The sequence below is a fragment of the Cupriavidus sp. 8B genome (assembly GCF_054589115.1).
The window spans coordinates 111,136-151,795 of record NZ_BAAILO010000258.1 but is presented as its reverse complement, the minus strand read 5'-3'; the positions used below and the strand labels follow the sequence as shown (position 1 = coordinate 151,795).

General features: G+C 66.2%; 42 protein-coding genes. 13 read left to right on the top strand and 29 right to left on the bottom strand.

Features of this window, described 5'->3' with window-relative positions; genetic code table 11:
- Positions 1–147: 147 nt before the first annotated feature.
- On the bottom strand, positions 148–648 hold the full coding sequence (locus ACYP5B_RS25700) for a LysR family transcriptional regulator (protein WP_459571568.1): 501 nt from the start codon (positions 646–648) through the stop codon (positions 148–150).
- A gap of 27 nt (positions 649–675) precedes the next feature.
- Between ACYP5B_RS25700 and ACYP5B_RS25695 the strand changes: the two genes are divergently transcribed.
- Positions 676–1,308, top strand: a complete 633-nt coding sequence (locus ACYP5B_RS25695; protein ID WP_459571567.1) for a hypothetical protein — start codon at positions 676–678, stop codon at positions 1,306–1,308.
- Here the strand turns inward: ACYP5B_RS25695 and ACYP5B_RS25690 are convergent.
- The 3 genes from ACYP5B_RS25690 to ACYP5B_RS25680 all read right to left on the bottom strand — a co-directional run bounded on the left by ACYP5B_RS25690 (position 1,305) and on the right by ACYP5B_RS25680 (position 5,935).
- Positions 1,305–2,609 carry a cytochrome-c peroxidase gene (locus ACYP5B_RS25690; RefSeq protein WP_459571575.1) on the bottom strand — a complete coding sequence of 435 codons (1,305 nt, stop codon included), beginning with the start codon at positions 2,607–2,609 and terminating at the stop codon, positions 1,305–1,307. The genes ACYP5B_RS25695 and ACYP5B_RS25690 overlap by 4 nt on opposite strands.
- Positions 2,610–2,638: 29 nt before the next feature.
- Positions 2,639–4,168 (bottom strand): metallophosphoesterase family protein, encoded by a 1,530-nt coding sequence (locus tag ACYP5B_RS25685; protein ID WP_459571566.1) that lies wholly within the window; start codon positions 4,166–4,168, stop codon positions 2,639–2,641.
- A gap of 87 nt (positions 4,169–4,255) precedes the next feature.
- Entirely contained in the window at positions 4,256–5,935 is a 1,680-nt protein-coding gene (locus ACYP5B_RS25680) for a hypothetical protein (RefSeq protein WP_459571565.1), read from the bottom strand.
- 204 nt (positions 5,936–6,139) lie between these two features.
- On the opposite strand from ACYP5B_RS25680, the gene blaOXA reads away from it, so the two are divergent.
- Both blaOXA and bla read left to right on the top strand, forming a co-directional pair.
- Positions 6,140–6,940 carry a class D beta-lactamase gene (gene blaOXA / locus ACYP5B_RS25675; protein WP_459571574.1) on the top strand — a complete coding sequence of 267 codons (801 nt, stop codon included), beginning with the start codon at positions 6,140–6,142 and terminating at the stop codon, positions 6,938–6,940.
- 42 nt (positions 6,941–6,982) lie between these two features.
- A complete protein-coding gene (gene bla, locus ACYP5B_RS25670; protein ID WP_459571564.1) occupies positions 6,983–7,870 on the top strand; it encodes a class A beta-lactamase in 888 nt (295 codons plus the stop codon).
- Here bla and ACYP5B_RS25665 read toward each other — a convergent pair.
- Positions 7,867–8,064 carry a hypothetical protein gene (locus tag ACYP5B_RS25665; RefSeq protein ID WP_459571563.1) on the bottom strand — a complete coding sequence of 66 codons (198 nt, stop codon included), beginning with the start codon at positions 8,062–8,064 and terminating at the stop codon, positions 7,867–7,869. The two genes, bla and ACYP5B_RS25665, sit on opposite strands and share 4 nt — an antisense overlap.
- Before the next feature lie 325 nt (positions 8,065–8,389).
- On the opposite strand from ACYP5B_RS25665, the gene ACYP5B_RS25660 reads away from it, so the two are divergent.
- Both ACYP5B_RS25660 and ACYP5B_RS25655 read left to right on the top strand, forming a co-directional pair.
- Complete coding sequence (locus ACYP5B_RS25660; RefSeq protein WP_459571562.1) at positions 8,390–9,616, top strand: RtcB family protein; 1,227 nt, start codon at positions 8,390–8,392, stop codon at positions 9,614–9,616.
- 97 nt (positions 9,617–9,713) lie between these two features.
- Positions 9,714–10,145: a helix-turn-helix transcriptional regulator gene (locus tag ACYP5B_RS25655; protein ID WP_459571561.1), complete on the top strand. Its 432-nt coding sequence runs from the start codon at positions 9,714–9,716 to the stop codon at positions 10,143–10,145.
- Here the strand turns inward: ACYP5B_RS25655 and fliR are convergent.
- From fliR to ACYP5B_RS25615, 8 genes are all read right to left on the bottom strand, one after another.
- Positions 10,117–10,902: a flagellar biosynthetic protein FliR gene (gene fliR, locus ACYP5B_RS25650; RefSeq protein ID WP_459571560.1), complete on the bottom strand. Its 786-nt coding sequence runs from the start codon at positions 10,900–10,902 to the stop codon at positions 10,117–10,119. The two genes, ACYP5B_RS25655 and fliR, sit on opposite strands and share 29 nt — an antisense overlap.
- An 81-nt stretch (positions 10,903–10,983) precedes the next feature.
- Positions 10,984–11,253 (bottom strand): flagellar biosynthesis protein FliQ, encoded by a 270-nt coding sequence (fliQ, locus tag ACYP5B_RS25645; RefSeq protein WP_043353410.1) that lies wholly within the window; start codon positions 11,251–11,253, stop codon positions 10,984–10,986.
- A gap of 34 nt (positions 11,254–11,287) precedes the next feature.
- The gene (gene fliP / locus ACYP5B_RS25640; RefSeq protein WP_318234083.1) at positions 11,288–11,977 is read right to left on the bottom strand and encodes a flagellar type III secretion system pore protein FliP; all 690 of its coding nucleotides are present in this window, start codon (positions 11,975–11,977) and stop codon (positions 11,288–11,290) included.
- Positions 11,978–12,126: 149 nt separating this feature from the next.
- Positions 12,127–12,645 (bottom strand): flagellar biosynthetic protein FliO, encoded by a 519-nt coding sequence (gene fliO, locus ACYP5B_RS25635; protein WP_400099956.1) that lies wholly within the window; start codon positions 12,643–12,645, stop codon positions 12,127–12,129.
- A complete protein-coding gene (gene fliN / locus ACYP5B_RS25630; protein WP_459571559.1) occupies positions 12,642–13,100 on the bottom strand; it encodes a flagellar motor switch protein FliN in 459 nt (152 codons plus the stop codon). The genes fliO and fliN overlap by 4 nt, the downstream gene beginning before the upstream one ends.
- Positions 13,093–14,100: a flagellar motor switch protein FliM gene (gene fliM / locus ACYP5B_RS25625; protein WP_459571558.1), complete on the bottom strand. Its 1,008-nt coding sequence runs from the start codon at positions 14,098–14,100 to the stop codon at positions 13,093–13,095. The genes fliN and fliM overlap by 8 nt, the downstream gene beginning before the upstream one ends.
- A gap of 150 nt (positions 14,101–14,250) precedes the next feature.
- Positions 14,251–14,736 (bottom strand): flagellar basal body-associated protein FliL, encoded by a 486-nt coding sequence (gene fliL / locus ACYP5B_RS25620; RefSeq protein WP_459571557.1) that lies wholly within the window; start codon positions 14,734–14,736, stop codon positions 14,251–14,253.
- Between the two features lie 417 nt (positions 14,737–15,153).
- On the bottom strand, positions 15,154–15,630 hold the full coding sequence (locus ACYP5B_RS25615) for a PaaI family thioesterase (protein WP_400099952.1): 477 nt from the start codon (positions 15,628–15,630) through the stop codon (positions 15,154–15,156).
- 64 nt (positions 15,631–15,694) lie between these two features.
- Here ACYP5B_RS25615 and ACYP5B_RS25610 point away from each other — a divergent pair, with 64 nt between their 5' ends.
- Positions 15,695–16,201, top strand: coding sequence for a MarR family winged helix-turn-helix transcriptional regulator (locus ACYP5B_RS25610; RefSeq protein ID WP_459571556.1), 507 nt, complete (start codon positions 15,695–15,697; stop codon positions 16,199–16,201).
- Here ACYP5B_RS25610 and ACYP5B_RS25605 read toward each other — a convergent pair.
- The 5 genes from ACYP5B_RS25605 to catA form a co-directional block, all read right to left on the bottom strand.
- Complete coding sequence (locus ACYP5B_RS25605; RefSeq protein ID WP_459571555.1) at positions 16,151–16,936, bottom strand: 1,6-dihydroxycyclohexa-2,4-diene-1-carboxylate dehydrogenase; 786 nt, start codon at positions 16,934–16,936, stop codon at positions 16,151–16,153. The genes ACYP5B_RS25610 and ACYP5B_RS25605 overlap by 51 nt on opposite strands.
- A 27-nt stretch (positions 16,937–16,963) precedes the next feature.
- The gene (gene benC, locus ACYP5B_RS25600; RefSeq protein ID WP_459571554.1) at positions 16,964–17,983 is read right to left on the bottom strand and encodes a benzoate 1,2-dioxygenase electron transfer component BenC; all 1,020 of its coding nucleotides are present in this window, start codon (positions 17,981–17,983) and stop codon (positions 16,964–16,966) included.
- A 25-nt stretch (positions 17,984–18,008) separates the two neighbouring features.
- Positions 18,009–18,509, bottom strand: a complete 501-nt coding sequence (benB, locus tag ACYP5B_RS25595; protein WP_318234043.1) for a benzoate 1,2-dioxygenase small subunit — start codon at positions 18,507–18,509, stop codon at positions 18,009–18,011.
- A complete protein-coding gene (gene benA, locus ACYP5B_RS25590; RefSeq protein WP_318234044.1) occupies positions 18,506–19,903 on the bottom strand; it encodes a benzoate 1,2-dioxygenase large subunit in 1,398 nt (465 codons plus the stop codon). Before benA ends, benB begins: the two co-directional genes overlap by 4 nt.
- A gap of 137 nt (positions 19,904–20,040) precedes the next feature.
- The gene (catA, locus tag ACYP5B_RS25585) at positions 20,041–20,961 is read right to left on the bottom strand and encodes a catechol 1,2-dioxygenase (protein WP_400099942.1); all 921 of its coding nucleotides are present in this window, start codon (positions 20,959–20,961) and stop codon (positions 20,041–20,043) included.
- 195 nt (positions 20,962–21,156) lie between these two features.
- Here catA and ACYP5B_RS25580 point away from each other — a divergent pair, with 195 nt between their 5' ends.
- From ACYP5B_RS25580 to ACYP5B_RS25560, 5 genes are all read left to right on the top strand, one after another.
- On the top strand, positions 21,157–22,074 hold the full coding sequence (locus tag ACYP5B_RS25580; RefSeq protein WP_459571553.1) for a LysR family transcriptional regulator: 918 nt from the start codon (positions 21,157–21,159) through the stop codon (positions 22,072–22,074).
- A 174-nt stretch (positions 22,075–22,248) separates the two neighbouring features.
- Positions 22,249–24,834 carry a bifunctional aconitate hydratase 2/2-methylisocitrate dehydratase gene (gene acnB, locus ACYP5B_RS25575; RefSeq protein ID WP_318234047.1) on the top strand — a complete coding sequence of 862 codons (2,586 nt, stop codon included), beginning with the start codon at positions 22,249–22,251 and terminating at the stop codon, positions 24,832–24,834.
- A gap of 375 nt (positions 24,835–25,209) precedes the next feature.
- Positions 25,210–25,518 carry an AAA family ATPase gene (locus ACYP5B_RS25570; RefSeq protein WP_459571552.1) on the top strand — a complete coding sequence of 103 codons (309 nt, stop codon included), beginning with the start codon at positions 25,210–25,212 and terminating at the stop codon, positions 25,516–25,518.
- Positions 25,436–25,927 carry an ATP-binding protein gene (locus tag ACYP5B_RS25565; protein ID WP_459571551.1) on the top strand — a complete coding sequence of 164 codons (492 nt, stop codon included), beginning with the start codon at positions 25,436–25,438 and terminating at the stop codon, positions 25,925–25,927. Before ACYP5B_RS25570 ends, ACYP5B_RS25565 begins: the two co-directional genes overlap by 83 nt.
- A gap of 131 nt (positions 25,928–26,058) precedes the next feature.
- Entirely contained in the window at positions 26,059–26,532 is a 474-nt protein-coding gene (locus ACYP5B_RS25560) for a thioesterase family protein (RefSeq protein WP_318234049.1), read from the top strand.
- 41 nt (positions 26,533–26,573) lie between these two features.
- Here ACYP5B_RS25560 and ACYP5B_RS25555 read toward each other — a convergent pair whose 3' ends face one another.
- Positions 26,574–27,710, bottom strand: coding sequence for a glycosyltransferase (locus tag ACYP5B_RS25555; RefSeq protein WP_459571550.1), 1,137 nt, complete (start codon positions 27,708–27,710; stop codon positions 26,574–26,576).
- Positions 27,711–27,960: 250 nt separating this feature from the next.
- On the opposite strand from ACYP5B_RS25555, the gene ACYP5B_RS25550 reads away from it, so the two are divergent.
- On the top strand, positions 27,961–29,211 hold the full coding sequence (locus ACYP5B_RS25550; RefSeq protein WP_459571549.1) for a DUF1444 domain-containing protein: 1,251 nt from the start codon (positions 27,961–27,963) through the stop codon (positions 29,209–29,211).
- A 30-nt stretch (positions 29,212–29,241) separates the two neighbouring features.
- On the opposite strand, the gene alkB is transcribed toward ACYP5B_RS25550, so the two are convergent.
- From alkB to fliF, 7 genes are all read right to left on the bottom strand, one after another.
- Positions 29,242–29,895, bottom strand: a complete 654-nt coding sequence (gene alkB, locus ACYP5B_RS25545) for a DNA oxidative demethylase AlkB (protein ID WP_459571548.1) — start codon at positions 29,893–29,895, stop codon at positions 29,242–29,244.
- A gap of 134 nt (positions 29,896–30,029) precedes the next feature.
- Positions 30,030–31,529 (bottom strand): flagellar hook-length control protein FliK, encoded by a 1,500-nt coding sequence (locus ACYP5B_RS25540; RefSeq protein WP_459571547.1) that lies wholly within the window; start codon positions 31,527–31,529, stop codon positions 30,030–30,032.
- A gap of 26 nt (positions 31,530–31,555) precedes the next feature.
- Positions 31,556–32,011, bottom strand: a complete 456-nt coding sequence (gene fliJ / locus ACYP5B_RS25535) for a flagellar export protein FliJ (protein ID WP_318234054.1) — start codon at positions 32,009–32,011, stop codon at positions 31,556–31,558.
- The gene (gene fliI / locus ACYP5B_RS25530; RefSeq protein WP_459571546.1) at positions 32,004–33,551 is read right to left on the bottom strand and encodes a flagellar protein export ATPase FliI; all 1,548 of its coding nucleotides are present in this window, start codon (positions 33,549–33,551) and stop codon (positions 32,004–32,006) included. The genes fliJ and fliI overlap by 8 nt, the downstream gene beginning before the upstream one ends.
- Positions 33,472–34,329 (bottom strand): flagellar assembly protein FliH, encoded by an 858-nt coding sequence (gene fliH, locus ACYP5B_RS25525; protein ID WP_459571545.1) that lies wholly within the window; start codon positions 34,327–34,329, stop codon positions 33,472–33,474. The genes fliI and fliH overlap by 80 nt, the downstream gene beginning before the upstream one ends.
- On the bottom strand, positions 34,316–35,308 hold the full coding sequence (gene fliG / locus ACYP5B_RS25520) for a flagellar motor switch protein FliG (protein WP_318234057.1): 993 nt from the start codon (positions 35,306–35,308) through the stop codon (positions 34,316–34,318). The genes fliH and fliG overlap by 14 nt, the downstream gene beginning before the upstream one ends.
- On the bottom strand, positions 35,298–36,995 hold the full coding sequence (gene fliF, locus ACYP5B_RS25515; protein ID WP_459571544.1) for a flagellar basal-body MS-ring/collar protein FliF: 1,698 nt from the start codon (positions 36,993–36,995) through the stop codon (positions 35,298–35,300). The genes fliG and fliF overlap by 11 nt, the downstream gene beginning before the upstream one ends.
- 513 nt (positions 36,996–37,508) lie before the next feature.
- On the opposite strand from fliF, the gene fliE reads away from it, so the two are divergent.
- Entirely contained in the window at positions 37,509–37,829 is a 321-nt protein-coding gene (fliE, locus tag ACYP5B_RS25510; RefSeq protein WP_318234059.1) for a flagellar hook-basal body complex protein FliE, read from the top strand.
- Positions 37,830–38,277: 448 nt separating this feature from the next.
- On the opposite strand, the gene ACYP5B_RS25505 is transcribed toward fliE, so the two are convergent.
- From ACYP5B_RS25505 to ACYP5B_RS25495, 3 genes are all read right to left on the bottom strand, one after another.
- Positions 38,278–38,931 (bottom strand): LbetaH domain-containing protein, encoded by a 654-nt coding sequence (locus ACYP5B_RS25505; RefSeq protein WP_459571543.1) that lies wholly within the window; start codon positions 38,929–38,931, stop codon positions 38,278–38,280.
- Entirely contained in the window at positions 38,922–39,743 is an 822-nt protein-coding gene (locus ACYP5B_RS25500; protein ID WP_318234061.1) for an NAD-dependent epimerase/dehydratase family protein, read from the bottom strand. The genes ACYP5B_RS25505 and ACYP5B_RS25500 overlap by 10 nt, the downstream gene beginning before the upstream one ends.
- 8 nt (positions 39,744–39,751) lie before the next feature.
- On the bottom strand, positions 39,752–40,660 hold a 909-nt coding region (locus tag ACYP5B_RS25495), incomplete at its 5' end, for an FkbM family methyltransferase (RefSeq protein ID WP_459571542.1).

The window sequence follows — 40,660 nt, the reverse complement described above, 5'->3', positions numbered from 1 at the left end:
CTTTTGTCTCCACCCTCTTTACGAGTAAAGAAAAGTGACATCTCACACGTTCTAAAACGGCCAACACCGTACAGCCGCGACAGCAGCTAGAAGCGCCAAAACACGTCCAGCCCATCAACCATCAAAGTCGCCCAGCCGCGCCAGCAGCTAGAAGCATGAAAACCCCGCCAGCGGATGGTCGTCAGGCAGGAGCGCGCGGTAGCGGATCTGTTCGACCTGGATGACGCCCAGGCTGTCGTCCGCGATCGGGCCGCCGCAAAAGCCGACGTCCAGGTCGCCGTTGCGCACATAGAACACCACGTCTTGCGAAGGCATCGACTCGATGCGGCCATTCACGCTGGGAAAGGTCTGAAAGAACAGGTCGCTGAACTTCTGCCACTCGCCGAACCGGGAGGTTGCGCTCACGCCAATCAACAGCGAGCCAGCCAGGTCGGCGTCCGTTGCGCCAATCTCCGCAAGCCCCGCCTGATAGCTGACCAGCGCCTCGCGCCAGTGGCGCGCCAGCACCATGGCGGCGCGGGTAGGGCGGACGAAGCGGGTGGTGCGCTCGAACAGCCGTTGGTTGACCCGTTCCTCGATGGCCCTGATCTTGCGCGGCCACCTGACAGACCGAACGCGCACGTTCGTGGCCATTGTGCCATGCGTCATACGGTTGGCCTCTTGGGGAAAACCGCCATGAAATCAAAGCAGGTATGCTTTGCCGATGGCCAACTTTCCTGCATCCCCATGTCGAAAGTCCGCAAAACCGCCATCCCGCCCGGATCGATCTGCATCCTGGCGCTTGCCCTGTCCGGCTGCATTTCCCACTATCGGGTCGAGACCGGCACGCCCGCCGCCCGCATCCGGCTGGTGACCAACACGGACGACAACACAACCTTCAACGTGGTGGATGCCACCAAGTGCCCGAAGCCGCCCAAGCCGCTCCTGCTGGCCGGTACCGGCAAGCAGTTGACCGCGATGGGCACGGAGCGCGACCTGGCCATGGCGGGGACGTCGCCGGAGCCGCCCAGCCGCACGCGCGAGCGGTGGCTGGTGGCTGGCCAGCGCCTCTACCTGACCGCGGCCGCCGCGGCGGCGGCCCCCGGCGATCTGCCGTACCGGTGTGCGGTGGGGATTTCCTTTGTGCCGCTGCCGGGCTGGCAGTACGAGTTCCGCTACCAGCGCAATGCCGCGGCGAAGAGCTGCGCCGGGCAGGTGCTGCGGCTGGCGGGCAAGGACGGCGGCGAGATCGAGCCCGCGCCGGATCCCACGCAACGGGTCTTTCGCGGGTTCGAGGCCGAGGCAGTCTGCGCGGAGCCAGCCCGCTAGGGCTTCGCAGTCGTGGCTGCCGGCATGAGGCCCACATAGGGCGCATCGGTCAGCGTGCGCAGGAACGCCACGAGATCGTCGATCTCGGCCTCGGTCATGGCCGGCGTGGTCCCCGCGCGCCGGTTCATCGGCGTCGAGTTGATATTGATATTGCCCCGATACGCCGCCGGCACGTCATCGAACGTCCTGGCGCCGTGATACCACTTGCCCGGATCGGTCGAGCGCGTGTTGTAGAAGGCCACGGCATCGCGCAGCGTGGTGAACACGCCGTTGTGCATGAAGCTCTGGCGGACCGCGACATTGCGCAGGCCGGGCGTGCGGATGTAGCCGCACCATTGCTCCGGCTCGGGCCAGCGCAGGCGGCGGGCGGTGTCGCACAGGCCATTGTCGAAGCGCTTGGGATCGCGGTTGGCGGCCAGCGCGCGGTTGCGGGGCACGGCTATCGCATCGTAGCCAAAATCCGTGAACAGCGAGCGCTCAGGCCGGCTGGCGGTGTCCGAGAGCGTGTGGCAGGTCATGCAGTTGCCCTTGTCCGGATTCTTGAACAAGGCCAGGCCGCGAGCCTCCGCCGGGGCTAGCGGCGTGCGACGGCGCAGGTAGTCGTCAAAGCGGGAGCTGAACGGCGCCATCTCATCGCTCTGCAGGTAGGCCTCCAGCGCCTTGCCGAGCGCCAGCAGCATTTGCTCGGGATCGGTCTGCACGGCGGGGCCGAAACGCGCCGCCAGCGCGGGCGCCAGCTCGGTCCCCTTGACCTTGCGCAGCAGGCTGGCCGGGGTGCCGTTGTTCATCTCGTTGGGATCTAGCAAGGGGCCGCGCGCCTGTTCGGCAAACGTATCGGCGCGGCCGTCGGCGAACAGGCCGCCGAAGGGCGAGGCGTAAGGCGCGTCGTCGTCCTGGTAGAAGTACCGGCGCGGGATGTAGCGCACGTACAGCAGCGAGGGCGCGTTGCGCAGGCTGAAGCGGCCGGGCCGGCTGCCCTGGGGCACGTGGGGGCCGGCCAGCGACGCGGGCGATAGCGTCGGCGCGAACGCGCGCGCGGGGTCGTGGCAGCCGGCGCAGGACGTGCCGCGCGGCTCGGACAGGCGCGCATCGAAGAAGATGCGCTTGCCCAGCGCGGCCAGCGCCGGATCGGGGCGGAACACGGCGGCGGTAGGGTCGACCTTGGCGGCGACCTTTGGCGTGCCGTTGCCGATGGTGTCGAGCACGCTCGCGGGCGGGGCGCCGGGCATCAGCGCCACGCCCGGCGCGGGCGCTGCCAGGGCAGCGCCGCCAACGCCAGCCGCAAGACAGAGGGCGGCCATGGCGGCGATGGTGGCGCGCGTGGCCCCGATCACGGCGCCAGGAAGCCGGTCTTGTCGCAAGCCAGCGTATTGGCGGTTTGCACGCAGGTAGCCATCAGCTTGCCGGCCACGCTGTACGCCTTGAAGGTCCAGCCAGTGGCGGGCGACGCGTTGCGCTCCATCATCAGGAAGCCAAAGCTGCTGCTGTGCGTGATCTTGTCGATGACGGTGCCGGGCGCGGGAATCGTGCCGGGCGGCAGCGGATCGGGCAGCGCTACGTCCAGGTTGTCGCCGCCGTTGCCGGACACGATGGTGGCCGGGTGGCTGGAGGCGAAGTTGATGGCCTGGAAGTCATGCACGTGGCCGTGCAGCGCCACTTGCACGCCGGGCGGGTAGTAGGCCTGGGCGTTGGCGTTGCTCATCACCGACTGCAGGGCCAGGTTGCCCGGCGCCGGGTTGCTGCCTGCCACCGGCGCAAACGCCAGGATGGGATGGTGGTTGGTGAACATCGTGGTGGTCATGCCCGGCTTGGCGGCCAGCCAGCCCACCGTCTGGAACTGCTTCTGGTAGGCGATGAACTGCGGGTCGGTGGTGGGCAGCGCGGCCTTGCCGGCCTTGGCCGAGTCGAACACGATGACCTGCGAGCCGGTGCCCAGCGCAACCGCATAGGGATCGGAGTAGTTGGCGTTGCTGTCGTTGGCGGGGTCGTTGCAGGAGCGCGCGTCCGAGTACGGGCGCGGATCCAGGAAGCGGAACCAGCCCTGGCCGGCACGGGCGCATTCTTCATGGTTGCCGCGCACGAGCACCCACGGTGCCTTGGCCATCAGCGGGGCGGCGGGCTTGAAGAGGTCGGCCTGCCACGTATCCCAGCCATAGCCCCACGGCGTGCCCTGGCAGCCGGCGATATCGGGCGGGCAGAGGTTTTCGCGGTAGTGGTAGTCGCCGATATGCAGCACCAGGTCCGGGTTCATGCCGGCGGCGGTGGTGGCCAGCGCGGCAAACGGCCAGGCGGTGCCATCGTTGCAAGGCTGGTAGGCGTTATCCGCCTTCTTCAGGCGGCAGCCGGTGTCGGCCAGCACCAGCACGCGTTGCGGCTGGGCCTTGGGCAGCGGCAGCGTCTGGCCCGCCACGCTGGCAGCGGCGGCGCCGGCCGGCAGCGCGGCCTCGCACACGGAGACCGGGAAATCCGACGCCTTGGAGTCGGCCGCGGCGCTGGCGGTGGTGCGCAGCGCCATCGTGCCGGCGCCGATCCGCAGCGCCATGCGTTGCTGCACGCCGTCCACCGTCAGCAGCGGGCAAAGGGAGTTCGAGGGCAATGCGCTGCCTGCGGCGGAGGTCGGCGCCGCATAGTTGGTGATGACGCGGGCGATGGCCTGGTTGCTGTCGCCGATCTCGACCCACGCGGCCTGGATGTTGGCGCTGGCGCTGGGTGCATCGCCGGACGGGGTGACCGGCGCCGCATCTGTGTTGTCGCTGCCGCAGCCGTGCAGCACGGCGGCTGTGGCCAGGACGGCCAGGATGGCGCCAAGGCCCACGCGCAAGGCGGGGCCGGCTTGCCAGTTCGTTTTGTGGTTACCCATTGTTATCTCTCCCTGTTGTCCCTGCTAAGCCTGCTAGCGAGGCGGAAATATACGGATGGGATGTTTCGACACGATGAACGTTATGTGTCAGCCTGGCGGACGCGGCTTTGCCTTGGCCTTGCGGGCAGGGCGCGGCGCGGCGCGGATGGCTTCGGTCGCGGCCAGTTGCAGCTCGCGTGGCAGCGCGGTGATGGCCGCGAGGAAGAAGCGGCGCTCCGCCGGGCGCAGCTTGCCGAGCAGCCCGGCCAGGCGCTCCACCGTGGCAAACGCGGTGGGCGTGGCGCCGTGCTCGAAGGCGTGGAACCAGCTGGCTTCCAGCAGCAGGTTGGCGAGCTGCAGGGCGCCGTAATGCACGTGGCCGGTGTCGTGCTCGTCGAGCGCAAAGCTGGCCAGCGACGACCAGCTGATAAAGCCCTTGGCCCGGGCAAAGGGCGCATGGAAGGGGCGCAGCGCGTCCACCGCCTCATCCAGCAGCAGCGGGTGTTGCGCGCGAAACGCCTTGAGCGCCCCGCCGCCGTCCTGCGCGCAGTTGCCGCGCGCGATGCGCAGCAGGAAGATGATGTTCCACGCCGAGCCGCCGCCCACGCCAAAGCGGTCGCAGATCCATTCCGACAAGCCCAGCCAGCGCACGGCCTGGCGCTGCACCTGGCCCGCCGGCCATGCGCGCCCGGGATCGATCAGCGCGTGGTTCCAGAATAGCCAAAGGCAAAGGCCGAGGTTGGCCGCCACGTGCTGTGCGGCATCCACCGAGTCCGCCTCGTAGGCTGCCTGCAAGGCGCCGGAGAAGCCTGCCACGGCTGCTTCGGCCGCTTGCCGCGCCGCCTCCGGCTGCGCTGCCATGTCGCGTATGGCCACCGTCTTGTGGATCAGCGCGCCGAGGTTGAGGGTCTCGAAGCGAACGCGCGGGTTGTAGCGCACCACGGGCTGCAGCGCGGGATCGGCGCCAAGGCCTTCCAGTTCCGCCTGCGCCGCCTCCATCTGGTTGCCCGCATAGCGCTCCCAGGCCCGCACCACGCGCGCCATGGCGGCGAAGGTGGGCACGGCCGTGTCCACTGTGCCGGTGCCCACGATGCGGTCAAAGCGCTGGAGCGCCGCGCGGCTGCGCGCGAGGTCGTCGCCGCGCCGCCACGCCAGGCTTTCCTTGAGCAGCGCGAAGGCATGCTGGAAATCGTCGGTGGCACAGCGCTGCGCGGCGCGCAGGGCATCCGCTACCCCGTTGCTGGCACCACCACCTGCAACGCCGGCAACGCCCACGCCGTCCTGCATGCCGCGCATGGCTTGCGTGAGGTGGCTCCAGTAGCTGATGTCGCGCATCACGTAGTCGACCGCGGGGTGTGCCTCGTCCGCTTGGCGGGCGGCGTGCTTCGCGGCGGCAGCGCCCAGCCCCACGAAGCGCGCCAACGCCGCATCGCCAGCGCTGCGGCCATCCACGCTGAACCGCACGCGCTTGCAGGCCGCCGGCTCGATCCAGAACGGCCCGCGGCTGCGGCGCGCCGGGTTGAGGCCCGCGATGCCCCGGCCGCAGTCCGGCCCCCAGCCCACCGGCACGCCCCAGCGCGCGAAGTCGGCAAACGCGCGCGAGACCAGCATGCGGATATTGGCGGCATCGGGGAAGCGGGTTTGCAGGTGCACTGCCGGCAGGCTGGCCCCGCCGTTGCGCGCGGCTGCGCAGATGGCGGCGAGCAACCACAGGCTCTGGTAGCGCGCGGGCTCGCCGTTGACCAGATAGGGGGCGGATAGCTCGATGGCAAGAGCGGGGTGGCGCATGCGGGACTGTTGTATGGGGCTGTTGTATGGGGCGGTGAAGCGGACGTGCCGGGATTGTGCCATCAGCGCGCGCGCTGAGGATGCCATGTTACGCAGGTTACAGCCGGTGGGCTTGGCGTCATGCCGCTGCGCTCCTATGCTCCGTTTCGTGCGCCGGCCCGGCCCGCCAATTTGATCGCGCTCATAAAAATCACGGAGATAATCTTGAAGCCAATCGCCATCTTCACCGCGCTCTGCGCGGCGCTGTCCTTCTCAACCGCCCGCGCCGAGGTGATGTGCACGGTCCTGGCGGATGCCAGTAGCGGCAAGGTGCTTAAACAAGAGGGCACTTGCGACCAGCGCGTGACCGCCGCATCGACGTTCAAGGTCCCGCTCAGCCTGATGGGCTTCGACTCGGGGCTGCTGGCGGACGCGCATGCGCCGGCCATGCCGTATCGCGAGGCCTATCATGAGAGCAACCCCGCCAAGCGCGTCACCACGGATCCGCAGAGCTGGATGAAGACGTCGGTGGTGTGGTATTCGCAACAAGTGACGCAACAGCTTGGCCAAGCGCGCTTCCAGCGGTACATCAGCGAGTTCCGGTACGGCAACGGCGATCTCTCCGGTGACCCCGGCAAGCACAATGGGCTGACGCATGCGTGGCTGAGCTCGTCGTTGAAGATCTCGCCGCTGGAGCAGGTCGCCTTCCTGCAAAAGGTGGTCAATCGCAAATTGCCCGTGACCGCGCATGCCTACGACATGACGAGCCGGATCATGGCGCTCGGCGAGTTGCCAAACGGATGGGCCGTTCACGGCAAGACGGGCACCGGCGCCCCGCGCCTGGCCAATGGCGCCGAGGACTGGAGCCACGGGTATGGGTGGTTTGTCGGCTGGGCGACGAAGGACGGCCGGAACGTAGTCTTTGCGCGCCTGGTCCAGGATGAAAGGAAGGAGCCGGTCAGCGCAGGATTGCGCGCGCGCGATGCGCTCATCCAGGCGTTGCCGGGACTATTGGGCTCACTCTGATGCAGGTAGCCGCGCCATCTTAGGCATTTTAGGAAAAGACAGATGACACACTCCCCCGTTCGTCGCACGCTGCTGCTCGCTGCTGCCTCGGTCCCCTTCGCTGGCGCCTGCACTTCGTTGGTGGGCAGAGCTGAAGGGAGCGCCGCGGCGCAAGACCGCCTTGCCGCCCTTGAATCCGCCGCCGGAGGGTGGCTCGGCGTCGCGGCGCTGAACACGGCCAACGGTGCGCAGATTAGCCACCGCGCAAACGAACGTTTCCCGTTCTGCAGCACATTCAAGGTGCTGGCGGCATCCGCCATCCTGAAGCGCAGCGCGGCTGAAAACGGACTGCTGCAACGGCGTATTGCCTACACGAAGGCCGAACTCGTCGCGTATTCCCCGATCACCGAGAAGCACGTCGGCGACGGCCTGACGGTAGCCGAGCTGTGCGCGGCCGCCCTTCAGTACAGCGATAACACGGCCGCCAACCTGCTGATGAAACTGCTCGGCGGCCCCGCCGCCGTGACCGCGTTTGCCCGCTCGATCGGCGACGACCAGTTCCGGCTCGACCGCTGGGAGACGGAGCTCAATACGGCGATACCTGGCGACCCGCGCGATACGTCGACCCCCGCAGCCATGGTAGCCAGCCTGCAACGGCTCGCGCTGGGCAATGCGCTGGGCGGGGCAGAGCGCGAAAGGCTGGTGGCATGGATGCGCGGCAACACCACCGGCGCCACGCGGATCCGCGCCGGCGTGCCGGCGGACTGGCAGGTGGCGGACAAGACGGGCTCCGGCGACTACGGCACGGCCAACGATGTTGGCGTGGCATGGCCGCCCGGAAAGCCGCCCATCGTGCTGGCCATCTATTTCACGCAACGCGACAAGGACGCGGCCTATCGCAACGACGTGCTGGCATCCGCCGCGCGGATCGCGGCCGAGGCACTAAGCTAGGACTGGCTCGCGGCCACGAAGGGCAGGCCGCATTTGCCCAGGTACTTGGCCAGCCGGCCGCTGTCGTTGCGGCTGCTCTTGCCCAGCCGCGATACGGCAAACAGCGTGCGCCCGGCTTCGGCCTGCCTCTTGCTCCGGCGGCACACGCCCAGCACGTTGCCGCCTTCGCCGCCGTGCAGTTGCAGGCCGGGCACTGGGTGGGCGAGATCTCGACTATGACGCAGTGACGTATTGAAGTCGTATTGAAGTTGTTAAGTGTGAAGCTGTGAAGCCGTGAAGTTCGGCGGTGACTGGCGAATGCCGGGCTGATTACATCTGGTGATTGCCGGTTCAATTCCGGCCGCTGCGGATGCAGCGTAAATCCTGCCAATCCTTGTCGTGGCGATGCCGCATTGTTCTACGATTTAAAAGGAGAGCTTATGGGCGAATGCCTGTGGAACTACATCACGGTTAATTAGGAGGGTATCTTGCTGGCCAACGCCAGTGTAGTCCCGCCGCAAGGCGAAGAGAGATGAAGACATGAGCAAGGAGAATTACGACGTATTCCAGTCCGGCACCGGCCGCCCGGTCAAGATGTGGACCCATGGCGTGCCTGTTGATGACGGCGCTCGCGCGCAACTCGCCAACACCGCCCAGATGCCGTTCATCTTCAAGCATCTGGCCGTGATGCCGGACGTACACCCGGGCATCGGTTCCACCATCGGCTCGGTGATCCCCACCCGCGGCGCCATCATCCCGGCGGCGGTCGGCGTGGATATCGGGTGCGGAATGATGGCCGTCAAGACCACGCTTGTCGCCAGCGACCTGCCCGATAGCCTTGGCCCGTTGCGCAGGGCCATCGAAAAAGCGGTGCCGCACGGCCGCTCCAACAACCGCAGCGGGCGCGACAATGGCGCCTGGGGCGACGTGCCGCGCGTGGTGGACGCGAGCTGGGCCGCGCTGGCCGGCGGCTTCGAGCACATCACGCGGAAGTACCCGAAGCTGGAGCGCACCAACAACCGCAATCACCTGGGCACGCTGGGTAGTGGCAACCACTTTATCGAGGTTTGCCTGGATGAGAGCCAGTCGGTCTGGTTCATGCTGCACTCGGGCTCGCGCGGGGTGGGCAATGCCATCGGCAATACCTTTATCGAGCTGGCGCGGGCGGATATGCGACGTCACTTCATCAACCTGCCCGACCGCGACCTGGCCTACCTGGTGGAAGGCAGCAAGCACTTTGAGGACTACGTGTTCGCGGTGGAGTGGGCGCAGCAGTACGCGCGCCGCAACCGCGAGACGATGATGGCCAACGTGCTGGATGCCGCGCGCGGCGTGATCGGCAAGCCCTTTGCCACGGAGATGGAGGCGGTGAACTGCCATCACAACTATGTGCAGAAGGAGCGCCACTTCGGCGAAGACGTGCTGGTAACCCGCAAGGGCGCGGTAAGCGCCAAGGCGGGCGAGCTGGGCATCATCCCGGGCTCGATGGGCGCGCGCTCCTACATCGTGCGCGGCAAGGGCAATGCGGAATCGTTTTGCTCCTGCAGCCACGGTGCGGGCCGCACCATGAGCCGCACCGAAGCCAAGCGCCAGTTTTCGGTGGAAGACCAGCGACTGGCCACGCAAGGCGTCGAGTGCCGCAAGGATGCCGAAGTCATTGACGAGATCCCGATGGCCTACAAGGACATCGACGCGGTGATGGCGGCGCAGTCCGACCTCGTCGAGATCGTCCACACGCTCAAGCAGGTGGTGTGCGTGAAGGGCTGAACGCGACGAACGTGACGAATGCGATGAAGGCTGAAGGCAGCAACCGGCGCCGCCGGGGACGCTCGGCCCGCACCTGGCCGACCAGCTCCTGCTGCCAATGGCCCTGGCGGGCGGCGGCAGCTTCACCGTGAACGAAGTGACCAATCACCTGCGCAGCAACGCCGAGGTGATTGCCGAGTTCCTGCCGGTCGATATCGGGTTTGAAGGTGGTGGTTGGGTGAGGGGTAGCCCTCACTGTCCGGGCCCAAAGCTCGCGTCGTCCATAATTGACATCATCAGACTCCAACTGGGAGGTCGAATGATGCACGCCCATGTTCTTGGCGCGGCCATTCATCGCAAACGAATTGCCCTTGGGCTAACCCAGCAGCAGTTGGCTGATATGGCGGGGCTGTCCCGCCAGTCTCTCAACGGCATCGAACAAGGCACAGTCAATGCGACGCTCGACAGCTTGTGCAAGCGGCGTGACAGCCGGCTTGATAGCTGCGGCCAGGCTGTAGCCACTACCGCCCAAACTGCCCCAATACCGTAGCCACCGTACTCAACCCACCCTCGATCAGCCGCGCCATGAAGGTGCTCATCTGCGGCATGATCAGCATCATCATCAAGATGCCGCCGCCCAGCGTGACCGGGAAGCCGACCGCGAAGATCGACAGCTGGGGCGATGCGCGGTTCAGGATGCCCATGGCGAGGTTGAGCGTGAGCAGCGCGGCGATCAGCGGCAGCGCCAGCAGCAGCCCGGAGGAGAACACGGTGCCGCCGGAGGCGGCCACCGCTGCCCAGCCGGCGCCGGTGAGGGGCTGGGCGGCGATGGGCAGGCTGGCGAAGCTGTCGGCGATGGTGGCCAGCAGCATCAGGTGGCCGTCCATGGCCAGGAACATCAGCATGGCGACCACATTGAGAAAGCGCGCCAGCACCATGGTCTGGCCACCGGAGGAGCGGTCGTAGAAAGAGGCGAACGACAGGCCCATCTGCAGGCCGATGGTTTCGCCGGCGAATTGCACGGCGGAGAACACCAGCCGCATGCTGAAGCCCATCGCCAGTCCGATGCCTATCTCGTTGAGGATGATCAGGAAGCCTTCCAGCGAGTACACCGGCACCAGCGGCAGGTGGTCGATGGTGGGCGAGATGATAACTGCCATCAGCGCCGCCAGGCCAACCTTGACGCGCCTCGGGATGGTCGACTCGCCGAACAGCGGGGCGGTGCCGATCAGGGCCAGCAGGCGGAACAAGGGCCAGAGGAAGGCGGCGATCCAGGCGTAGAGCTGGGCGGAGGTGACGGAGAGCACGGCGGCTGTTGCGGCGTTAGATGTGGCTCAGCGCAGCCGGGTGCAACGCCAGGCGCATCCGGCGCATCAGGCGCATCGGACTCAATGCACCAGGGCGGGAATGCCCTGGAACACTTCGCGCATGTAGTCGACGAAGGTGTTGATCATCCACGGGCCGGCCAGCACCATGGTGGCGAACAGGGCCAGCAGCTTGGGGATGAAGGACAGCGTCATTTCATTGATCTGCGTGGCGGCCTGGAACAGGCTCACCACCAGGCCGGCCACCAGCGCCACCAGCAGCAGCGGCGCGGACAACATCAGGGTCATCTTCATCGCCTGGGTGGCGATGCTCATTACGGTTTCCGGCGTCATGGCGAAGGCTTTGGGTGGGGCATGCGCCCCGTGATCAGTTCAGGAAGCTCTGCGCCAGCGAGCCCAGCAGCAATTGCCAACCGTCCACCAGCACGAACAGCATCAGCTTGAATGGCAGCGCGATGGTGGCCGGCGGCACCATCATCATGCCCATCGCCATCAGCACGCTGGCTACCACCAGGTCGATGATCAGGAAGGGGATAAAGACGGTAAAGCCGATCTGGAACGCGGTCTTGAGCTCGCTGGTGACAAAGGCAGGCACCAGGATGCGCATCTGTACGTCTTCGGGGCCCTGCATCTCGGGCACCTTGGCCATCTGGGCAAACAGCGCCAGGTCCTTCTCGCGGGTCTGCTTGAGCATGAAGGTCTTGAGCGGCGCGGCGGCCTTGGCGGCGGCGTCTTCCAGGCTGAGCTTGTTCTCGGACAGCGGCTTGTAGGCATCGGTGTAGATGCGGTCGAACACCGGCGACATGACAAAGAAGGTCAGGAACAGCGACAGCCCCACCAGCACCTGGTTGGGCGGGGAGCTGGCCGTGCCCAGCGCGTTGCGCAGCAGCCCCAGCACGATGATGATGCGGGTGAAGCCCGTCATCATCAGCATGGCCGCGGGCAGGAACGACAGCGAGGTGAGCAGGACCAGCGTCTGCACCGACAGCGACCAGGTCTGGCTGCCGCCCGGGCCGGCCTTGCTGGTCAGGCCGGGCAGTGCCTGCGCCTGGGCCATGGCCGGCAACAGCACCAGCGCGAGGCAGGCGCCCGCCAGCAACGCCGCGAGCGCAAGCCGGGAGGGCTGGCTGGCGCATTCGCGCACGGACTGGAGATGGCGTTGCAGGTGGTGTTGCAAAGTGCGCCGGGAGGCGTCGGGCAGGAAATTCATGACTTCAGGTTGTCTTGCATGGCGCGCAGCAGCTTGTGTCCAAAGCTGCCGGCCGAACCCGGGGTCGCCGTGCTGCCGGAGGGTTGGTCCGGCTTGTGCGCGGCTTGCGCGGGCAAAGTGTGGAGCGTGCGAATCTCGCCGGCGCTCACGCCCAGCACCAGGCAGGTGTCGCCCACTTCCACCATCACCAGGCGCTGGCGGGGCCCGAGCATGGTGCTGCCTACCACCTTCATCTGGCCGCCCTGGCCGTGCCGGACCAGGCCGGCGCGGCGCGCCAGCCAGGCCAGCAGCAGGATCAGGGCGATGACGGCAAACAGGCCGAGGCCGGCTTGCGCCAGCCCCGTTGCGCTGCTGACCGGGACATGAGTGCCGGCCCCGGCGTGGCTGGCGACCGTGCCGGTACCGGCAGGGCTGGCCGCAGCAGCACTGGCTTGCGCGTACGCGCTTGCCGCAGGCGCCAGGGCCACGCCGGCGGCAAGCGCGGCGTTGGCAGGCCGGCGCAGGCTGGCTTTCATCGGTTGAGCTTCCGGATGCGTTCGGACGGCGTGATGATGTCGGTCAGGCGGATGCCGAACTTATCGTTCACCACGACGACTTCGCCCTGGGCGATCAGGTAGCCGTTGACCAGCACATCCATCGGCTCGCCGGCCAGGCCGTCGAGCTCCACCACCGAGCCCTGCGCCAGTTGCAGCAGCGTCTTGATCGGCACCTTGGTGCGACCAAGCTCCACCGTGAGCTGGACCGGGATGTCGAGAATCATCTCGATATCGTTGTGAAAGCCGCTCGGCGTTTCCTTCTCCAGCGGCTGGAAGACCTTGGAGGCGGCCGGGGTGGCTGTGGCTGGCGTGGCGGCGACAGCTGCGGCAGGCGCGGCAGCAGCGGCAATATCCTCGGCGCTGGTCTGCTCCGCCAGGGCGCTGGCCCAGTCGTCCATCGGGTCGGCCGGCTTGTCGTCTTTGCCGTCAGTCATGGTCGGTTTCCTTGTTGGAATCGATTTCTTTGTGATTGATCATCCGTTCTACCCGCAAGGCATACTGGCCGTTCATGGTGCCAAAGCCGGCCTGCAGCACGGGTACGCCATCGACCTTGCCGAAGACCTGCTCGGGCAGCTCGATAGGGAGTACGTCTCCGACGCGCAGCGCCAGCACTTCGGCTACGGTGCTTTCCACGTGGGCAAATTCGGCCACCAGCTCCACCTCTGCCGCGCGAATCTGCTGCGACAGCTGGGAGATCCAGCGCTTGTCTACTTCAACCTCGTCCTGCAGCGGGTTCATCAGCAGGTCGCGCACCGGCTCGATCATCGAGTACGGGAAGCAGACGTGCAGCTGGCCGCCCACCGCGCCAAGCTCGATATGGAAAGCGGTAGTCACCACCACCTCGCTGAGCATGGCGATGTTGGCAAACTTGGTGTGCATCTCCGAGCGGACGTATTCCAGCTCGATCGGATGCACGGCATTCCAGGCCTGGCCGTAGCTGTTGAGCGCAAGGTCCAGCAGACGCCGGATGATGCGCTGCTCGGTCTGGGTAAAGTCGCGGCCTTCCACGCGGGTGTGGAAGCGCCCGTCGCCGCCAAACAGGTTGTCGACCACCAGGAACACCAGGTTGGGGTCGAACACGAACAGTGCCGTGCCGCGCAGCGGCTTCATGTGCACCAGGTTCAGGTTGGTCGGCACCGGCAGGTTGCGCACGAAATCGCCGTATTTCTCGATCCGCACCGAGCCAACCGAGATGTCGGCGCCGCGGCGGATGAAGTTGAACAGCTGGGTGCGCATCTGGCGCGCAAAGCGCTCGTTGATGATCTCGAGCGTGTGCAGCCGTCCGCGGACGATGCGCTCTTGCGTGGCCAGGTTGTACGGACGCACGCCATCCTCGGCGACCGGCGCGGCGACCTCGGGCGTATCGGCCTCGCCTGACACGCCTTTCAGTAATTCGTCTACCTCGTCCTGCGAGAGAAACTTGTCGTAGGCCATCTAGTGTCCTGCCCCTTGAGTGCCGTGATGAATGAAAGCGACCATGTGCCGATCAGCCCGCGCGCTGGCGTTGGCGCGCACGCTGTGAGACAGGCAAGGAAAACAAGGACGAATTCATATCGGAGTTGCTGATGGGGCAGGGCAAAGTGCTTACTGCACCACGAAGGAAGTAAATAGGACGTCCAGGATCTGCTGCTTGGGCAGGTTGGGCGCGAACGGCTGGCTGATGACACTCTGGATTTCCTGGGCCAGCTTGCGCTTGCCGTCCACCGTGGCCAGATCGGGCGGCTGCTTGGCCGACAGCAGCAGCAAGATGCGGCTGCGGACTTCCGGCAGGTATTCGGTGATGCGCGTCTGGTCCTTCGCTTCCGCCACCTTGAGCGACAAACCGGTATGCAGGAAGCGGTCGCCGTCATCGCTCTTCAGGTTGACGGTAAATGCTTCCAACGGCACAAAAATCGGCGGCGGCACAACCGGTGCGGCAGGCGCGGCCGGTTGGCGGTTGCTCAGGATGTTGCCCAGAAAAAAGCCCCCGGCACCCAGCGCCGCGACGAGCACGACGCCGAGTACCAGCAGCAGTCGCCCGCGCTTGCTCGTGTTGCCGTCAGCCTGGGAAGAAGTGAGCGTATTCGCCATGAGATGCCTGTATCGGAATGCCTTGCCATTCTTGAGGGAATGACCGGCAAGCAAAGGGCCGAAAAAAAGGGTGAAACCCGCTCAGCTTGGCCCTTTGAGCCGAGCAGGTCTTGTCATCCGAGCTACGCGGATGGTCTTACAGGGGTTAACGAATGACGGGCACGGAACTTGAGAGGGATGTTTGAGGAAAACCCGCATGGCAGGCCGGATGGCGGGAGATCGCAGCAGAATCCGCAGGGGAATCCGGTGCCGCGGGGATGGCGGCGGCATGTCGATGCGCGGGTGGTTCAGCGCGAGAGCGAGCGTGGAAGGACCGGCATCGGTCGTGATGCCGGATGGCTAAGCCATTGATTTGTCGGTGAAATGTGCGCCTTCTGGCTGGGTGGGCGCGTGGCGCCAGGCGCGTACAGGCTTACGTTATCGTCCTGGGGACAGAACGAGGAGGGTCGAGGTGCCGTGCGCCAGCACGCGTCCGTCGCTGGCCATCACCCGAGCTTCCGAGGCAATAATCTGGCGCCCCTGGCTGACGACTTTCGCCTCCGCCCGCACGCGGCCGGTGTCGGTTTTGATTGGCCGGGAGAAGTTTCCCTTGGTTTCGACCGTAGTGTAGGCAGCACCCGGCGGCAGCAGGGAGTGGGCGGCGCAAGCGGTCACGCTGTCGATCAACGTCAGTGCCCAGCCGCCATGGACGGTGCCCATGGGGTTGAGCAGGTGCTGGGCGGGTTCCCCCTCGAAAGCGGCAAAGCCGTCACCGACTTCGACCAGCCAGAAGTCCAGGACCTGTGAAATCGGCGCTTGCGGCAACTGGCCGTCGATGATTGCCTGGAGCTGCACCTTGCCGCTCATGCCAGCGATGTCTGCCGGGTCGGCCAAGCCAAAACGATAGTCCGTCATGTGTCTCCTTTTTTGTGGGAAATTATATGCAGATGCATTGAATGTATATGCATATAATAGGAGCATGGATAAACAAAGACAAGCGCCAAGAACATTGCGCGCGGACGCTGCGCAAGTGCTCGCGTCGGATCTTGGCTGGCTCTCGCGCATGCTGGCTCGGCGTTTTACCGCTGATCTGGACCTGGCATTGGCGCCTGCCGGCCTGTCCAATACTCAGTTCGGGCTGATGTGCCTGATCGCGTCGGCGCCGGACGACACGCTGGGCGCGCTGGCGCTGCGTGCCGGCCTGAACCAGTCCACCATGTCGCGCAACGTGGATCAGCTTGCCGGCGCAGGCCTGGTCGAAGTCGTGACCGCCGAGAGTGACCGGCGGCGGCGCGCGGTCTGGCTGACCGAGGCCGGGGCGCTGTGCCTGGAGCGGGCCTTGGCGCTCTGGCTGCCGGCGAACCAGGCACTGTCGGCAAGGCTCGGACCGGAACTGCTCGGCTTGCTGGGTGAAGGGGCAGGCAGTGCGCCGCGCTCAGCCCAGGTCGCCGCCGCCCACGGGCAGGACGGTGCCGGTGATGTATGAGGCCTCGTCGGACGCCAGGAACAGAATCGCGCGCACCTGTTCATCGATGGTGCCGTAGCGGTGCATCAGGCTGGATGCCATGGTCTGGGCGACGATGCCCTGGTACCACGCGGCCTCCTGCGGGGTCTGCTCCGCCGTATTGCGGGGCACTTTGCGCGGCGGCGCTTCGGTGCCCCCGGTGGCCACCGCGTTGACGCGGATGCCATCCTGCGCGTGCTCGAAGGCCAGGCTGGCGGTCAGGGCATTGACGCCCCCCTTGGCGGCCGCGTAGGGCACCCGGTAGAGGCTGCGCGTGGCGATGGACGAGATATTGACGATCACGCCCTGCTTGCGCCCGATCATGGCGGGCAGCACGGCGCGGCAGCACCATAGCGTGGGAAACAGGGAGCGGCGGATCTCGGCCTCGATCTGTGCTTCCTCGTATTCCTGGTACGGCTTGGCCCAGATGGTGCCGCCCACGTTGTTGACGAGGATATCGATGCGGCCGTAGGTCTCCAGCGCGGCGCTGGCCATCTGGCAGGCGCCGGCGTAGGTTTCCAGGTCGGCCTCCACCGCCAGTGCCTGGCCGCCGCTCGCGATGATTTCCGCGGCGACCTCGTGCACCAGTGCCGAGCGGTCGACCAGCACCAGGCTGGCGCCCTCGGCGGCGGCGGCGAGCGCCACGCCGCGGCCGATCCCTTGCGCCGCGCCGGTGACGATGGCGATTTTTTCGCTAAAGCGCGCGTTTGTGTTCATGGCGTGTCTGCGTTCCGTGGCGTGTGGTCAGGCAGCGTTGCTGGCCGAGAATTTTTCATAATGGAAGCTGGCCGGCGTCACCCCGGCGTCCTGCAGCCAGCCGCGCACCGCGTCCACCATGGCGACCGGGCCGCACAGGTAGATGTCGACATCCCCGCCGTTGAGCCAGGCCTGCTCCACGTGCTGCGTCACATAGCCCTTGCGGGTTTCGCTGCTGGCGGGCTCGACCACGCAGGTGCGGTATTCGAAGCCGGCAAGCTTGCGCTGTGCCTCGTCGAGCTGTTCCAGGGCTACCAGGTCGATGTCATGCGTCACGCCGTACACCAGGCGGATCGGATGCTGGCTGCCGTTCGCGGCCAGCACGTCCAGCATGGACAGGAACGGCGCGATGCCGGTGCCGCCCGCCAGGAACAGCACGGGGCGAGTCACCTCGCGCAGGTAGAAGCTGCCGTAGGGGCCGGCGAAGGAAATCGGCTGGCCGGGCTGCGCCTCCTTGCTCAGGAACTCGCTCATGCGGCCGTTGGGCACGTTGCGCACCACAAATGCAGTGCGCGTGGCGCCGGGGGCCGAACTGAACGAGTAAGAGCGGGTCAGGCCGGTGCCCGGGATTTCCACGTTGACATACTGCCCCGCCAGGAAGGTCGGTGCGGCGGCCTCGCCGAGGTCGATCGAGAATGCGATGGTGGAGTCCGACAGCTTGTCCACCGCCGCCAGCTTGCCCTGGAAACTGGTCACGCCCGTCTTGCACGCGGCTGACGCCGCCGGCACCTTGATCACGCAATCCGAGCGCGGGCGCGTCTGGCAGGCCAGCACGTAGCCCTTGGCGGCTTCCTCGGGCGTCAAGGCGTCTTCGATATAGCTCGACTCAGGCAGGTCGTACTCGCCGGACTCGCACAGGCCGCGGCAGGTGCCGCAGGCGCCGTCGCGGCAGTCCAGCGGGATATTGATCTGCTGGCGATAGGCGGCGTCGGACAGGGTTTCATTGGCGGCGCAGGTGATGAAGCGGGTAACGCCGTCTTCAAACTGCAGGGCGATGTTGTATTGCATGGCGTGGTTCCTCCGGCGCGTCCGCTCAGATGTGATAGATGTCGATGACCTGGTTGATGTAGTCGTTCTTCAGCACGACGTACTTGTCCAGGATCTGCGGGCGCTCGCCGGCGAAGTCGATGACGTAGCGCGACATGCCGAAGTAGCTGTAGTTGGTCTTGTAGCGGTGGCTCAGCGTGTGCCAGTTGAAGCGCACCGTGCAGACGCTGCCTTCCTGCCGCTCCAGTTCGACATTGCTGATGTTGTGGCTGGTGCGCGTGTCCGGCATGGTGGCGCTGGAGCGCTCGGTCTTGATGCGGAACACGCGGTCTTCCAGGCCCTGGCGGTTCGGGTAGTAGATCAGCGAGATCTCGCGCTGCGGATCGGTCACCAGCGTGTCGTCGTCGTCCCAGGACGGCATCCAGAACGCGGCATCCGGGTGATAGCAGGCCAGCCATTCATCCCATTGCTCGTCGTCCAGCAAGCGGCTTTCCCGGTAGAGGAAGGCCTGGATATCACCAAGGCTGAGGGTTGCGGTCGTGCTCATGCTTCGCTCCCGGCTTTGGTGGCTTTGATGGCTTTGCTGACTTCGGCGCCGGTGGCCTTCTTCATGACGTCCAGCCAGTAACGGTGCTGCACCGTGTACAGGCCTTCGTCCTCGGTCTTCACGCCGCTCATCAACGGCTTGAGGCCAATCTTCTGCGCGGCCTCGTCGGCGCCTTCCACCCAGTGCGTGGCGCCTCGGCACATGTCGTTCCACTCCAGCGCGCTGCCGGCGTAGCCTTGCTGGCAGGCGCGGAATTCTTCCAGGTCGTCCGGCGTGGCCATGCCGCTGACGTTGAAGAAGTCCTCGTACTGGCGGATGCGGCGGGCGCGCGCTTCGTCCGCTTCGCCCTTGGGCGCGATGCAGTAGATGGTGACTTCGGTCTTGTTCACGGACAGCGGGCGCAGCACGCGGATCTGCGAGCCGAACTGGTCCATCAGGTAGACGTTGGGGTACAGGCACAGGTTGCGCGAGTTCTGGATCATCCAGTCCGCCGTGTCGGCGCCGCAGCGCTCGGCGAATTCCTCGCGGCGGCTGAAGTTGGGCCGGTCTTCCGGGTTGGCCCAGCGCGACCACAGCAGCATGTGGCCATGATCGAAGGCGTAGAAGCCGCCGCCTTGCCGGCCCCAGTTGCCTGCGTCCATGGCCCGGATCTTGTCCTCGCGGGCGTTCTCCTGCTTGCGGTGGTTGGTGGTGGCGGCGTAGTTCCAGTGCACGGCGGAGACGTGGTAGCCGTCGGCGCCGTTCTCGGTTTGCAGCTTCCAGTTGCCTTCGAAGGTATAGGTGGAGGCGCCGCGCAGCACTTCCAGCCCATCGGCGGACTGGTCCACGATCATGTCGATGATCTTGGCGGCTTCGCCCAGGAAATCCTTGAGCGGCGCCACATCCGGGTTCAGGCTGCCGAACAGGAAGCCGCGATAGTTTTCAAAGCGCGCCACCTTTTTCAGGTCGTGCGAGGCTTCCTTGTTGAAGCAGTCGGGATAGCCGGCGCCTTCCGGGTCCTTGACCTTGAGCAGCTTGCCGCTGTTGTTGAAGGTCCAGCCGTGGAACGGGCAGGTGTAGGTGGCCTTGTTGCCGCGCTTGTGGCGGCACAGCATGGCGCCGCGATGGGTGCAGGCGTTGATCAGCGCGTTGAGCTCGCCCTGGCGGTTGCGCGCGATCACGATCGGCTGGCGGCCGATGTAGGTGGTGTAGTAGTCGTTGTTGTTGGGGATCTGGCTTTCGTGCGCCAGGTAGATCCAGTTGCCCTCGAAGATGTGCTTCATCTCGAGTTCGAACAGGGCCTCGTCGGTAAAGGCGCTGCGGTGCAGCCGGTAGTCGCCGGTTTCGCGGTTTTCCACCAGGTAGTCGTCCAGGCGCTTCAGGGCCGGGCTGTGGTCCGGGTAAATGGGGATCATGAGGTGTCTCCTGCATCCGTGGCGGATGCGCCGGGCCGTGAGGGGTCCTCAGGGCGGCCCTGATGTTGCTGCTGTCGTGGCTTTGGTGTGGGCACCTGAAGCGCCTGAGATGCCTCAGGCGCTTCAGGTTCCGAGGCTTACGCGGCGGCGCGCGTGCGCTCCACTTCCGGTGCCGGCGCCGCGGCGCAATCGGCGTACAGGCGGAAATCGAAATCGATGGAGGCAAACGGCTTGGCGAGGCCGTGCTCGGCCAGCGCCCGCGGGGTATCGACGTGCCTGACCGCTGGCACCAGCCCTTCGCGGCTGGCGAAGGCGAAGTCGTCCCACAGGTATTCGTCGCCGTCGATGTTGATCTGGGTGGTCAGCTTGCGATGGCCGGGCGCGGACACGAAGAAATGGATGTGCGCGGGACGGCGGCCATGGCGGGCCAGCAGGTCCAGCAAGCGCTGGGTAGTGCCTTGCGGCGGGCAGCCGTAGCCCATGGGCACGTTGCTGCGGAACTGGTAGCGGCCGTTGCTATCGGTCACGATGGTGCGGCGCAGGTTGAAGTCCGACTGCGTCTTGTCGAAGAACGAGTAGTTGCCGAGCAGGTTGGCATGCCAGACCTCCACGGACGCGCCGGGCAGCGGCTTGCCGTTGGTGTCGAACACCGTGCCCTGCATGAACAGGACTTCGCCCTTGCCATCTTCGCTGCCGTCGTCCAGTCGCGCAAAGCCTTCGCTGGACGGCGCACCGGCCACGTACAGGGGGCCCTCGATGGTGCGCGGCGTGCCGCCGCTGAGTCCTGCCTTTGCCTCGGCTTCATCAGCGCGGATGTCAAGGAAGCGCTCCAGGCCCAGTCCGGCGGCCAGCAGGCCAAGCTCCTGGCTGCTGCCGGCCTCGGCAAAGTACTCGATGCCCTTCCAGACTTCGCTGGCGCTCAGGTCCAGGTCTTCGATGGCCTTGAACAGATCGGTGGTCAGGCGGACCACCACGCTTTGCACACGCGCGTCGACCTTGCCGTTGGCGGTGTCGACGATGAACGCTTTGACCAGCGCTTCGATTTCCGGGTGAGTCATTTGTCTGCTCCTTGTCTCTGGTTTTCTTTGTGGGGTCCGTCTTGCAATGGCCCTCCGCCGTGGCGGTGTGATTCGAACTAGAATGCTTTGAAGGTATAAAAAGTCGTTGTCACAGCCTGATACGAAGGATAGGAGCGCCAAAATTGGCGGTCCAACACTGTTTTGGTATTGGCTAAATACTAAAAAGGTATAGTCGTGGACCTGCGTCATTTACGTTACTTTGTCGCCGTCGCGGAGGAGCTCAACTTCACCCGCGCGGCCGAACGGCTGCATATCGCGCAGCCGCCGCTAAGCCGGCAGATCCAGCAACTGGAAGAGGGCCTGGGGGTGCAGCTATTCGAGCGCAACGCGCGCCCGCTCAAGCTGACGGAGGCCGGGCGTTTCTTTTACGGCCACGCCCAGCAGTTGCTGGCGCAAGCCGCGGAGCTGGAGTCGATGACCCGGCGGGTGGGGCAGATCGAGCGCAAGATGTCGCTCGGCTTTGTCGGTTCAACCCTGTACGGGATGCTGCCCAAGATCATCCGGCGCTTTCGCACCGAGCATCCGGAGATCGAGCTGAGCCTGCATGAGATGACCACCATGGACCAGATCGCGGCGCTCAAGCAGGGCACCATCGATGTGGGTTTTGGCCGCATCCGGCATGAGGACCCGAACGTGCGCCGGATCGTGCTGCGCGAGGAGCGGATGATCGTGGCGCTGCCGGTCGGGCACCCGCTCTCGCTGTCCAAGCCCGTGCTTGCCCTGCACGACCTGCTGGGCGAGACCTTGATCATCTTTCCCAAGGCGCCGCGCCCCAGCTATGCCGACCAGGTGCTGGCGGCGTTTCACGACCGGGCCTTGCAGCCCGGGCGCATCCATGAGGCGCGCGAGCTGCAGATCGCGCTGGGGCTGGTGGCGGCGGGGGAGGGGATCTCGATCGTCCCGAGCAGCGTGCACGGCCTCAAGCGGGACGACATCAGCTACAGGGAGCTGGACGATCCCAACCTGGTGTCGCCCATCATCATGAGCACGCGCATGCTCGACGAGACCGAAGAGATCCGCGCCATGCTCGACATGATCTACCGGCTGTATGAGGAGGAGAAGCTGGTTTTCCTGCCGCCAAGCCAGGAGTGAACGCTCGCGGCCTGATGGAATCGGGGGATGTCTTGTATGCGGCTTCCTCTTGATTTGATTGTGTTTTCTGTTTTCAACTCTTATATAAGATATAAGACGTTTGACCCAAGGGTGCACTTTATTTTACAATCGCGGCACAACCGGTTTTTGTAACCCTATCACCCGCAGGTTCCCATGCTTGAAAACTATCGCGCCCATGTAGCCGAACGCGCCGCGCTTGGCATCCCCCCTCTGCCGCTGACCGCCAAGCAGACTGCGGAGTTGATCGAATTGCTGAAATCCCCGCCGGCTGGCGAGGAACAAGTCCTGGTCGACCTGATCACGCATCGCGTGCCGGCAGGCGTGGACGACGCCGCCAAGGTCAAGGCCTCGTACCTGGCCGCCGTGGCCCTGGGCAAGGAAGCCAGCCCGCTGATCTCGCGCGCCAAGGCAGCCGAGCTGCTGGGCACCATGCTGGGCGGCTACAACATCGCCCCGCTGATCGAACTGCTGGACGACGCCGAGATCGGCCCGGTTGCCGCTGAAGCGCTCAAGAAGACGCTGCTGATGTTCGACGCCTTCCACGACGTCAAGGAAAAGGCCGACAAGGGCAACGCCATCGCCAAGTCCGTCCTGCAAAGCTGGGCCGACGCAGAATGGTTCACCAGCCGTCCGGAAGTGCCGCAAAGCCTGACCGTGACCGTGTTCAAGGTCACCGGCGAAACCAACACCGACGATCTCTCGCCGGCTCCGGACGCCACCACCCGCCCCGACATCCCGCTGCACGCGCTGGCCATGCTGAAGAATGCGCGCCCGGGCATCACCCCGGAAGAAGACGGCAAGCGCGGCCCGGTCAAGTTCATCGAATCGCTGAAGGAAAAGGGCAACCTGGTCGCCTACGTGGGCGACGTGGTCGGTACCGGCTCCTCGCGCAAGTCCGCCACCAACTCAGTGCTGTGGTTCACCGGCGAAGACATCCCCTTCGTGCCGAACAAGCGTTTCGGCGGCGTGTGCCTGGGCAGCAAGATTGCCCCGATCTTCTACAACACCATGGAAGACGCCGGCGCGCTGCCGATCGAGCTGGACGTGTCGCAGATGGAAATGGGCGACGTGGTCGAGCTGCGTCCCTATGACGGCAAGGCCCTGAAGAACGGCCAGGTCATCGCCGAATTCACCGTCAAGTCCGACGTGCTGTTCGACGAAGTGCGCGCCGGCGGCCGCATTCCCCTGATCGTTGGCCGTGGCCTGACCGCCAAGGCCCGCGAGGCGCTCGGCCTGGCCCCGTCCACGCTGTTCCGCCTGCCGCACAACCCGGCCGACACCGGCCGCGGCTTCACGCTGGCCCAGAAGATGGTCGGCCGCGCCTGCGGCCTGCCGGAAGGCAAGGGCATCCGCCCGGGCACGTACTGCGAACCGAAGATGACCTCGGTGGGCTCGCAGGACACCACCGGCCCGATGACCCGCGACGAGCTGAAGGACCTGGCTTGCCTGGGCTTCTCGGCTGACCTGGTGATGCAGTCGTTCTGCCACACCGCCGCGTATCCGAAGCCGGTCGACGTCAAGACCCACCACACGCTGCCCCAGTTCATCAGCACCCGTGGCGGCATCTCGCTGCGCCCGGGCGACGGCGTGATCCACTCGTGGCTGAACCGCATGCTGCTGCCCGACACCGTCGGCACCGGCGGCGACTCGCACACCCGTTTCCCGATCGGCATCAGCTTCCCGGCAGGCTCGGGCCTGGTGGCCTTTGCTGCTGCCACCGGCGTGATGCCGCTGGACATGCCGGAATCCGTTCTGGTGCGCTTCAAGGGCAAGATGCAGCCCGGCGTCACCCTGCGTGACCTGGTCAACGCCATTCCGCTGTACGCCATCAAGTCGGGCCTGCTGACCGTGGCCAAGCAAGGCAAGAAGAACATCTTCTCGGGCCGCGTCCTGGAAATCGAAGGCCTGCCCGACCTGAAGGTCGAGCAAGCGTTTGAGCTGTCCGACGCTTCCGCCGAGCGCTCGGCCGCCGGTTGCTCGGTGCGCCTGAACAAGGAACCGATCATCGAGTACATCAACAGCAACATCACGCTGCTGAAGTGGATGATCGCCGAGGGCTACCAGGACCCGCGCAGCCTGTCGCGCCGTATCCAGGCGATGGAAGCCTGGCTGGCCGACCCGAAGCTGCTGGAGCCGGATGCCGACGCTGAGTACGCCGCCGTGATCGAGATCGACCTGGCCGACGTGCACGAGCCCATCGTGGCCTGCCCGAACGACCCGGACGACGTCAAGACCCTGTCGGAAGTGGCTGGCGCCAAGATCGACGAAGTCTTCATCGGTTCGTGCATGACCAACATCGGCCACTTCCGCGCAGCCTCCAAGCTGCTCGAAGGCAAGCGCGACATTCCCGTCAAGCTGTGGGTTGCCCCGCCGACCAAGATGGACGCCAAGCAACTGACCGAAGAAGGCCACTACGGCGTGTTCGGCACGGCAGGCGCCCGCACCGAAATGCCGGGCTGCTCGCTGTGCATGGGTAACCAGGCACAAGTGCGCGAGGGCGCCACAGTGATGTCGACCAGCACCCGCAACTTCCCCAACCGTCTGGGCAAGAACACCAATGTGTATCTGGGTTCGGCTGAGCTGGCGGCAATCTGCTCGCGCCTTGGCCGCATCCCGACCAAGGAAGAGTACATGTCGGACATGGGCGTGCTGGCCACCAACGGCGACCAGATCTACAAGTACCTGAACTTCGACAAGATCGAAGACTTCAAGGGCGTGGCGGATACGGTGACGGTGTAAGCGGTACCGGCTTCAACAGTTACGTCCTGAAAGGCCCCACTGCGGGGTAATGCCGTTCACTTAAGCCGGTGAACGGCATTTTTTTGTCCATATCTTGCGTTCGCCTTGGCCAACTGATCCAGCGGCGTCTCACATTCCGGGCCCGATGGGTGGCAAGGCCGGGTCACACCCATAGCCGATACAGCCAGAACGATTCGTCTGCGGCAAAGCGCTGGGCAAATTCGCTTGGCGAGAAACATATCCACGACGAAACACACCATGCCGGCGCGACCTGTGGACGTTCCCAAGTACCCGATAGTAGATTCCTAACTACACGGACTTATAATCCCAAATTTAAGCTGTGTAATTCCCAAATACACGGGGATTATGCATCACATGAGCGAGTCACATTCCCTCTATCCAAGATTGCTGGCGCCGCGCGTTGCGCAGGCGATGGCCGACACGCCTGTCGTGCTGATCGCTGGCCCGCGTCAAGCGGGCAAGACAACCTTGGCGCGCCATGTGGTTGCGCAGGGGATGCGCTACCTGACGCTCGACGACGAGCTAACCTTGCTGGCGGCCAGAGAGGACTGCCGCGCGATACGTCGGCGTGTTCGAGCAGATGTACTTGCTCAAGCGCGTAGAGGTCTGGGCAAGAAACCGTCTGAGCAGGGTCGTGAAGGCACCCAAGATTCAGTTCATTGATTCGGGGCTGTTGTCCGCGCTGACGGATTTGACGCCCGGGTTTGCCGACCAGGATCGAAGTCGCTTCGACAGCGTTCTCGAGACCTTTGTGTTTGGCGAACTGCTCAAGCACAAAACGACGGCCGACGGGGACTACCAATTGTTCCACTACCGCGATCATGACCAGGTCGAAGTGGATTTCATCATCGAGAATGCGGCGGGTCACTTGATCGGGGTGGAAGTGAAGGCGTCAGCCACCGTCAGGAAAAATGACCTTCGTGGTTTGACGCGGCTTGCCAGCCTCGCAGGCGATGCGTTCAGGCTAGGCGTCGTGCTCTACGATGGTACGGAAACCTTGCCACTTGGCAGTGGGATCTGGGCGGTGCCCTTGTCCAGCTTGTCGGGGCAATCGCCAGTCAATCCGAGTTAACCGTTACTAGTAAATAGTAAACTGTAGCGCGCATATCATCGCAGCCAGCCGGCGCCAAACCACTTGCGCGGCATCGGCTTGATCATCGCACATAGTGCGGATGAAACCTCACCTCGCTTTCCCTTTGCATCATGGCCCGCCTCGATCTCGAATTCCCTGAAGACCAGTACTGCTACTCCACCCACCTCACGGTGCGCGTGACCGATATCAACTCGGCCAACCATCTCGGCAACGACTCGATGATCTCGATGATTTCCGAGGCGCGGGCGCGCTTTCTGTTCGACCTGCGCACGGGTGACGCGGAGGATGCCGAGACCGACCAGGTGGGCATCATCGTGACCGACCTGGCCACCACCTACCGCAACGAGGCCCATGCCCGCGACCAGTTGCTGTTCGAGGTGGGCGTGATGGATTTCAACCGCTACGGCGGCGATATCACCTTCCGCATCACGCGTCCGGCAGACCTGGCGCTGGTGGCCATGGCCAAGTCCGGCTTTGTCTTCTTCAGCTACGAGCGCAAGCAGGTGGTGCCGATGCCGGAGGCCTTTGCGCGCAAGTTCCCCAAGGTCAACTGGGTGGACCGAGGGGCGGCGAAGGCCGACTAAGGCCAGCCAAGGCCAACCAAGGCCGGCCAGGGGCTGGAAGGCTACAGCCCGTAGTAAGGCCGGTTCGATTGGATGCGCGTGCCTTCGGTGGGCGGGAAGCGCGCTTCATCCAGCAGCTTTTGCAAGGCGGCCTTGCCTTGCGCCAGCGCGCCGATGTAGTACGCGCTGACCGTGAGTTCGTCGAGCGCGCGCCAGGCATAGACCGCCGCGTCGACAAACAGCGTATCGGCCGGGCAGGGAATGGCCGCGGCCTGCTGGGCGTAGAGATGCGCCTGCGCGAACTCGCCGCGCAGCCGGTGGTAACGGGCCAGCGCGCACAGCGGCTCGGCCCGCGCCGGGCGCGCCTGGTAGGCTGCGAGGTAGGCGTCGCGCACGGCGCCGGGGGCGTAGGCAGAGTTTGCCGCATTGTCGGCCACATCGGCGACATTGGCGGCGGCAAGGCGCTCGGTCAGCACGGCCACCTGGAACAGCGAGAACCAGCGCTCCTCTTCCCATCCGCCCATGGCTACGCGAGCCTGGTATTGCTGCAGGCTGGCTTCCAGCTGGCCGGCGTCGCGATAGCTCTGCGCCAGGTAGAAGCAATAGCGCGCATTGGCCGGATCCTTCTGCAGGGCGCGCTCCAGCACTTCGATATCGCGCAGGTAGGTATGCGGATCCCGGGCGCGGGCGCCATCGCGCGAGACCACGATGGTGGGGCCGGCCAGGTACTGCCAGGCGTGCGGCGCGTCCTGCGTGAGGTATTCGTGCAGCACGCCTTCCCAGCGCCAGGGCTGGGCCGCCTTGACCAGGGCGTTGCGCTGGTATTGCCAGCCGCCCAGCTCGCACTGGAAACGGTAGGCATCGTCGGCCAGCCTGGGCCAGCGGAACCCCTCGGGCATGCGCAGGGTTTCGTCGGCATCAATGAACAGCACGTAGTCATTGGCGCCGGCCTCGCCTTCTGTACCGGCGCGGGCCAGCGCCAGGGCCTCGTTGCGGTTGTGCGCGAAATCGATCCACGGCCGCTCATGCAACGTGCCGGGCAGGTCCCCCATGACCTCACGTACCAGCGCCTGGGTGCCATCGGTGGAGCCAGTGTCCACGATCACCCAGCGGTCGATCCATGGCTTCACGGACGCGAGGCAGCGGGCGATCACCGGGGCCTCGTTCTTCACGATCATGTTCAGGCAGATGCGCGTCAATTCAGGTTTCCTGTGATCCTGGGGGCGGGGGCGGTACCATGGGCGGGATGGTCGGCCCAGCGCCGCGGCGAGCCCAAGAATAACGGAAAACTCGGTGGCGCAACACTGCGCGGCAGGGCGCATGGCGGCGCACGGAGATGGTGCCGAAACGCCGGGACATGAGGTAAGGTGTAAGCATTGCCATCCGGGCCAACGTCTGGGCCAACGTCCGGGCTAACACTGGGGCCAACCTCCGGGCCACGCCATCGCCATGGGTTTCTTCGAGTCGCTATTCCTGCGCAAGCCGCCGCCGGATCGTTTCGCGGCGCTGTTCATTGCCGCGGCCAGGCGCCAGGGCTTTGAGGGGCGCCTTGATTTCAACGCCGACGAGTTCCGGCTGGAGCACGGGCGCAACGCCTTCTTCAACCTCCACAATGCCTACCGGGCGTACTGCGAGGCCCGTGGCGCGCAGCGCGACAAGGCGCTGCATGGCTTCGTGGCTACCCTGTGCTCCAGCGGGCAGGCCACGCCCGACTCGCTGTCCGAGGCCGGGCCCATGCTTCGCCCGCTGATCCGCAGCCGCTCGCTGATCGATGAGATCCGGCTGCACCACCTGCGCTCGGAGGGCGATCCCTCGACGTTCGATGTCGCCTACCTGCCCTTCGGCGAGGACTGCGTGATCCTGCTGGCGGTGGACTATCCGGAAACCACGTCGACGCTGCTCAACGGCCCCTCGGCCTCATGGCAGGTGACGCTCGGCCAGGCGCTGCAGATCGCGGGCGACAACCTGCGCGACCACACCGACGAGGCCTTCGTCCCGGTCGCGCAGGGCGTCTACCAGGGCGCCTGGAGCGACGGCTACGAGGCTAGCCGCGCGCTGCTGCCGGATGTGCTGGAGCGGGTACCGGTGCGCGGCCGCCCGGTGTTCATGATGCCTACCCGCGAGGTGCTGCTGGTGACGGGCGACCAGGACGATGCCGGCCAGTTGCGGATGGTGGAGCTCAGCTTGCAGGCGTTTCGCCAGGGCCGCACGATCTCGCCGGCCATGTTCTGCTACCAGCCCGGGGGCGTGGCGCACGCTGTGCCCACGGGAACCGAAGTGTCACATTTCGTCCCGCCCGGCGAGCGGGCGGCACGGCACCTTGCCCACCTGGTGCGGCTGTACCGCAAGGAAGAGTACGACACGCAAAAGGCCGCCCTGGACCGCCTGAACGAGCGCGACGGCGTCGATGTCTTCCTGGCCAATTACCTGCTCTATGGCCGGCAGGACGATCCGCTTACCTCGTATTCGATCACCACCTGGACGTGCGGCGTGGATACATCGCTGCCGCGCGCGGATCGCATCGCCTTGGTACGGCCCGACGCGGACGATGCCATGGGGCGCACGCGCGTGGTGGGCTGGCAGCAGGCGCAGGCCCTGCTGGGCGATCTGATGGAGCAGGAGGCGCAGTATCCCGCCAGGTACCGCGTCAAGGCGTTTCCCGACGTTAGCCGGCTGGCGTTGCTCGATGAAATCGGCTGACGCTCGCCTGCCAATGCGCCCGGCGCGCCGCTAGCGCGTCTTGCGGAAAGTCAGGTTGATCCGCTCGCGCCCCACCAGTGCGTGATCGCCGTCGGCCAGCGGCGCAATGCCGTGGAACGCCAGCCTGGCTGGGCCGCCCCATACCACCACATCACCATGCACCAGCCGCACGCGTAGCGGGCGCTCGGCGCGCGCGAGGCCGCCGAACAGGAATACGGCTGGCAGGCCGAGCGACACCGAGACGATGGGCGCGCGCAGGTCGAGCTCGTCGCGGTCCTGGTGCAGGGAAAGGCGGGTGCCCGGCGCGTAGCGGTTGAGCAGGCACGCGTCCGGCTTGAAATCGGCAAAGCCGGCCGTGGCGGCCGCATCGCGCGCCAGCGACAGGAAGGCATCCGGCATGGGCGGCCAGGGCTGCCCGCTGAGGGGATCGGCCGCTTCGTAGCGATAGCCTGTGACGTCCGAAACCCAGCCAAACGGGCCGCAGTTGGTCATGGCCACCGACATGCGCAGGCCGCCCGGCGTGATGAGGTGGCGCCACGGGGCTAGCGCGGCAATGTCGCGCACGTTATCCAGCAGGGTTTGCTCATGTTCGCGCGCAAAGCCGCGCAGCACTACCGCGCCGGGGACGATGGGCTCAGCCTGCGGGGCGTCTTGGGGGAGGGAATCGAACAGGTCGAAAGTCATGGCGTCTTGGCGGGCGGGGCGCGCCAGCCCTGATGGCTGGAGCCCTGCTCTTAAACGACATGGTAAGCGCGAATGCGCGGGGCTGCGAGGAAAGCCCGGGCGTGTGCGCCCGAGCGTCCATCCCGCCCGGGCGGTCAGGCGAAGGTGTCGACTTCGCCGCGTGCGAGGGTGCGTGCCACCGGGGCCGTGGGGCTGGTATTGGCCGGGGCCGCCGGGATCCCAGCCAAGGTGCCGAAACCGTTCTGCGCGTTGCCCGGCTGGCGTTGCTGCTGCTGGCCGTTGCCGGCCTGGCCGGCAAAGCTGTCGGCGCCCACCGAGGTCTGGCCCAGCTGGATGCCGCTGTCGGCCAGCGCGGTGCGCAGTTGCGGCAGCGCGGCTTCGACCGCGGCGCGCACGGCGGCGTGCGGCGAGACGAACTGGGCCTGGGCCTGGTCGTTGACGACGTTGAGCACGACCTTGAGCGGGCCGAGGTCGGGCGGGTTGAGCTGCAGCTCGGCGGTGTGGTTGCCTTGGGTCGACAGGCGCACCATCTGCTGGCCAAGCGCTTGCGGCCATTCGCCATCGCCCACCGGCGGCGCGATCGGCAGCGAGGTCGTGGGCGACAGGCCGCCTGAGGTCGGCGCCTGGCTCGCGGCCAGGGTGCCGGCCGCCATCAGCGGCGTAACGGTAGCGTTAGCGGGCGTGGCTTCGGTGCTGGCGGGTTCGGCGGCGCGCATGGCTTGCGCCAGTTGCATCGGGCTGGCCGGCGCGGCGGCGGTCGTTGCCGGGGGCTGGCTGTTCTTGCCGGCGTCGGCAAGCTGCAGCGGGGCCTTGTACGGCTGGCCGAGCGAGGCGTCCTGCTGCCCGGAGGAAGCCTGGCCATTGCCGCCTTGCTGGCTCGCCATGGCGGCCTTGAGGCTGGCGGCCAGGTCCGGGCCCGCCTTGGCGGCGTCGGTGCCGGGCGTAGCGGCAGCCTTGTCCGTGGTGGCTGCCGGGGTGCTGGCCGCGGCCTGCGGCACGGCCTGCAGCGCGGCGCGCTGGGATGCGATCGTGGCCAGCGTATCGGCGGCGGCCGAGGTCGCCGGAGCGGCCGCGTCGGGCGTGGCCGCTGCGGCGGTGGCGAGCGCCGGGTCCTTCATGTCCTTCAGGCCGGCTTGCGCGCCCAGGGCAGCGGCGCCGGGCAGTCCGGCCGAGCCCGGCAGCGCGCCGTTGGCTGCCAGCGCGGCAGGCTGTGCCGGCTGGGCCGGTTGCGGCGCCAGCAGGGCGGCCAGCGCGGCGGCGGCGGACTGGGCGGCGGGATCCGCAGCCTGGTCCTGGGACTGCTCGGCGTCCTTCTCCTGGCGGCGTGATGGCTTGGTGGCTACCGTGCTGGCCTGCGTGCCTTGTTTGGCGGCGTTGCCGTTCTGGCCGCTGGCGTCGTTGCGTGTGGACGCGTTATCGGCGTTGTTGTTGCTGGCGTTGTTGGTGCTGCTGTTGCTGTTATTGGTGCTATTGCTATTGCTATTGCTATTGCTGCTGGTGCGGTCATCGCTGCGGGCACGCGCCAGCGCATCGCCGAACCCTTGCGACTTTGCATCGGCATTGCTGGTGTTGCTGGCGCTGCGCGAAGAGGCGGCCGTGGCGGCATTGCTGACAATCTGGCTGATATCGATCATGTTCGGGTTCGCTCTGGCTGGGCGGCTTAACGGTGGCGGCCTGCGACTTGCAGGCGGGCGGCGCGGGCTGCGTATTCGTCGGTGTCGCGTTGCTCGCGACGCGTGCTGGCAATCTGCTCGCGCGTTGCCGCGCGGGTAATGAGCGTGTCGAAGGAACTCTGGCGGCGCTTTTGCTGCTGCCAGTTGGCGCGGCCGGCGAGCAACTGCGCCTCGGCCCGCGCCAGCGCTTCGGTCTGCTGGCGGATGGCGGTATCGAGCGAGGCCAGGAACTGTGCAAAGTCCTGCCAGCGCGTGGAAGTCATGCCGTCCTGCGCGATGGCTTGCATGCGCTCGCGGTATTCCTGCCGGTACTGCGTGAGCGCGGCCAGTTGCTGCTCCGCCTGGTTGCGCAGGCCTTGCAGCCGGCCCAGCTCGCGCGCGGCGGCATCCGTATCGTTCTGGGCCAGGTCGGCCAAGGTGTTCAATGCAGATGGCTTAGCCATGTTCACTCCGTTGGAAGAGACTATGCAACTGGCCGATCGAGGCGTCGTAGCCGGCGCGCTCATGGATGTCTTGCTGCAGGAAGGCTTCCATCTGCGGATGCAGGTGGATGGCCAGGTCCAGCTCCGGGTCGTTGCCCGGCACGTACGCGCCCACGCTGATCAGGTCGCGGTTGCGCTGGTAGCGCGACATCAATTGCTTGAAGCGCCGCACCGAGGCGAACTGCGGCGGCTCGATCAGCGCCGTCATGGCCCGGCTGATCGAGGCTTCCACGTCGATGGCGGGGTAGTGGCCGGATTCCGCCAGGCTACGCGAGAGCACGATGTGGCCGTCCAGGATGGCGCGCGCGGAGTCCGCGATCGGGTCCTGCTGGTCGTCGCCTTCGGTCAGCACGGTGTAGAAGGCCGTGATCGAGCCACCGCCTTCGGCGCCGTTGCCGGTACGTTCCACCAACGTGGGGAGCTTGGCGAACACCGAGGGCGGATAGCCCTTGGTGGCGGGCGGCTCGCCGATGGCCAGGGCGATCTCGCGCTGGGCCATGGCATAGCGCGTGAGCGAGTCCATGATCAGCAGCACGTGGCGGCCCTGGTCGCGGAAGTACTCGGCCAGGCGCGTGGCATAGGAGGCGCCCTGCATGCGCAGCAGCGGCGAGGTGTCGGCCGGCGCGGCCACCACCACGGAGCGCGCGCGCCCTTCCGGGCCCAGGATGTTCTCGATGAAGTCTTTCACTTCGCGGCCGCGCTCGCCGATCAGGCCGACCACGATCACTTCCGCGCTGGTGTAGCGCGCCATCATGCCCAGCAACACGCTCTTGCCCACGCCGGAGCCGGCGAACAGGCCCATGCGCTGGCCGCGGCCAACGGTGAGCATGCCGTTGATGGCGCGCACGCCCACGTCGAGCACGGTCTCGATGGGCGCGCGCGACAGCGGGTTGATCTGCGTGCCACCCAGCGTGACTTCGGTGGCGGCGGTGATGGGGCCCAGGCCGTCCAGCGGACGCCCGGCGGCATCGAGCACGCGCCCGAGCAGGCCTTCGCCCACCGGCAGGCGCTTCGAGCCCGGCTCGCGCGGGGTGGTGTCGCCGCTGGGCAGCGGCGTGGGTTCGAGCGGATAGACCCGCGCGCCGGGCACCAGGCCCACCACGTCGGATTGCGGCATCAGGTAGAGCCGGTCGGCGCCGAAGCCGACCACTTCCGCCTCGGCCAGGCGCGGGCCGGTGTTCTTGCCATGCAACTGGCCACCCGGCAGCTCGATCAGGCAATCGCTGCCCACCGGCAGGCGCAGGCCTACGGCTTCCAGCACCAGGCCTGCGGCGCGGGTCAGGCGGCCGCAGCTGCGCTTGCTGTCGATCTCGGCAATGCCGGCCGAGGCCGCGGTGAGCGCATCGCGCCAGCGCTGGCCATGCAGGCCAGCGGTGAAATCCGTATTTGCCGCGGTAGTTGCCGGGGTAGTTGCCGAACGATCAGGCATGCGGCGGCTCCCACGGGTCGTCGCGGCCGAGCGCCTTGACCACGCGGCTCCAGCGCGTGGACAGGGTGGCATCGAGCTCGCCGCTGGCGGCACTTGCCACGCAGCCACCGCGCGCGATGGCGGGGTCGGCGCGCACGCTCCAGCCGGCGGCTTGCAGCTCGCCGGCCAGGTGCGTTTCCACCAGCGTGACGTCCTCGGGATTGAGCAGCAGGCAGGGCGAGCCGGACAGCGCCGGCTCGGCCGCGAGCAGTTCGCGCACCGCCGGGAGCAGCACGGCAGGATCGGCCTGCACGGCTTGCTGAACGAGCTGGCGCGCCACATCCAGCGCTAGGGAAATCAGGGTCTGGGCCACTTCTTCGTCGACGCGGCCAAGCGCGTGGCTGAAGGTAGCGGCCAGTTGCTGCAGGTGGGCAGCTTCGGTGCGTGCGCCTTCCAGGCCGCGCGCATAGCCCTCGCGGTGGCCGTCGCCGTAGCCCTGGGTCTGGCCCTGGGTATAGCCCTGGGCGTAGCCTTCCTTGCGCGCGCCTTCGCGCATGGCATCGAGCGCGGCAAAGTCGATGGGCGGCGGCGCGGGCTCCAGCGGCATGAACTCCGCCGGAGCGGGCGCGGCCTTGCGCGGATCCAGCGAGACCATCTGCCAGCGTTGCCAGCCGTTTTTCTGCGGGGCGCGGCCCGCGGGCGCGGCAAAGCTCTCGAAGCCAGCCTGCCGCGGCGCGCCGCGGTTGCCCGCTGCGCGGCCATCGCCGGCGTCGCCAGCATGGTCGCCACGAAGATCGCCACGACCATCGACAAAATCGCTGTCCGAGGCAAGGCCCCGGAACTGGCGCAGGGCACGTTCAGACGTAGGCATCGTCGCCACCACCGATTACAACTTCGCCGGCTTCGGCCAGGCGTCGTACCACCTGGAGGATGTTCTTCTGCTCGGCCTCGACTTGGGAGACCCGTACCGGGCCCAGCGCTTCGAGGTCTTCGCGCAGCATTTCGCCGGCGCGGGTCGACATGTTGCGGATGAACTTGTCGCGCAACTCCACCGGCGCACCCTTGAGCGCGACGATGAGCGATTCGGTGGCCACTTCCTTGAGCACGCGCTGGATGCCGCGGTCGTCCACTTCGAGCAGGTTCTCGAACAGGAACATCTCGTCGATGATCTTCTGCGCGAGGTCGCCGTCGTGCAGACGCACGCCTTCGATCACCGCTTCCTCGTGGGCCGTGCTCATCAGGTTGATGATCTCGGCCGCCGTACGCACGCCGCCCATGCGGCTGCGCTTGAGGCTCTGGCCCGCCAGCAGCTTGGTCAGCACGTCGGTCAGCTCCTGCAGGGCGCCAGGCTGCACGCCGCCGAAGGTGGCGATCCGCAGGATCACGTCGTTGCGCAGGCGGTCGGTGAACATGGCGATGATCTCGGACGACTTCTGCCGGTCCAGGTGGATCAGGATGGTGGCGATGATCTGCGGGTGTTCGTCGCGGATCAGTTCGGCCACCGAGGTGGAATCCATCCAGTTCAGCGAATCGATGCCGGCGCCCGGGTCGCGGGACTCGAGGATGTCCTCGATCACCGAGACCGCGCGCTCCTCGCCCAGCGCCTTGTTCAGCACGCTGCGGATAAAGGCGCTCGAATCCACGTTCAGGGCGAGGAACTGCTCGGTCTCCTGGCGGAACTCGGCCAGCACGGCGGACATCTGCTCGCGCGTCACCGAGTTGAGCGTGGCCATGGCCGAGCCCAGGCTCTGCACTTCGCGGGGGGCAAGGTGCTTGAATACTTCAGCTGCGGCGTCTTCACCGAGCGACATCATCAGGATGGCGCTCTTCTGCAATCCTTCATCGGTCATCGCTAGCCATCCAGTTTTTGATCACACTAGCAACCAGGCGCGGGTCGCGCTGCGCGGCGTCACGCACCAGGGCGAGATCGCTTTCATATTTAGCGGCAAGCCGCAGGACTTCCGGATTGGCCGGCTCATCAGCCGGCAACAAAATGGCTTCGTTGTCGGATGACTTTTCCTGTGGTGGCGGCAAGGGCGGCGTGGTGTACTTGCGCAGTACCGGACGCGCTACCTTGAACCACACGAACAGCGCCAGCAGTGCCAGCAGCAGGTAGCCGGCGGCGGTCTTGGCCAGGGCGATCATTTCCGGCTGCTTCCACAGCGGCAGTTCCGGCTTGATCTCGCTGTCCACGGTGAACGGGCTGTTGACCACATTGAGCGAGTCGCCCCGGTCGGCCGAGAAGCCCATGGCTTCCTTGGTCAGGTTCTCGATCTGGGCGAGCTGCGCGGCGGGCAGGGCTTCCGACACCATCTTGCCGTTGGCACCCGCCTTTTGGCGGTAGTTGACCACCACGGCCACCGACAGGCGCTTCACGCCGCCCGGTGCCTGCTGCACATGGCGCACGGTACGGTCGAGCTCGTAGTTGGTGGTGGAGTCGTGGCGGCTGCTGCTCGGGCCGGACTGGGCCGTGGCGGTGGCGCCGCCCTGGGCCTGGCCTTGCTGGCCGGGCTGCTGCCCCGGCTGGTTCGGCTGGCCCGGGCGCGGCGGCTGGGCCGTGGCGATCGGGGCGGCGGCCGGTGCGGGCGGCTGGTTGGACAGCGCGCCAGGCACGCCGCCAACCGGGGCCGCGCCTTGCTGGCTCGACTCGCTCGATTGCTGGCTGCGAATGGCGGCACGGGTCGGGTCCTGGTTCGGCTTGTAGGACTCGTCCGTGTGCTCGACGATGGAGAAATCCACGTCGGCGGTGACCTGTGCTTTCACATTGTCCTGGCCGAGGATCGGCGCTAGGATGGCCTCCACGCGCTGCGCGTAGTTGCGCTCCAGCGCTTGCACGTACTTGATCTGGCCGGCGTCGAGCATGCGCTCATTGGTGCCGCTGCCAGACAGCAGGTTGCCGTGCTGGTCGACGATGGAGATGGCCTTGGGCGTGAGTTCCGGCACGCTGGACGAAACCAGGTGGCCGATGGCGGCAACCTGGCCGTCGTCGATGGCGCGGCCCGGGTAGAGCTGCAGCACGATCGAGGCGGTTGGCTTCTGGCGTTCGCGCACGAACAGCGTCGGCTTGGGAATGGCCAGGTGCACGCGCGCCGACTGCACCGCGGCGATCGATTCGATCGAGCGGGCCAGCTCGCCTTCCAGGCCGCGCTGGTAGTTGACCTGCTCGGCAAACTGGCTGATGCCGAACTTCTGCGTATCCATCAGCTCCATGCCCGTGGTGCCGCTCTTGGGCAGGCCTTGCGAAGCCAGGCGCAGCCGGGTCTCATGGACCTTCTCGGAGGGCACCATCACCGCACCGCCGCCTTCGGCGAACTTGTACGGCACGTTCATCTGCTGCAGGGAGGCGATGACGGCACCGCCGTCGCGCTCGGACAGATTGCTGTAGAGCACCTTGTAGTCCGGCGCACGCGACCAAAGCACACCCACCGCGATGGCCGCGGTGAGGGCCGCGCCGCCCAGCATCAGGGGCAGGCGCGGATTGGACTTGATACGCTCGAACAGCTCGGACTTGTTCGACAGGGCTGCCACGGCGTTCATGCGCGCGCCCCCGTCATGGCCGGGCCGGCATGGGTCAGGATCGGCTGGGCCGGATGGCGGGCGCCGCTCTGGCTGCCCTGTCCACCCCGGCTGGCCTGGCTAACCCTGGCTTCGGCATGGCTAAGATCACGCTGCTGACAAAACACGCGTACTCCCCGCGATAGTTGATGAGATTCCGGTCCGGACCGGGCGCGCAAAGGAGAGCGGCACCCCAGATTCGGCACGGTATCGATCATCATCCAAGCCGGGTGCCGACAATCCGGCGAATAGGCCTCGTTTTCCACCCGAATTCCCGCAATGGCCCGGGCGGGGCCGCAGGTACGCTTCGGGGGCTGGCACAGGCGGCGCGCGCGGATGCGGTATTTGTGGCATTGGCGGCGCATGGCGCAAGGTTTGCCGGCAGCGGCCCGGGCGGGTGCCCGGCGCAACCCTTCAATGACTCATTCTCGAACCGGCTTCCCCCGGGGCAGGCTTTGGCTGGCCAGGGGCGGGGCGGGTTCCAAGCGGATCGCCATGACTACCATCTCTTCTATCGACGGCATGTTGCAGCAACTGCGCGGGCTGGCTCAGAGCGCCACCGGGCAGGAAAGCCAGGCTTCGGCTGTTTCCTCCGGCGGTTTTGCCGGTGAACTCCAGCGTTCGCTGGCGCGGATCAGCAGCGTGCAGGAGAAGGCTTATGGACAGGCTGAGGCGTTTGAGCTTGGCAAGCCGGGGGTGTCGCTTAATGACGTGATGATCGATATGCAGAAGGCTAATGTTTCGTTTCAGACTGGGGTGCAGGTTAGGAATCGGTTGACGGCGGCTTATCAGGAGATGATGAGCATGACGGTTTGAGGTGGTTGGGTATTGCTTGTGGTTGCTTGTGGTTGCTTGTGGATGCTTGGGGGCAAGGGCAGCTGCAACTGCTTAACGTCAAAGTCAACTGCAGTTTCACCACCCCTGCGGGGCGGCGGCCTACTTTTTTGTCTTGCCAAAAAAGTAGGCAAAAAAGGCGCGCCGGATGGGGCGACACCCCCTCGCCCCATACGGCCTAGGTGAACCTTGACGGCTCGCTTCGCATCGCGCTGGGGTGTTCCCCGCCTGGGGGCGGGTCACACGGCTACACCGAACCTGGATTTGGCGGTTGCGCTGTTGCTTGCGAATCCGTTCGCTTCCCGCTGGTTGGCTCCCCTCTCCCACTTGTGGGAGAGGGGCCGGGGGAGAGGGCGGGCGCTTGCCATGCCGCGATGCCTTCGTTACCGATTCCGATCCTTACGGCACGGGCCAGCAGGCCCCCTGGGGCTTACAGCCGGAAATACTCTTCTGCCGCCGGTTCGCGCGCTGGCTTGCAAACCAGGTCCCCAGCATTTCCCGCATACACCAGGCAGTCTCCCGGCGTATCCCTGTTGATCACGCTGACGCCCTGCGCGATCACCGAGCCATTGCCCACATTGCTGCGGCCGATGATGGCGGTATTGGGGTACATCACCACGCCGTCGCCGATCACCGGGGCGGCGCCGTGGTTCTTGCCTACCGTGGAGTTCTGGTACAGCACGAGGTAGTTGCCGTAGGTGGCCTTTGCCAGCACGATGCCGACCGAATGCCCGATGAAGAACACTTCCGGCATTTCGATCTCGTAGAAGAGGTCGATGCCGTTGAGCGCCTTGTTCAGCAGGAACAGCCGCGTGCCGGCCTTGGCGTCGGCCTCGTTGCGCCAGATGGTGTTGGCCAGGTAGTAGAGGTACTGGCAGTACTGGCTGGAGTGCAGGTAGTTGAAGCGCCCGGGGTGCCACATGCGTACGGCGTTGATGCAGCGTTCCACCCGGGCCAGTGCTTCCGCCTGGTTGCGCTTGATCAGCGGCAGCAAGGTCTCTGCCTTGCCGTCCGGCACCAGCGCTGCGACCTGGGCGCAGGTGTAGGCTGCCAGGCTTTCCGGGGTCTGGTCGATCAGTTCCACGTTCTTGTTCCTTCCAGGTATGCGGCCAATACGTCGCGCACGTCCCTTGGCGCTACGCCCAGCGCGCGCAGGCGCGCGGTGCTGCACACGGCGGCCGGCTGCGGTTGGGTGGACCTGGCTAGCTCCACTGCCCAGCCCGCGCGGTTGAATGCGTTGGCCAGTTCGCCATTGGATACGTTGGCGCCGCTGGCCACATTGAAGATCCCGCGCTCGCCCAGTGCCGACATGGTGGACAGTGCTTGCACCACGTCGTCGAGGTGGATGTAGTCACGCACGAAAGCGGCGTCGCTGTCCAGCTTGAACGCGCGCTCTGTCGCTGCGCGCTGCAGCCATTCGGACAGGAAGCCGGGCGAACCCGGGGACCAGTCGAAGACGCAGGACAGCCGCGCCACGGCCGAGCGCCCGGGCGCGAGCGTGAGGCACAGGTTTTCGCCGAGCGCCTTGGAGAGGTCGTAGAGATGCCGCGGGTTGGCTGGCTGCAGCGTGAGCGCGCCGGCCTCGTCGCCCACCGGCAGCGCGGAGCTGTCGTACAGTCGGGTGGACGAAAGATAGACCAGGTGGTCCCAGCGGCCCGCCTGCAGCAGCCGGGCCAGCAAGCCGACATGGGCTTCGACCGTATCGAAGGGGCGTGCGGCAAAGTCGGCGGTCAGGCCGGCGCAATAGAACACGCGGCCGAGGTCGCGCGCCAGCAGGCCGGGGTCGTCCCGGCCGGGCACATAGACTTCATGCCCGGCCTGGCGTAGCGCCTGGACCAGGCGCTGGCCGACAAAGCCGGCGCCGCCGATCACGGTACATGGTACGGAGCCGGGCATGGCGGGACTCACGACAGCGGGTGATGCAGCGCCGGGTCACGGTGCCACAGCAGCTTGGGACTGACGCCATGGCACACGGAGAAGTCCGCGCCCTGCAGCAGGGAGGGGTCCTTGACGGCGACCATGTTGAAGCCATGCGCCGGGCCTTCCAGGTAGACCTCGTCGACCGGGATCAGCTCGATCGGGCGGCCGGCCATGTCCACGTTGGAGTTGAAGTCGCGCACCGCGAACACGTTGTAGCCGAAGCCCTGGAGCAGCTGGATGATCTCGGCGTTCTCCAGGCCATTGCTCCAGTCCACGTAGTGGCGGTGCACCTCGAACACGATGTTCGGGGCGTCGGGCGCCGGGCGCGACAGTTGTTCGCGCGCACCCTTGAACACGTCCAGCTCGGCGCCTTCGATGTCCAGCATGATCAGGCTGAGCTTATCGAGCTTTTGCTGGGCGCAGTAGTCGTCGATGGTGATGGTGGCGAAGCTGTCGTCGCCGGCAGCGCCGTCGGCGCGCTCGGCGTGGGCGAAGGAGTCGTTGCCGACCAGGCGCAGCTGGGTGCTGCTGTCCGACCACAGGCCCAGGCGCCAGCTGTGGATATTCTCCACGTTGTTGAGCTGCGCGTTGTTGCGCAGCATGCCGAGCTGGTCGGCATTGGGCTCGAACGCATGGCAGGCGCCGCCGGCGGCCGCCAGTTGCTTGGCCATCAGGATCACCTGGTCGCCGAAGTAAGCGCCGCCGATCACCGCGTTGCCGCCGTTTTGGCACAGCTTGACCAGCAGCTTGGTGGTTTGCGGCTCCCACACGTGGTCCGGCTGCGCCGGCGTGCTCATCAGGAAATCGCGGGCGATCTTGGTGCGGTAGAGGAACTCGAACACCGTGCCATCGGCCAGCGTCTTGCGCAGGCGCGATTCGTCGTCGTACATGGC

What these genes read in the sequence shown, in the direction of transcription:
- ACYP5B_RS25565 (WP_459571551.1), top strand. Translation starts at nt 25,436, where the DNA reads ATGTACTTGCTCAAGCGCGTAGAGGTCTGGGCAAGAAACCGTCTGAGC.
- fliF (WP_459571544.1), bottom strand. Translation starts at nt 36,995, where the DNA reads ATGAACGCCGTGGCAGCCCTGTCGAACAAGTCCGAGCTGTTCGAGCGT.
- ACYP5B_RS25540 (WP_459571547.1), bottom strand. Translation starts at nt 31,529, where the DNA reads ATGATCGATATCAGCCAGATTGTCAGCAATGCCGCCACGGCCGCCTCT.
- acnB (WP_318234047.1), top strand. Translation starts at nt 22,249, where the DNA reads ATGCTTGAAAACTATCGCGCCCATGTAGCCGAACGCGCCGCGCTTGGC.
- fliO (WP_400099956.1), bottom strand. Translation starts at nt 12,645, where the DNA reads ATGAAAGCCAGCCTGCGCCGGCCTGCCAACGCCGCGCTTGCCGCCGGC.
- ACYP5B_RS25655 (WP_459571561.1), top strand. Translation starts at nt 9,714, where the DNA reads ATGGCCCTGGCGGGCGGCGGCAGCTTCACCGTGAACGAAGTGACCAAT.
- ACYP5B_RS25685 (WP_459571566.1), bottom strand. Translation starts at nt 4,168, where the DNA reads ATGGGTAACCACAAAACGAACTGGCAAGCCGGCCCCGCCTTGCGCGTG.
- fliQ (WP_043353410.1), bottom strand. Translation starts at nt 11,253, where the DNA reads ATGACGCCGGAAACCGTAATGAGCATCGCCACCCAGGCGATGAAGATG.
- fliL (WP_459571557.1), bottom strand. Translation starts at nt 14,736, where the DNA reads ATGGCGAATACGCTCACTTCTTCCCAGGCTGACGGCAACACGAGCAAG.
- fliG (WP_318234057.1), bottom strand. Translation starts at nt 35,308, where the DNA reads ATGACCGATGAAGGATTGCAGAAGAGCGCCATCCTGATGATGTCGCTC.
- alkB (WP_459571548.1), bottom strand. Translation starts at nt 29,895, where the DNA reads ATGACTTTCGACCTGTTCGATTCCCTCCCCCAAGACGCCCCGCAGGCT.
- fliJ (WP_318234054.1), bottom strand. Translation starts at nt 32,011, where the DNA reads ATGGCTAAGCCATCTGCATTGAACACCTTGGCCGACCTGGCCCAGAAC.
- fliN (WP_459571559.1), bottom strand. Translation starts at nt 13,100, where the DNA reads ATGACTGACGGCAAAGACGACAAGCCGGCCGACCCGATGGACGACTGG.
- benC (WP_459571554.1), bottom strand. Translation starts at nt 17,983, where the DNA reads ATGCAATACAACATCGCCCTGCAGTTTGAAGACGGCGTTACCCGCTTC.
- ACYP5B_RS25550 (WP_459571549.1), top strand. Translation starts at nt 27,961, where the DNA reads ATGGGTTTCTTCGAGTCGCTATTCCTGCGCAAGCCGCCGCCGGATCGT.
- fliM (WP_459571558.1), bottom strand. Translation starts at nt 14,100, where the DNA reads ATGGCCTACGACAAGTTTCTCTCGCAGGACGAGGTAGACGAATTACTG.
- ACYP5B_RS25690 (WP_459571575.1), bottom strand. Translation starts at nt 2,609, where the DNA reads ATGGCCGCCCTCTGTCTTGCGGCTGGCGTTGGCGGCGCTGCCCTGGCA.
- ACYP5B_RS25680 (WP_459571565.1), bottom strand. Translation starts at nt 5,935, where the DNA reads ATGCGCCACCCCGCTCTTGCCATCGAGCTATCCGCCCCCTATCTGGTC.
- ACYP5B_RS25570 (WP_459571552.1), top strand. Translation starts at nt 25,210, where the DNA reads ATGAGCGAGTCACATTCCCTCTATCCAAGATTGCTGGCGCCGCGCGTT.
- fliI (WP_459571546.1), bottom strand. Translation starts at nt 33,551, where the DNA reads ATGCCACCCTGTCCACGCGCTGGAGCCGCGTGGTCAAGGCGCTCGGCC.
- ACYP5B_RS25605 (WP_459571555.1), bottom strand. Translation starts at nt 16,936, where the DNA reads ATGAACACAAACGCGCGCTTTAGCGAAAAAATCGCCATCGTCACCGGC.
- fliP (WP_318234083.1), bottom strand. Translation starts at nt 11,977, where the DNA reads ATGGCCCAGGCGCAGGCACTGCCCGGCCTGACCAGCAAGGCCGGCCCG.
- ACYP5B_RS25660 (WP_459571562.1), top strand. Translation starts at nt 8,390, where the DNA reads ATGAGCAAGGAGAATTACGACGTATTCCAGTCCGGCACCGGCCGCCCG.
- benA (WP_318234044.1), bottom strand. Translation starts at nt 19,903, where the DNA reads ATGATCCCCATTTACCCGGACCACAGCCCGGCCCTGAAGCGCCTGGAC.
- fliE (WP_318234059.1), top strand. Translation starts at nt 37,509, where the DNA reads ATGACTACCATCTCTTCTATCGACGGCATGTTGCAGCAACTGCGCGGG.
- ACYP5B_RS25500 (WP_318234061.1), bottom strand. Translation starts at nt 39,743, where the DNA reads ATGCCCGGCTCCGTACCATGTACCGTGATCGGCGGCGCCGGCTTTGTC.
- ACYP5B_RS25695 (WP_459571567.1), top strand. Translation starts at nt 676, where the DNA reads ATGAAATCAAAGCAGGTATGCTTTGCCGATGGCCAACTTTCCTGCATC.
- ACYP5B_RS25615 (WP_400099952.1), bottom strand. Translation starts at nt 15,630, where the DNA reads ATGACGGACTATCGTTTTGGCTTGGCCGACCCGGCAGACATCGCTGGC.
- catA (WP_400099942.1), bottom strand. Translation starts at nt 20,961, where the DNA reads ATGACTCACCCGGAAATCGAAGCGCTGGTCAAAGCGTTCATCGTCGAC.
- ACYP5B_RS25560 (WP_318234049.1), top strand. Translation starts at nt 26,059, where the DNA reads ATGGCCCGCCTCGATCTCGAATTCCCTGAAGACCAGTACTGCTACTCC.
- ACYP5B_RS25610 (WP_459571556.1), top strand. Translation starts at nt 15,695, where the DNA reads ATGGATAAACAAAGACAAGCGCCAAGAACATTGCGCGCGGACGCTGCG.
- ACYP5B_RS25700 (WP_459571568.1), bottom strand. Translation starts at nt 648, where the DNA reads ATGACGCATGGCACAATGGCCACGAACGTGCGCGTTCGGTCTGTCAGG.
- bla (WP_459571564.1), top strand. Translation starts at nt 6,983, where the DNA reads ATGACACACTCCCCCGTTCGTCGCACGCTGCTGCTCGCTGCTGCCTCG.
- benB (WP_318234043.1), bottom strand. Translation starts at nt 18,509, where the DNA reads ATGAGCACGACCGCAACCCTCAGCCTTGGTGATATCCAGGCCTTCCTC.
- fliH (WP_459571545.1), bottom strand. Translation starts at nt 34,329, where the DNA reads ATGCCTACGTCTGAACGTGCCCTGCGCCAGTTCCGGGGCCTTGCCTCG.